This window comes from Mycobacterium angelicum (genome assembly GCF_002086155.1).
In the GTDB taxonomy this organism is placed as follows: Bacteria; Actinomycetota; Actinomycetes; order Mycobacteriales; family Mycobacteriaceae; genus Mycobacterium; species Mycobacterium angelicum.
This window is the reverse complement of the sequence record NZ_MVHE01000003.1, coordinates 1-56,474: the sequence shown is the minus strand read 5'-3', so window position 1 is coordinate 56,474 and position 56,474 is coordinate 1. Positions and strand designations below refer to the sequence as shown.

Annotated in this window: 58 protein-coding genes (1 of these 58 running past the window's edge); 43 read left to right on the top strand and 15 right to left on the bottom strand. The window is 65.7% G+C overall.

Annotated elements, in window-relative coordinates; translation table 11 throughout:
• On the bottom strand, window positions 1–425 hold the 5' portion of the coding sequence (locus tag BST12_RS02985; protein WP_211281196.1) for a GNAT family N-acetyltransferase. Its footprint begins 139 nt before the window's first position; 425 of the gene's 564 nt are visible here — the first part of the coding sequence; the start codon lies at window positions 423–425; its stop codon lies beyond the left edge, outside the window.
• A 78-nt stretch (window positions 426–503) separates the two neighbouring features.
• Between BST12_RS02985 and dapB the strand changes: the two genes are divergently transcribed.
• From dapB to BST12_RS02950, 7 genes are all read left to right on the top strand, one after another.
• On the top strand, window positions 504–1,241 hold the full coding sequence (dapB, locus tag BST12_RS02980; RefSeq protein ID WP_083111692.1) for a 4-hydroxy-tetrahydrodipicolinate reductase: 738 nt from the start codon (window positions 504–506) through the stop codon (window positions 1,239–1,241).
• Window positions 1,238–1,696 carry a hypothetical protein gene (locus BST12_RS02975; protein WP_083111525.1) on the top strand — a complete coding sequence of 153 codons (459 nt, stop codon included), beginning with the start codon at window positions 1,238–1,240 and terminating at the stop codon, window positions 1,694–1,696. The genes dapB and BST12_RS02975 overlap by 4 nt, the downstream gene beginning before the upstream one ends.
• A complete protein-coding gene (locus BST12_RS02970; RefSeq protein WP_083111524.1) occupies window positions 1,693–2,157 on the top strand; it encodes a flavodoxin family protein in 465 nt (154 codons plus the stop codon). The genes BST12_RS02975 and BST12_RS02970 overlap by 4 nt, the downstream gene beginning before the upstream one ends.
• A 4-nt stretch (window positions 2,158–2,161) precedes the next feature.
• A complete protein-coding gene (locus tag BST12_RS02965) occupies window positions 2,162–3,694 on the top strand; it encodes a class I adenylate-forming enzyme family protein (RefSeq protein WP_083111523.1) in 1,533 nt (510 codons plus the stop codon).
• Between the two features lie 229 nt (window positions 3,695–3,923).
• Window positions 3,924–4,730 (top strand): PPE family protein, SVP subgroup, encoded by an 807-nt coding sequence (locus BST12_RS02960; RefSeq protein WP_083111522.1) that lies wholly within the window; start codon window positions 3,924–3,926, stop codon window positions 4,728–4,730.
• 21 nt (window positions 4,731–4,751) lie between these two features.
• The gene (locus tag BST12_RS02955; protein WP_083111521.1) at window positions 4,752–5,915 is read left to right on the top strand and encodes a PPE family protein; all 1,164 of its coding nucleotides are present in this window, start codon (window positions 4,752–4,754) and stop codon (window positions 5,913–5,915) included.
• Between the two features lie 10 nt (window positions 5,916–5,925).
• Window positions 5,926–9,105 (top strand): carboxyl transferase domain-containing protein, encoded by a 3,180-nt coding sequence (locus BST12_RS02950; RefSeq protein WP_083111520.1) that lies wholly within the window; start codon window positions 5,926–5,928, stop codon window positions 9,103–9,105.
• Window positions 9,106–9,110: 5 nt separating this feature from the next.
• Here BST12_RS02950 and BST12_RS02945 read toward each other — a convergent pair whose 3' ends face one another.
• Window positions 9,111–9,449, bottom strand: coding sequence for a PE-PGRS family protein (locus tag BST12_RS02945; RefSeq protein WP_083111519.1), 339 nt, complete (start codon window positions 9,447–9,449; stop codon window positions 9,111–9,113).
• A 79-nt stretch (window positions 9,450–9,528) separates the two neighbouring features.
• On the opposite strand from BST12_RS02945, the gene BST12_RS02940 reads away from it, so the two are divergent.
• The 5 genes from BST12_RS02940 to vapC all read left to right on the top strand — a co-directional run bounded on the left by BST12_RS02940 (window position 9,529) and on the right by vapC (window position 13,274).
• Window positions 9,529–10,296, top strand: coding sequence for an SDR family oxidoreductase (locus BST12_RS02940; RefSeq protein ID WP_083111518.1), 768 nt, complete (start codon window positions 9,529–9,531; stop codon window positions 10,294–10,296).
• Window positions 10,293–11,477, top strand: a complete 1,185-nt coding sequence (locus BST12_RS02935; protein WP_083111517.1) for an acyl-CoA dehydrogenase family protein — start codon at window positions 10,293–10,295, stop codon at window positions 11,475–11,477. Before BST12_RS02940 ends, BST12_RS02935 begins: the two co-directional genes overlap by 4 nt.
• Complete coding sequence (locus tag BST12_RS02930; protein ID WP_083111516.1) at window positions 11,474–12,568, top strand: acyl-CoA dehydrogenase family protein; 1,095 nt, start codon at window positions 11,474–11,476, stop codon at window positions 12,566–12,568. Before BST12_RS02935 ends, BST12_RS02930 begins: the two co-directional genes overlap by 4 nt.
• A gap of 79 nt (window positions 12,569–12,647) precedes the next feature.
• Window positions 12,648–12,875 carry a type II toxin-antitoxin system VapB family antitoxin gene (locus BST12_RS02925; protein WP_083111691.1) on the top strand — a complete coding sequence of 76 codons (228 nt, stop codon included), beginning with the start codon at window positions 12,648–12,650 and terminating at the stop codon, window positions 12,873–12,875.
• Window positions 12,876–13,274 (top strand): type II toxin-antitoxin system VapC family toxin, encoded by a 399-nt coding sequence (vapC, locus tag BST12_RS02920; RefSeq protein WP_083111515.1) that lies wholly within the window; start codon window positions 12,876–12,878, stop codon window positions 13,272–13,274. It abuts the gene before it with no gap.
• 151 nt (window positions 13,275–13,425) lie between these two features.
• On the opposite strand, the gene BST12_RS02915 is transcribed toward vapC, so the two are convergent.
• Window positions 13,426–14,175 carry a dienelactone hydrolase family protein gene (locus BST12_RS02915; protein ID WP_083111514.1) on the bottom strand — a complete coding sequence of 250 codons (750 nt, stop codon included), beginning with the start codon at window positions 14,173–14,175 and terminating at the stop codon, window positions 13,426–13,428.
• 42 nt (window positions 14,176–14,217) lie between these two features.
• Between BST12_RS02915 and BST12_RS02910 the strand changes: the two genes are divergently transcribed.
• From BST12_RS02910 to BST12_RS02875, 8 genes are all read left to right on the top strand, one after another.
• Window positions 14,218–15,018 carry a thymidylate synthase gene (locus BST12_RS02910; protein WP_083111513.1) on the top strand — a complete coding sequence of 267 codons (801 nt, stop codon included), beginning with the start codon at window positions 14,218–14,220 and terminating at the stop codon, window positions 15,016–15,018.
• Complete coding sequence (locus BST12_RS02905) at window positions 15,015–15,512, top strand: dihydrofolate reductase (RefSeq protein ID WP_083111512.1); 498 nt, start codon at window positions 15,015–15,017, stop codon at window positions 15,510–15,512. Before BST12_RS02910 ends, BST12_RS02905 begins: the two co-directional genes overlap by 4 nt.
• Before the next feature lie 90 nt (window positions 15,513–15,602).
• On the top strand, window positions 15,603–16,262 hold the full coding sequence (locus tag BST12_RS02900; RefSeq protein ID WP_170062043.1) for a DivIVA domain-containing protein: 660 nt from the start codon (window positions 15,603–15,605) through the stop codon (window positions 16,260–16,262).
• A 50-nt stretch (window positions 16,263–16,312) separates the two neighbouring features.
• Window positions 16,313–17,527 carry a winged helix-turn-helix domain-containing protein gene (locus tag BST12_RS02895; protein WP_083111510.1) on the top strand — a complete coding sequence of 405 codons (1,215 nt, stop codon included), beginning with the start codon at window positions 16,313–16,315 and terminating at the stop codon, window positions 17,525–17,527.
• Complete coding sequence (locus BST12_RS33215; RefSeq protein ID WP_083111509.1) at window positions 17,527–18,612, top strand: restriction endonuclease subunit S; 1,086 nt, start codon at window positions 17,527–17,529, stop codon at window positions 18,610–18,612. Before BST12_RS02895 ends, BST12_RS33215 begins: the two co-directional genes overlap by 1 nt.
• 32 nt (window positions 18,613–18,644) lie before the next feature.
• Window positions 18,645–18,914 carry a type II toxin-antitoxin system VapB family antitoxin gene (locus BST12_RS02885; protein WP_083111508.1) on the top strand — a complete coding sequence of 90 codons (270 nt, stop codon included), beginning with the start codon at window positions 18,645–18,647 and terminating at the stop codon, window positions 18,912–18,914.
• Window positions 18,911–19,306: a type II toxin-antitoxin system VapC family toxin gene (locus BST12_RS02880; RefSeq protein ID WP_083111507.1), complete on the top strand. Its 396-nt coding sequence runs from the start codon at window positions 18,911–18,913 to the stop codon at window positions 19,304–19,306. The genes BST12_RS02885 and BST12_RS02880 overlap by 4 nt, the downstream gene beginning before the upstream one ends.
• A gap of 575 nt (window positions 19,307–19,881) precedes the next feature.
• Window positions 19,882–21,507 (top strand): class I SAM-dependent DNA methyltransferase, encoded by a 1,626-nt coding sequence (locus BST12_RS02875; RefSeq protein ID WP_083111690.1) that lies wholly within the window; start codon window positions 19,882–19,884, stop codon window positions 21,505–21,507.
• Between the two features lie 153 nt (window positions 21,508–21,660).
• Here the strand turns inward: BST12_RS02875 and BST12_RS33210 are convergent, their stop codons facing one another.
• Window positions 21,661–22,104, bottom strand: a complete 444-nt coding sequence (locus BST12_RS33210) for a hypothetical protein (RefSeq protein ID WP_245850032.1) — start codon at window positions 22,102–22,104, stop codon at window positions 21,661–21,663.
• A gap of 461 nt (window positions 22,105–22,565) precedes the next feature.
• Window positions 22,566–23,057: a hypothetical protein gene (locus BST12_RS30570; protein ID WP_139801464.1), complete on the bottom strand. Its 492-nt coding sequence runs from the start codon at window positions 23,055–23,057 to the stop codon at window positions 22,566–22,568.
• Between the two features lie 226 nt (window positions 23,058–23,283).
• Between BST12_RS30570 and thyX the strand changes: the two genes are divergently transcribed.
• From thyX to BST12_RS02845, 3 genes are all read left to right on the top strand, one after another.
• Window positions 23,284–24,036, top strand: a complete 753-nt coding sequence (thyX, locus tag BST12_RS02855; protein WP_083111688.1) for an FAD-dependent thymidylate synthase — start codon at window positions 23,284–23,286, stop codon at window positions 24,034–24,036.
• A gap of 97 nt (window positions 24,037–24,133) precedes the next feature.
• A complete protein-coding gene (gene dapA / locus BST12_RS02850; protein WP_083111504.1) occupies window positions 24,134–25,036 on the top strand; it encodes a 4-hydroxy-tetrahydrodipicolinate synthase in 903 nt (300 codons plus the stop codon).
• A gap of 19 nt (window positions 25,037–25,055) precedes the next feature.
• Window positions 25,056–26,732, top strand: a complete 1,677-nt coding sequence (locus BST12_RS02845) for a ribonuclease J (RefSeq protein WP_083111503.1) — start codon at window positions 25,056–25,058, stop codon at window positions 26,730–26,732.
• Here BST12_RS02845 and BST12_RS02840 read toward each other — a convergent pair.
• The 3 genes from BST12_RS02840 to BST12_RS02830 are packed head-to-tail and all read right to left on the bottom strand — an operon-like array spanning window position 26,729 to window position 28,733.
• Window positions 26,729–27,601: an SAM-dependent methyltransferase gene (locus BST12_RS02840; RefSeq protein WP_083111502.1), complete on the bottom strand. Its 873-nt coding sequence runs from the start codon at window positions 27,599–27,601 to the stop codon at window positions 26,729–26,731. The genes BST12_RS02845 and BST12_RS02840 overlap by 4 nt on opposite strands.
• A 2-nt stretch (window positions 27,602–27,603) precedes the next feature.
• The gene (locus tag BST12_RS02835; RefSeq protein WP_083111501.1) at window positions 27,604–28,422 is read right to left on the bottom strand and encodes a mycofactocin-coupled SDR family oxidoreductase; all 819 of its coding nucleotides are present in this window, start codon (window positions 28,420–28,422) and stop codon (window positions 27,604–27,606) included.
• On the bottom strand, window positions 28,419–28,733 hold the full coding sequence (locus BST12_RS02830; protein ID WP_083111500.1) for a putative quinol monooxygenase: 315 nt from the start codon (window positions 28,731–28,733) through the stop codon (window positions 28,419–28,421). The genes BST12_RS02835 and BST12_RS02830 overlap by 4 nt, the downstream gene beginning before the upstream one ends.
• Before the next feature lie 143 nt (window positions 28,734–28,876).
• Here BST12_RS02830 and BST12_RS02825 point away from each other — a divergent pair, with 143 nt between their 5' ends.
• Complete coding sequence (locus BST12_RS02825) at window positions 28,877–31,408, top strand: FtsK/SpoIIIE family DNA translocase (RefSeq protein ID WP_083111499.1); 2,532 nt, start codon at window positions 28,877–28,879, stop codon at window positions 31,406–31,408.
• A gap of 4 nt (window positions 31,409–31,412) precedes the next feature.
• On the opposite strand, the gene BST12_RS02820 is transcribed toward BST12_RS02825, so the two are convergent.
• Window positions 31,413–31,928: an amino-acid N-acetyltransferase gene (locus tag BST12_RS02820; RefSeq protein ID WP_083111687.1), complete on the bottom strand. Its 516-nt coding sequence runs from the start codon at window positions 31,926–31,928 to the stop codon at window positions 31,413–31,415.
• Window positions 31,929–31,987: 59 nt separating this feature from the next.
• On the opposite strand from BST12_RS02820, the gene pgsA reads away from it, so the two are divergent.
• From pgsA to pspM, 4 genes are all read left to right on the top strand, one after another.
• Complete coding sequence (pgsA, locus tag BST12_RS02815; protein ID WP_211281195.1) at window positions 31,988–32,584, top strand: CDP-diacylglycerol--glycerol-3-phosphate 3-phosphatidyltransferase; 597 nt, start codon at window positions 31,988–31,990, stop codon at window positions 32,582–32,584.
• 84 nt (window positions 32,585–32,668) lie between these two features.
• Entirely contained in the window at window positions 32,669–32,983 is a 315-nt protein-coding gene (clgR, locus tag BST12_RS02810; RefSeq protein WP_083111497.1) for a transcriptional regulator ClgR, read from the top strand.
• 129 nt (window positions 32,984–33,112) lie between these two features.
• A complete protein-coding gene (gene pspA / locus BST12_RS02805; protein ID WP_083111496.1) occupies window positions 33,113–33,931 on the top strand; it encodes a phage shock protein PspA in 819 nt (272 codons plus the stop codon).
• Window positions 33,932–33,948: 17 nt separating this feature from the next.
• Complete coding sequence (gene pspM / locus BST12_RS02800) at window positions 33,949–34,761, top strand: phage shock envelope stress response protein PspM (protein ID WP_083111495.1); 813 nt, start codon at window positions 33,949–33,951, stop codon at window positions 34,759–34,761.
• Here the strand turns inward: pspM and BST12_RS02795 are convergent.
• Together BST12_RS02795 and BST12_RS02790 are read right to left on the bottom strand one after the other, a co-directional pair.
• Window positions 34,758–35,150, bottom strand: coding sequence for a DUF5313 domain-containing protein (locus BST12_RS02795; protein WP_083111494.1), 393 nt, complete (start codon window positions 35,148–35,150; stop codon window positions 34,758–34,760). The genes pspM and BST12_RS02795 overlap by 4 nt on opposite strands.
• Window positions 35,151–35,154: 4 nt before the next feature.
• Window positions 35,155–35,589 (bottom strand): limonene-1,2-epoxide hydrolase family protein, encoded by a 435-nt coding sequence (locus BST12_RS02790; RefSeq protein ID WP_083111493.1) that lies wholly within the window; start codon window positions 35,587–35,589, stop codon window positions 35,155–35,157.
• 40 nt (window positions 35,590–35,629) lie between these two features.
• Here BST12_RS02790 and BST12_RS02785 point away from each other — a divergent pair, with 40 nt between their 5' ends.
• Window positions 35,630–36,796, top strand: a complete 1,167-nt coding sequence (locus tag BST12_RS02785) for a glycosyltransferase (protein ID WP_083111492.1) — start codon at window positions 35,630–35,632, stop codon at window positions 36,794–36,796.
• Between the two features lie 22 nt (window positions 36,797–36,818).
• A complete protein-coding gene (locus tag BST12_RS02780; protein WP_083111686.1) occupies window positions 36,819–37,013 on the top strand; it encodes a DUF3046 domain-containing protein in 195 nt (64 codons plus the stop codon).
• 88 nt (window positions 37,014–37,101) lie between these two features.
• Here BST12_RS02780 and BST12_RS02775 read toward each other — a convergent pair whose 3' ends face one another.
• Window positions 37,102–37,776, bottom strand: a complete 675-nt coding sequence (locus BST12_RS02775; protein ID WP_245850031.1) for a (2Fe-2S)-binding protein — start codon at window positions 37,774–37,776, stop codon at window positions 37,102–37,104.
• Between the two features lie 142 nt (window positions 37,777–37,918).
• On the opposite strand from BST12_RS02775, the gene recA reads away from it, so the two are divergent.
• The 4 genes from recA (at window position 37,919) to BST12_RS02755 (ending at window position 41,707) form a co-directional block, all read left to right on the top strand.
• Window positions 37,919–38,959: a recombinase RecA gene (recA, locus tag BST12_RS02770; protein ID WP_083111490.1), complete on the top strand. Its 1,041-nt coding sequence runs from the start codon at window positions 37,919–37,921 to the stop codon at window positions 38,957–38,959.
• Complete coding sequence (gene recX / locus BST12_RS02765) at window positions 38,925–39,443, top strand: recombination regulator RecX (RefSeq protein WP_083111489.1); 519 nt, start codon at window positions 38,925–38,927, stop codon at window positions 39,441–39,443. Before recA ends, recX begins: the two co-directional genes overlap by 35 nt.
• Window positions 39,444–39,605: 162 nt before the next feature.
• A complete protein-coding gene (miaB, locus tag BST12_RS02760; RefSeq protein WP_083111488.1) occupies window positions 39,606–41,117 on the top strand; it encodes a tRNA (N6-isopentenyl adenosine(37)-C2)-methylthiotransferase MiaB in 1,512 nt (503 codons plus the stop codon).
• A complete protein-coding gene (locus BST12_RS02755; RefSeq protein WP_139801462.1) occupies window positions 41,114–41,707 on the top strand; it encodes an Rv2732c family membrane protein in 594 nt (197 codons plus the stop codon). Before miaB ends, BST12_RS02755 begins: the two co-directional genes overlap by 4 nt.
• Here BST12_RS02755 and BST12_RS02750 read toward each other — a convergent pair.
• Window positions 41,704–42,990, bottom strand: coding sequence for a DUF349 domain-containing protein (locus tag BST12_RS02750; protein WP_083111685.1), 1,287 nt, complete (start codon window positions 42,988–42,990; stop codon window positions 41,704–41,706). The two genes, BST12_RS02755 and BST12_RS02750, sit on opposite strands and share 4 nt — an antisense overlap.
• 588 nt (window positions 42,991–43,578) lie before the next feature.
• On the opposite strand from BST12_RS02750, the gene BST12_RS02745 reads away from it, so the two are divergent.
• From BST12_RS02745 to BST12_RS02715, 7 genes are all read left to right on the top strand, one after another.
• On the top strand, window positions 43,579–44,496 hold the full coding sequence (locus BST12_RS02745) for a DMT family transporter (RefSeq protein WP_083111486.1): 918 nt from the start codon (window positions 43,579–43,581) through the stop codon (window positions 44,494–44,496).
• A gap of 330 nt (window positions 44,497–44,826) precedes the next feature.
• The gene (locus BST12_RS02740) at window positions 44,827–45,819 is read left to right on the top strand and encodes a DMT family transporter (RefSeq protein ID WP_083111485.1); all 993 of its coding nucleotides are present in this window, start codon (window positions 44,827–44,829) and stop codon (window positions 45,817–45,819) included.
• A 66-nt stretch (window positions 45,820–45,885) separates the two neighbouring features.
• Entirely contained in the window at window positions 45,886–46,572 is a 687-nt protein-coding gene (locus BST12_RS02735) for a class III extradiol ring-cleavage dioxygenase family protein (protein WP_083111484.1), read from the top strand.
• On the top strand, window positions 46,569–47,489 hold the full coding sequence (miaA, locus tag BST12_RS02730) for a tRNA (adenosine(37)-N6)-dimethylallyltransferase MiaA (protein WP_083111483.1): 921 nt from the start codon (window positions 46,569–46,571) through the stop codon (window positions 47,487–47,489). The genes BST12_RS02735 and miaA overlap by 4 nt, the downstream gene beginning before the upstream one ends.
• 4 nt (window positions 47,490–47,493) lie before the next feature.
• Window positions 47,494–48,375 carry a diaminopimelate epimerase gene (gene dapF / locus BST12_RS02725; protein ID WP_083111482.1) on the top strand — a complete coding sequence of 294 codons (882 nt, stop codon included), beginning with the start codon at window positions 47,494–47,496 and terminating at the stop codon, window positions 48,373–48,375.
• Window positions 48,376–48,426: 51 nt separating this feature from the next.
• On the top strand, window positions 48,427–49,875 hold the full coding sequence (gene hflX, locus BST12_RS02720; RefSeq protein ID WP_245850042.1) for a GTPase HflX: 1,449 nt from the start codon (window positions 48,427–48,429) through the stop codon (window positions 49,873–49,875).
• A 79-nt stretch (window positions 49,876–49,954) separates the two neighbouring features.
• On the top strand, window positions 49,955–51,115 hold the full coding sequence (locus BST12_RS02715; protein WP_083111480.1) for an acyl-CoA dehydrogenase family protein: 1,161 nt from the start codon (window positions 49,955–49,957) through the stop codon (window positions 51,113–51,115).
• On the opposite strand, the gene BST12_RS02710 is transcribed toward BST12_RS02715, so the two are convergent.
• Window positions 51,104–52,312, bottom strand: a complete 1,209-nt coding sequence (locus BST12_RS02710) for a TerC family protein (RefSeq protein ID WP_083111479.1) — start codon at window positions 52,310–52,312, stop codon at window positions 51,104–51,106. The two genes, BST12_RS02715 and BST12_RS02710, sit on opposite strands and share 12 nt — an antisense overlap.
• Before the next feature lie 300 nt (window positions 52,313–52,612).
• On the opposite strand from BST12_RS02710, the gene BST12_RS02700 reads away from it, so the two are divergent.
• On the top strand, window positions 52,613–54,910 hold the full coding sequence (locus BST12_RS02700; protein ID WP_083111478.1) for a sunset domain-containing protein: 2,298 nt from the start codon (window positions 52,613–52,615) through the stop codon (window positions 54,908–54,910).
• A gap of 22 nt (window positions 54,911–54,932) precedes the next feature.
• Here BST12_RS02700 and lexA read toward each other — a convergent pair whose 3' ends face one another.
• Complete coding sequence (gene lexA, locus BST12_RS02695) at window positions 54,933–55,637, bottom strand: transcriptional repressor LexA (RefSeq protein ID WP_083111477.1); 705 nt, start codon at window positions 55,635–55,637, stop codon at window positions 54,933–54,935.
• A 285-nt stretch (window positions 55,638–55,922) separates the two neighbouring features.
• Here lexA and BST12_RS02690 point away from each other — a divergent pair, with 285 nt between their 5' ends.
• On the top strand, window positions 55,923–56,417 hold the full coding sequence (locus tag BST12_RS02690; RefSeq protein WP_083111684.1) for a LysM peptidoglycan-binding domain-containing protein: 495 nt from the start codon (window positions 55,923–55,925) through the stop codon (window positions 56,415–56,417).
• Window positions 56,418–56,474 lie beyond the last annotated feature (57 nt).

Genomic DNA, 56,474 nt, shown 5'->3' with positions numbered 1-56,474 from the left:
AGGATCACGTCCTCGGTGGGATCGGCGTGCAGGGCTTTGTTGAGCAGGCGGCCGCCGATGCCGCGGCGTTGGTCGTTCTCCATGACGTAGAGCGCGTCGATATGAAGGTCGCGTGGGTTTGTCAGGTCGGGTCCATACATGGCCATACCGATAACCTGGCCGCCGGACTCGGCAAGCCACATGATCCAGCCGCGGCGGCTCAGCGTCTGTGGGTACAACTGCGCCGCCCAGTGTTGTGGTGGCGCGAGCATATTGAGTTCGTAATCCGAGAGCATGCCGCTCCACGACTGCCGCCACACCGGATAGTGCATGGCCGCGACCTTCGCGAAGTCGGCCGGCTTGGCCTGGCGGATCTTGATGTCGCGCGATTTCACATCAGCAAGCCTAAGGCTCGAGGGTGTCCACACAGCGGCTTCCGAACGCATATTCGAACTGCATTGCCCGCCGCGACCGGTTACCCCGTCCAGGGACGCGCCAAGATGCGCGGCAGTAGGCTGGCAGCCATGCGGGTAGGCGTGCTGGGCGCTAAAGGCAAAGTCGGAGCGACGATCGTGGCGGCAGTGCAGGCCGCCGAGGATCTGACCCTGTCCGCCGAGGTGGACGCCGGTGATCCGCTGAATCTGCTCACCGACGGCAATACCGAGGTCGTCATCGACTTCACCCACCCGGACGTGGTGATGGGCAACCTGGAGTTCTTGATAGACAACGGAATTCACGCCGTCGTCGGTACTACCGGCTTCACCGCCGACCGCATCGAGAAGGTGCAGTCTTGGGTCGCCGAGAGACCGGAGACCTCCGTGTTGATCGCGCCTAACTTTGCGATCGGCGCGGTGCTCTGTATGCATTTCGCCAAGCAGGCCGCGCCGTTCTTCGACTCCGCAGAAGTGATCGAGTTGCACCATCCGCACAAGGCCGACGCCCCGTCCGGAACTGCGACCCGCACCGCGCAACTCATCGCCGAAGCGCGAAAAGACCTGCCGCCCAACCCCGATGCCACCAGCACCAGCCTTCCTGGCGCACGCGGCGCCGACGTCGACGGGATACCCGTGCATGCGGTCCGGCTGGCCGGACTGGTCGCACACCAGGAGGTGCTGTTCGGCACCCAAGGGGAGACGCTGACCATCCGCCACGACAGCATCGACCGGACATCGTTTGTGCCCGGCGTGCTGTTGGCAGTTCGCCGCGTCAAAGAACGCCCCGGCCTGACCGTAGGGCTGGAGCCGTTGCTCAACTTGCAATGACGGCTACCGTACGCGTCCAGCTGCTGATCGCATTCATGTGCGTGGCAATGCTGGCGTACTTCGTCATGCTCGGTCGCCTTGCCGTCGCAATGATCGCCTCCGACCGGCCGGCCGCGGTGGGACTGGGCCTGGCCGTGCTGATCATGCCCATGCTGGGCCTGTGGGCCATGATCTCCACGCTGCGAGCCGGATTCGCGCACCAGAAGCTGGCTCGCCTGATCGCGCAAGACGGAATGGAACTCGACACCACGGCGCTGCCGCGGCGGGCGTCGGGCCGCATCGAGCGAGACGCGGCCGACGCCCTGTTCGATACGGTGCGCACCGAACTGGAAGACGACCCGGATAACTGGCGGCGCTGGTACAGATTGGCGCGCGCCTATGACTACGCGGGGGATCGGCGGCGCGCCCGCGAGGCGATGAAGGCGGCCGTGCAACTGCAGGCGCAGGCCCAATGAGTAACCCGCGTAAGACGCTGCTCATCGTGCACCACACCCCCTCGCCGGCCACCCGCGAGCTCTTAGAAGCGGTGCTCGCCGGCGCCAAGGACCCCGAGATTCAGAACGTCGACGTCCTGGCCCGGCCCGCGCTGGCCGCCACCCTGCCCGACATGCTGGATGCCGACGGCTATTTGTTCGGCACCACAGCCAATTTCGGCTACATGTCGGGTGCGCTCAAACACTTCTTCGACACCGTCTACTACCCGAGCCTTGACCACGTCGCCGGCCGTCCCTACGGTCTGTGGGTGCACGGAAACAACGACACCGTCGGCGCCGCCGCGGCGGTCGGCAAGCTGGCGACCGGACTGGCGCTCAGCCAAGCCGCCGACGTGCTCGAGATCGTCGGTGCAATAGACGCCGCCACCCGCGAGAAGGCCTACGAGCTTGGCGGCACGCTGGCCGCGACGCTGATGGAGTGACGAAATGTCTCAGGTGAACCTGATTCCGCGTGATCGCAATCCTTTCCCGCAGACGGGAGTTTCCCGCTACCCCAACGGAATTCCGCATTACGAGGGACTACCAGAGACGCTGCTCGACATGCTTGCCGAGCATGTCGAAGCGCGCCCCAACAACGAGGCGGTGGCCGAGCTCGGTGCAGACCGCTTGACGTACCGCCAGCTCTGGGACCGGGCGTCGCGGGTTGCTGGTGGTCTGCGCGCGGCTGGTCTGAAGCCGGGGGAGCGTGTCGCGCTGCGCTATCCCGCGGGAATCGACTGGGTGCTCGCATTCTGGGGCACGGTGATGGCGGGCGGCGTTGCGGTGGCGGTCAATACGCGATCGGCGCAGCCGGAGGTCGAGTTCGTGCTGTCGGATGCCGGGGTACAGGTCGATCTGGCCGCCGGCACGCCGCTGCCCGACGGGAAGCCATACGTGGCTGAAGGGCTTGGCCGCCAAGACATTGCCGCGATGTTCTACACCTCCGGGACCACCGGTCACCCCAAGGGCGTACCGACCACTCACGAGGCATTCGTCACCAACACCGAGAACATGCTGCGCTGCTTCGGGCAAGACGACGCTCCAGGCGAGGATTTGCGCACCCTGATTTCGGTGCCGCTGTTTCATGTAACCGGTTGCAATTCGCAGCTTTTGAGCGCTGTGCGCACCGGGGGAACGGCGGTGATCATGCCCGCACTCAACCTCGACCAGGTAATTGCGACACTGGCGGCCGAGCAGATCTCGTTCATGGTGACCGTGCCCGCCGTGTACTCATTGTTGACGCGGCACAAGGCATTTGCCGAAGCCGATGTTTCCGCCGTGCGCTGGGTCGGCTACGGTGGTGCGCCGATTGCCCCATCGCTGGTCAAGACCCTGCAGGACGTGTTTCCGCAAGCCACCGTCTCCAACGGGTACGGCATGACCGAATCGGCGTCGCTAATGACCGTGCTACCCGCCGAGGACGCCGTCGAGCACGCCGACTCGGTGGGTTACGCGGTCCCTTCGGTGGATATCGGTGTGGTTTCGTTCGGGGACGATTCCAACGTGGGTGAGTTGGTGGTACGCGGTGCCAACATTACTGGCGGCTACTGGAATCGGCCCGAAGCCAACAAGGCCACATTTGTGGATGGGTGGCTGCACACCGGCGACGTCGTCCGGGTCGACGATGCGGGCCGTGTGCACATCATCGATAGGCTCAAGGACATCATCAACCGGGGTGGCGAAAACGTCTCCAGCGTGGAGGTCGAAGCCGCGCTGCTCTCGGCCCCGCATGTCGCCGATGCCTGCGTGCTGGCGGTGCCCGACGAAGTCATGGGGGAGAAGGTCGGCGCCGTGCTGTTCGGCGGCGAAGACGAGATCGATGTGGCCGCGGTGCTCGACCATTGCCGCAGCCAGCTCGCCGACTTCAAGGTTCCGCAATATGTCACGGTGGTGACCGAGGCGCTGCCGCGCAATGCCGGCGGCAAACTGCTCAAAGGCACACTTCGCAAACAGGTGCAATGGGGCCCACCGCTGCGCTAACCCGAATGCGGTTCATTTCTCTGCGGCGAATAGCCGCAAATGACACGCTCGACGAGACAGCGTTAAGACTGCCGGCACCAGCGTAAACAAGCCGTAAAAACTCAGCTTTTGCGGCTTCCGATCAGGACCGCGGGGGTGGGGATCGCTAGCCTTATCTCACCACACAGCCTCTGCACAGCTAATAAGCAGATATCGACCAGCAAATACACAGGAATCCGAGGAGCGGGATATGTCATTCCTGAGCACACAGCCGGAAGAGTTGGCCGCTGCGGCGGGCAAACTGGATACCGTCGGCGCCGCGATGGACGCCCAGAACGTGGCCGCGGCCGCCCCGACGACCGGCGTCATACCCGCGGCAGCCGATGAGGTGTCGGCGCTGCAGGCGTCGCTATTCACCGCCTACGGCAGCCTCTACCAGCAGGTCAGTGCCGAAGCGGCGGCCGCCTATCAGATGTTCGTCAACACCCTGCAGATCAGCGCCGGCACCTATGCCGACACTGAGGCCGCCAACTCGGCGGCGGCCGCTTCGCCCTTCTCGACGATCACCAGCCTGCTCGGCGCCGCACCCAACCCGGTACCCCCGTGGATCTCAGACCTGGCCAACATCGTGAACATCGGGGTCGGGAACTGGGCGTCTGCCGCATCGGATCTGATCGGGCTGGCCAGCGGCGGTCTTCTGCCCGCCGTTGAGCAGACCGAAATCGCCGATGCGGCCGCCGACGCTGCCGCAGGCGGCTTGGCGGCCACAGCGCTGGAACCCGCTGCGGCGGCTGGCCTGGGTGCGGCTCCGCTGGCGGCCGCATCCTCAATCGGTGCTTTGTCGGTGCCGCCGAGCTGGGCCGGACCCGCCACGCTGGTCTCGAGTGTCACCTCATTGCAAGGTGCGGGCTGGACCGCAGCCGCGACGCAAGCCGTACCCGTGACAGCGATTCCGGGATTACCCGGATTGGCCTCGGCAACGCGCAACAGCGCCGGCTTCGGGGCGCCGCGCTACGGAGCCAAGCCCATCGTCATGCCGAAGCCGGCCGTCGGTTAGCCCGAAAAGAAGGAGATAGCAATGGATTTCGCAGCCTTGCCCCCGGAAATCAACTCCGTGCGCATGTACTCCGGCGCGGGCGCGGCGCCCATGATGGCCGCCGCGGCGGCGTGGAACACCCTGGCCGTCGAGTTGGGTACCACCGCGACCGCCTTTGAGTCCGTCATCACGCAGCTGGCCACCGAGCAGTGGGCGGGTCCCGCGTCGCTGTCGATGGCCGCCGCGGCCCAGCCCTATCTGGCCTGGCTGACTTACACCGCCGAATGCGCCCAGCATGCCGGCTCCCAAGCCACGGCATCGGCAGCCGCCTTCGAGACGGCGTTCGCCATGACGGTGCCGCCGGCGCAGGTCGGGGCCAACCGGGCCTTGCTGGCCGCGCTCGTTGCCACCAACGTGCTGGGCCAGAACACCGCGGCCATCATGGCGACCGAGGCTCAGTACGCCGAAATGTGGGCACAGGACGCTCTGGCCATGTACGGCTACGCGGCTTCCTCGGGAGCGGCCGGGGTGCTCACCCCGTTGACCGCGCCGTCGCAGATGACGAATCCGGGTGGGCTGGCCGGTCAGGCGGCAGCGGTCGGCCAGGCCGCAGCGGCCGGCACCGTCTCACAAGTCGGGTTGGGCAACCTGATCACCAACCTGCAAGGCGCGGTGACGGGCCTGGCCACACCGGTCGCCTCGGCGGCGGCCAGCACAGGGCTGGGCGGAATCCTGCAAGACATCACCGACCTGCTCGGCGTCCCCTTCGTGCAGAACGCCATCAACGGCGCGGTCAACACCGCCGCCTGGTTCGTCATGGCCGGTATTTGCAATGCGGTGTTCCTGGGCCACACGGTCAACGCCCTGGGGCCTGCCGCTGAGGGCGCGATCGCTGCCGCTCCCGCCGCCGCGGCGGGAGCGGCCGGTTTGGCGCACAGCGTGACGCCGATGGCCGCGGGCATGGGTCAGGCCGCCGCGGTAGGTGGGTTGTCGGTGCCGGCCGGCTGGTCTTCGGCCGTTCCGGCGATGACCGTAGGTGCGTCGGTGGCCGACGGCAGCGGTTGGGCGATTCCGGAGGAGGGCGGGGCTATCGCGGGAATGCCCGGGATGCCGGGGATGGCCACGGCCGCCAAGGGAAGCGGCGCATACGCCGGGCCGCGCTACGGCTTCAAGCCCGTGGTGATGCCCAAGCAGGTCGTCGTCTAATCTAGCGGCTATGCGGCTGCTGGTCGCCAACCGTGGCGAGATCGCCCTTCGAATCATCCGCACGGCAACCGAATTGGACGTCCAAACGGTCGCCGTCTACGCCGAGGACGATGCCGACAGCCCCCACGTGCACGCCGCGGACGAAGCGGTCTCGGTAGCTGCATATCTGGACCATGGCGCGATCCTGGCCGCGGCGAAAAGCTCGGGGTCCGAACTGATCCATCCGGGTTACGGATTTCTCAGCGAGAACGCCGAATTCGCCCGTGCCTGCGCGGGCGCCGGTTACACATTCGTCGGTCCGCACGCCGACGTGCTCGAGTTGGTGGGGAACAAGTCCTCGGCACGCGGTGCCGCCATCGCGGCCGGCGTGCCAGTGCTTCCCGCGACCCAGGGCCCCAGCAGCGTTGCCGACGTCCGCGCCTTCTTCGCCGGGCAAGACGGCGCCATCATGATCAAAGCGCTGGCCGGTGGCGGCGGCCGGGGAATGCGCAAGGTGGACGACGCCGATCAGCTCGACAACGCCTACCGCCAGTGCGCCACCGAGGCCGAACTGGGTTTCGGAGATCCGGCGGTGTTCGCCGAAGCGCATCTCGGTGCCGCCAGGCACATCGAGGTGCAGATCGTCGGCGCACCCGTCGGACACCAGACGCGCGCGCTCGCACTCGGCGACCGCGACTGCAGCATCCAGCGGCGCTACCAGAAACTCGTCGAAATTGCTCCCGCTCAAGAACTTTCGGATGGCTTGCGGCACGGACTACATGAGGCCGCGGCCCGGCTGTGCGCTAGAGTGGGCCTGCACGGACTGGCTACCGTCGAGTTCCTGGTAGCCGGCGAAAAGTTCTTCTTCCTCGAAATCAATCCGCGAATCCAGGTCGAACACACGGTGACCGAGGAAGTCACCGGGGTGGATCTGGTGGCCCTGCAGCTGGCCATCGCTACGGGAGCTTCCTATTATCAGCTGGGCTTGCCGGCCGGAATCGCCTCTGACGGAAGCGAAGTCATCGGCGAACCCGCCGCCCGACGCGGTGTCGCGATACAAGCCCGGGTCAACACCGAGACGTACGCCCCCGACGGCTCCATCCTGCCCGCGACCGGCACCCTGACGGTGTTCTCACCGCCGAGTGGGCCCGGCGTGCGCGTCGACACCTACGGGCGGCCCGGACTGACGACGAGTCCGCGGTACGACTCGCTGCTGGCCAAGGTCATCACTCACGTGCACGGATCCTCGTTTCCCGCTGCGGTGCGCAAGGCGCGTACCGCGCTGGCCGAGTTCAGTATCGAGGGGATCGGCACGAATATCGGATTTCTGCGAGAGCTGTTGTCCGACAGCGAAGTCCAATCAGGTCCGGTGCCGACCAGCTTCCTCGACACCAAGCTTCCCGGGCTGGCGACGGCCGCGCTGGCGCACCAGCGTGATGTCCGGGTTGCCGCCGTCGAGCTCTATCCGGGCGAGGAGGCGCTGCGCGCACACCTGGCCGGAACCGTCGTGGAAATCGTGCCCGAAGGCAGCGAATTCGGCGCCGGTGCGCACCTGGTCGTGCTGGAAGCGATGAAAATGCAGCACGTGCTGGCCGCCCCCGGTGCGCTGCGTACCGTGCGCAGTCTCGTAGTGCCCGGCCAGGTTGTCGGCACGGGCGACCCGTTGCTGGTCTTCACCCGCACCGATGACCGCATTGATAGCGAAACATCGGCTGCCACAGTCGATTTGGATCGGTCGCGGGCCGACCTCGACGAGATCAGACGCCGGCATCTGGTTACGCTGGACGAGGGCCGACAAGCCGCGGTTGCCAAGCGGCACAGCCAAGGCCGACGCACCGCACGGGAGAACATCGCCGATCTGGTCGACGAGGGCAGCTTCGTCGAGTACGGCGCGCTGGTGATCGCCGCTCAGCGCAGCCGGCGTTCGGAAGAAGACCTGATCGCCAATACCCCGGCCGACGGGTTGGTCGCCGGCGTGGCCACCATCGGCGGGGCCGAAGCCGTCGTGGTGTCCTATGACTACACCGTGCTGGCCGGAACGCAGGGGATGCGTAACCACGCCAAGACCGACCGCGTGTTCGACGTAGCCGTCCGAAAGCGGTTACCGGTGGTGCTTTTCGCCGAAGGCGGTGGCGGGCGACCCGGGGACACCGACGTCGGCGGTATGGCCGGGCTGGACGTGCCGACGTTCCGGATGCTGGCCGGCTTGAGCGGCCAGGTTCCGTTGGTCTGCGTCGTCTCCGGGTACTGCTTCGCCGGAAACGCCGCACTGGCGGGCGTCTGTGACGTGATCATCGCAACCCCGGACGCGAACATCGGAATGGGCGGCCCGGCGATGATTGAAGGCGGCGGCCTGGGCGTGTACTCGCCCAAGGCAATCGGACCCATTGAGGTGCAGCGGCACAACGGCGTGGTGAGCCTGGTCGCTCGCGACGAGGCGCATGCGGTGTCATTGGCCAAGCAGTATCTGTCCTACTTTCAGGGCAGCGTCGAGGACTGGGCGGCCCCGGATCCCCGGCTGGCCCGGCATGTGGTGCCGCAGAACCGGTTACGTGCCTACGACGTGCGCCGGGCCATCGAGTCGATCGTCGACATCGGTTCGGTGTTGGAGCTGCGCCCCGACTTCGGCGTGGGGGTCGTCACCGCGCTGGTACGTGTCGACGGCGTGGCATACGGGTTGATTGCCAATAGCAGCCATCACCTCGGCGGCGCGATCGACGCCGAGGCCGCCGACAAGGTCGCCGACTTCCTTGCGTTGTGCGAGTCATTCCGGTTGCCGGTGATCTCACTGTGCGACACGCCGGGATTCATGGTGGGTCCCGACGCGGAGAAGGACGCCGCGGTGCGCCGGTTCGGCCGGATGTTCATCGTCGGCGCACAGTTGACGGTGCCGCTCGGAATGATCATCCTGCGCAAGGGTTATGGCCTTGGCGCCATGGCCATGGCCGGCGGTTCGTTCCACGCGCCGCAGTTCACCGTCGCCTGGCCCACCGGGGAAATCGGTGGTATGGGCCTGGAAGGCGCTGTGCGGCTTGGCTTTAGCAAAGAACTAGCCGCGGCGGCCGAGGGGGCCGAACGCCAGGCGCTGTTCGATCGGTTGGTCGAGGCGGCCTACCAGCACGGCAAGGCGCTGCGCTCGGCTACCACCTTCGAACTCGACGACGTCATCGACCCGGCGGAGTCCCGGGCCTGGATCGCCAGGCTTGCTTGACGGTATTAACCGTGTCCGCTGCCGCAGCCGACGCCCGGTAGGCATCCGCTTCCGCCCGGCACGCCGCCCGGCCCACCGAACTGGCCACCTGACCCGCAGCCGACGCCCGGGACGCAGCCCTGGCCACCGGGGCCGCCGTTGGGACCGCCGTTGACGCCGCCGCCCCCGCAGTTGCCGTTGGGGTCGCAGCCCCCACCGCCCGGCCCGGGTGGGTCGTTCTTGGGGACGAAGTGACTAATGCCGGAGCCGGCCGGCGCCGGGCCGGTCGCTAAGACATCGGCGGTGGCAACGGGTGCCGCAGCAATCGCTGTAGCGACAGCCCCGGCCACGACCAGTGGTTTCATGAGGTTTAATCTCGCTAACATTCCAGTCGCATACCACGTGCCCACGTGTACAAAACCCGGGCACGAGAAATCGGGCGAAATGACCTCTATGGATCTGACCGGCCGCACCGCGATAGTCACCGGCGCCTCGAGGGGAATCGGGTTGTCGATAGGCCAGCGGCTGGCCGCAGCGGGCGCGAACGTCGTACTCACCGCACGCAAGCAAGAGGCCGCCGATGCGGCCGCGGCGCAGGTCGGCGATCGCGCCCTGGGTGTGGGCGCGCACGCGGTCGACGAGGATGCCGCGCGGCGCTGCGTCGACCTCGCCCTGGAGCGCTTCGGCAGCGTGGACATCCTGATCAACAACGCCGGGACCAACCCCGCTTACGGTCCACTGATCGACCAGGACCATGCCCGCTTCACCAAGATATTCGACGTCAATCTCTGGGCGCCCTTGCTGTGGACGTCGCTCGTCGTCAAATCGTGGATGGGCGAGCACGGCGGTTCGATAGTCAATACCGCCTCCATCGGCGGCATGCATCAGTCACCGGCCATGGGCATGTACAACGCCACCAAAGCCGCGCTGATTCACGTCACCAAGCAACTGGCGCTGGAACTTTCACCGCGCATCCGGGTGAACGCGATCTGTCCGGGCGTGGTGCGAACCAGGCTCGCCGAGGCGTTGTGGAAGGACCACGAGGATCCGCTGGCCAAGTCGATAGCTCTCGGGCGCATCGGTGAGCCGGCCGATGTGGCCGACGCGGTCGCCTTCCTGGTTTCCGACGCCGCGAGCTGGATCACCGGCGAGACCATGGTTATCGACGGCGGCCTTTTGCTTGGCCCGGCGCAGGGCTACCAGAGCACATGAATACCGAGGAAGACCTGCGGGCGCGGGTACAGACGCTGCTCGACGAGCATGACCCGGCGACCACCGACGCGCGGGACTTCCTCGGTGCGCGGTTCGATGCGGGCCTGGCCTGGGTGCATTTCCCGTCCGGTAACGGCGGGCTCGGCCTGCCGCACACGTATCAGGCGCAGGTCGAGGCCCAGCTTGCCGCGGCGGGTGCACCCCCGGCCGGCGGTGGCCGCAACATCATCGGCATCGGCATGGCCGCGCCGACGATCGCGACCTTCGGCACCGACGAACAGAAACGAAAGTTCTTGCGCCCGTTGTTCACCGGTGAACACCTGTACTGCCAGTTGTTCAGCGAGCCGGGCGCGGGTTCCGACCTGGCCGCGGCGGCAACGCGTGCGGTCCGCGACGGCGAGGACTGGGTGGTCAAAGGCCAGAAGGTATGGACGTCGATGGCCCAGCATGCGCAGATGGCCATCCTCGTCGCGCGCACCAACCCCGATGTGCCCAAACACGCTGGGCTGTCGTACTTTCTGTGCGACATGACCCAGCCGGGCATCGACATCCGGCCGCTGCGCCAGATCACCGGCGAGGCAGAGTTCAACGAGGTGTTCCTCACCGATGTACGGGTTCCTGACGCCAACCGGCTCGGCCCCGAAGGCGGCGGCTGGCGGGTGGCGACCACGACACTGAACAACGAGCGCGTCGCGATCGGTTCGCGCAGTGGCGTACCCCGCGAAGGCGGCCATATCAGCAAGATCACCGAGGCGTGGCGCAACGACCCCGCGTTGCGCAACCCGGCGATGCACGACGAGTTGATGCGGCTGTGGGTCGAGGCCGAAGTGGTGCGCCTGACCGGCGAGCGGTTGCGCCAGCAGGCCGCCAGCGGTCAACCCGGCCCTGAAGGCGCCGGTATGAAGGTGGCCTTTGCCCGTCTGGCGCAACAGATTTCGGGTTTCGATCTGGAATTGCACGCCGAAACCGGGTTGCACTACGACGATTGGACGCTGCGCAGGCCCGAGACCGTCGACCTGATCGGCCGCGAACCCGGCTATCGCTATCTGCGGGCCCGTGGCAACTCGATCGAAGGCGGCACCTCGGAAATCCTGCGCAACACCATCTCCGAGCGGATCCTGGGTCTGCCTGGCGAACACCGTGTCGACAAGACGGTGGCGTGGAAGGACTTGCCGCGATGACCGGGGACCTGCTCTATTCCGACACCGAGGAGGCGCTGCGCGATAGCGTCCGGCAGTTGCTCGCCGACCGTTGCCCGCCGGAGACGGTGGCCAAGGCGTACGACTCCGAGCCGCCGGACTTTTCGCCGCTCTGGCGAACCCTGGCCGCCGAGCTTGGAGTTGCGGGGCTATTGGTACCCGAGTCGCTGGGCGGGGCGGGCGCGAGTGCTCGTGAGGCGGCGGTCGTGATGGAGGAGATCGGGCGGGCCGTGGCGCCGGTGCCGTTTCTGACCAGCTCGGTGCTCGCCACGGTCGCGCTGTTGCGGGCCGGTGAAAGGGAGACCCTCTCGGAGCTGGCGCAGGGGAGTATCACCGCGGCGCTGGTGGTGCCGCTGTCGACGCCACCCGGTGCGGCGCTCCCCGGGGTGAGCAACGGAGCCGACGGTTTGACCGGTCTGGTGACCAGCGTGGCCGGTGCGGCCGAAGCCGACGTGCTGGTGGTGCCGGTCGCCGGAGCGGAAGGGCTCGAGCTGCATACTGTTTCGCGCAACGCGACGGGTGTCGAAGTATCGCCGCGGTTGTCCTTCGACATGACCAGACCCCTTGCGGACGTGCGTTTTTCGGGGGTGACGTCGTCAGGGGTCGGCTTGGGGGACGGTCCGGTCCAGGCGGCATTGGAGACGGGGGCGGCGCTGCTGGCCTCCGAGCAACTCGGTCTGGCGCAGTGGTGCTTCGACACGACGTTGGCATACGCCAAGGAGCGCAAACAGTTCGGCCGCGCGATCGGCTCGTACCAGGCGATCAAGCACCGGCTGGCGGACCTGTGGTTCGAGGTCAGTTCGGCCGCGGCCGCAGCCCGGTACGCGGCCGACACCTGTGCCCGGGAAGACGAGGATGCTGCCGTCGCCGCGGCGCTCGCGCAGGCCTACTGCAGCGGTGTCGCCGTACACGCCGCCGAGGAGTGCGTACAGCTGCACGGCGGTATCGGGATGACGTGGGAGTATCCCGCGCACCTCTATCTGAAGCGGGCCAAGAGCGACCAATTGGCCCTGGGTACGGCCTACCGGCACCGGTCCCGGCTGGCCGAGCTGGTCGATCTGCCCGTCAGCTAGTGGACTCCGGGCGATCTCGGCTTCTCGCTCGTTGATTCGTCGTCAAACCTGTATACACATAGTGGTGTACGGTGGTGGCATGTCGCGAACCAACATCGAGATCGACGATGAACTTGTGGCCGCGGCGCAGCGAATGTACCGACTGGATTCCAAGCGAAGCGCCGTCGACTTCGCCCTGCGCAGGCTGGTGGGTGAACCATTGGACCGCGACGCGGCGTTGGCCCTCCAGGGCAGCGGGTTCGACTTCACCAATGATCAGATCGAATCGTTTTCGGACGCGGGCATGGGACAAACAGACCAGTCTTAGATGATTGTCGACACTTCTGTCTGGATTGAATTCCTTTCCACTTCAGAGTCGTTCGCTAGCCGATGGCTGGCAGATCGGATTGCGGCCAACTCGGAGGTGATCGTTCCTGAGGTCGTGATGATGGAGTTGCTGATCGGTACCACCGACGAGTCGAAGGCAGCATTACGGAGACGACTCCTACAGCGGTTCACCATCGAGCCTCTCGCGCCTGTGCGCGACGCGGAAGATGCGGCCGCGATCCACCGGCGCTGTCGTCGCGGCGGTGACACCATACGCAGCCTGATCGATTGCCAGGTGGCTGCTGTGGCGCTGCGGATCGGGGTAACTGTGGCACATCGCGATCGTGACTACGAGGTGATCCGTACGCATTGCGGACTGCAAACCGAGCCATTGTTCTGACTTCGATAGGGTTTGTGCACATCAATACCGTTGCAGTGCAGTCGATCTGCGCTTCGTCGAAAGCGGCGGCCTGGTCGGGAGCAAGAATCGGCGAACACTTCGTCGGACTCAACGAGATGCCACGTTTCCGACTCCACATCCGGCGACGCGCCTAGCGCGGTAGCCCCGGCAGCGCCGCGCTGAAGGTTTCTGTCAGTGCCGCCCAGTGCCGTTCGGCGGCGGCTTCGTCGTACGGCGGGTTGTCCGGGACAGCGAAGCCATGGGCGGCGGGATACCACTCGATCCGGTGGTCCACCCCGGCCGCCGTCAAGGCCTGCTCGAGCTGTTCGGCATGGGCGCGGGTGAACGACTGATCGCTCTTGGCGCCGCCGATGTACACGGTGGCTGCCATCCGGTCGGCCAACAGGTGCGGGCTGTCGGCGTTGTCGGTAACGAGCCCGCCGCCGTGGAAGGATGCGGCCGCCGCGACGCGGTCGGGAAGACGGCCGGCCAGCAGGACCGATATTCGCCCGCCCATGCAATAGCCGCACACACCGAAGCGCTCGCCGCTGACCTCGGGGCGCGTGGCCAGATAGTCGAACAGCGCAGTGGCGTCGCGGGTAATGCGGTCCGGTGTCACGGTGCCGATCATGAACATGATCCGGGCGCGTTCCTTCGCGTCGCCGAACGCGGTCGCCATGTCGAACGGCGTCCAGTCGCCCTCGCGGTAGTACACGTCGGGAAGCAGCACCGCATACCCGAAGCCGGCCAGCTGGGCCGCCATCTGATCGAAGGTGTCGCGCACTCCGCCGGCATCGGGGAACATCACGACGCCGGGCCAGGGGCCGGTGCCCTCGGGAGTGAACAGTTTGACGGCGCATACCCCGTCGGAGGTGGTCACTTGGACGCTGATTTTCGGCATGGCACCCGTTCTACTCCGTAAGGCCGCAGGTAGGCTTGCCGCGTGCCGATCGCAACTCCTTACGAGGATCTGTTGCGTGTGGTGCTCGACACCGGCACAGCCAAATCCGACCGCACCGGCACCGGAACTCGCAGCCTGTTCGGCCATCAGATCCGATACGACCTGTCGGCGGGCTTCCCGCTGCTCACCACCAAGAAGGTGCACTTCAAGTCGGTCGTCTACGAGTTGCTGTGGTTCCTGCGCGGCGATTCCAATGTGGGCTGGCTGCAAGAGCGCGGAGTCACCATTTGGGACGAATGGGCCAGTGAGACAGGCGATCTCGGTCCGGTGTACGGAGTGCAGTGGAGATCCTGGCCCACCCCGTCGGGCGAGCACATCGACCAGATCAGCGCGGCGTTGGATTTGCTGCGTACCGACCCGGATTCGCGGCGCATCATCGTGTCGGCCTGGAACGTCAGCGACATTCCACAGATGGCGCTACCGCCGTGTCACGCGTTCTTCCAGTTCTACGTCGCCGACGGCCGGCTGAGCTGCCAGCTCTACCAGCGCAGCGCCGACTTGTTTCTCGGTGTGCCCTTCAACATCGCCAGCTACGCGTTGCTCACACATATGATGGCCGCCCAGGCCGGCCTTGCGGTCGGAGAGTTCGTCTGGACCGGCGGCGACTGCCACATTTATGACAACCACGTCGAGCAGGTTTGCGAACAATTGCGCCGGGAACCGCGACCGTATCCGAAACTTGTTTTAGCCCAGCGAGATTCGATTTTCGACTACATATACGACGACGTCGTCGTCGAGAACTATGACCCGCACCCTGCGATCAAGGCCCCAGTAGCGGTATGACGCACCGGGCGGGCGTGGGCCTGATCTGGGCTCAGTCGGCGTCCGGCGTGATCGGCCGCGGCGGTGACATCCCGTGGCGGGTACCCGAGGACTTGGCGCACTTCCAGAAGGTCACCCTGGGCCACACCGTCGTGATGGGCCGGCGGACCTGGGATTCGCTGCCTGCCAGTGTTCGGCCGCTGCCGGGCCGCAACAATGTCGTACTCTCCCGCCAGACTGGCTTCATGGCACCGGGTGCGACGGTCGTCGAATCTCTTGAGCAGGCATTTGCCGAAACCGGATCGGACATCTGGGTAATGGGCGGTGCACAGATCTATCTACTTGCGCTGCCGTACTCCACCCGCTGCGAGGTCACCGAAGTCGAGATCGACCTGCCGCGCGAAGACGAGGACGCGCTGGCGCCGGTGCTCGACGAAACCTGGGTCGGCGAGGCCGGGGAGTGGCAGGTAAGCCGGACCGGGCTGCGGTACCGGTATCACAGCTACCGCCGATGAGCGGCAGCCGCGTCAGCGGCATGTCCGTGCCATACTCGATTCGGGGTCGGCTGGCGGGGTTATCAGGCGTTACCAAAGGGGGAGTAGGCAGTGATGACCGAACCCGCAAAAGTGTTCCCTCGCATGTTCAGGGGCTACGATGCGGCCGCGGTTGATGCCCACATCGAGGTGTTGACCACCAAACAGCAGTTGCTGATCGACGACGTGGAGAGCCTGCGAGCCAGGCTGAAGCAATCCAGCGATGAAGCAGCCGACCTGCGCAAGGAAGTCGCAGACCTGACGGACACTTCATCCTCGCCCCGCGCTATGCAACAGCGGATGGCGAAGATGCTGCAACGCGCGGTCGACGAGGTTTCGCAGATGCAGGCCGAGGCGCGGGCCGAGGTACAGGCGCTCATCGCAGAGGCCGAGGCGGAGGCCGAAGCCGAGCGGCGAAAGCACGAGGAGTTGCTGGCGGAACTCACCGAGCGGCGAAAAGCCCTGGAAGCCGAGTATGACGACACCAAGGAAGAGCTCGCTGGCAAATTGGCCAGCATGCGCGCTGATGCGCAGACCGAGCGTGAGCAGCTCGTCGCCGACGCCAAGCAGGAAGCTGATCGTCATCGCGAATCGGCTCGACGCGCCGTGGACCAGGCGAGTCAGCAGCGAATCAAAGTCCTGGAACAACTGATGGGCGTGTACCGCGACCTCGAGGGGGTTCCCGCCACGCTTGAGACCGCGTACCAGGAACGAAAGAATCCACCGGAGTAGAGCCAGGAGTTGAACGATATGGAACTCTCGGGCCAGAAAGTCGGCACCGGCTGAGCAGGATCACCGTTGCGCAAGCCCGGCGGATAGCCGTTGCCGCCCAAGGCTTTAGCGAGCCGCGGCCGGCGGGCAGGGTCACGCGTGCGCATCTACAGCGGCTGATTTCGCGTATCCAGGTATTGCAGCTGGACTCGGTGTCGGTGGCGGTACGCGCGCACTACGCGCCGGTGTTCAGCCGACTCGGGCCGTACGACCGCGACGTGCTGGACCGGGTGGCGTGGGGTCCGTTACGGACCCGACTGCTCGTTGAGTACTGGGCGCATGAGGCTGCGCTGATGGCCGTCGACGACTGGCCGCTGCTGCGCTGGCGGATGCGTCAGTACACCCATGGACGCTGGGGCACCCACGTAGTGAAGGCCAACCCGCAGCTGGCCGACGACATCGTCGCCGCCGTCGGCGAACTAGGACCGAGCACGGCCGGTCAGATCGAGGCGTATCTGCAAGCGGCGCCGCGCCGAAAGAAGGGCACCTGGTGGACGCGCAGTGACACCAAGTGGGTGGCTGAAGCGCTGTTCGCCTCCGGCGTGCTCACCACCGCGACCCGGGTTGGTTTCGCCAGGCATTACGACCTGGTGGAGCGAGTGCTGCCGGCCGACGTGCTGGCCCGGCACGTCGACGACCAGGAGGCCGTTCGGGAGCTGACGCTGCGGGCGGCGACCGCGCTTGGCGTCGGCACCGAGGCGGACCTGCGCGACTACTTCCGGCTGTCCGCCCAGCAGGTCAAGCCGGCCATTGCCGATCTGATAGCCGCGGGGGAGATCGAGCGCGTCGACGTCGAGGGCTGGCCGGCGCCGGCCTACCTGCGGACCGGACGAACGGTGCCGCGCCGAGACCGCGGCACGGCGTTGCTGTGTCCGTTCGACCCGTTGATCTTCTTCCGGCCCCGGGTCGAGCGGCTATTCGATTTCCACTACCGCATCGAGATCTATACGCCCGTGGACAGGCGGCGATACGGGTATTACGTGTGGCCGCTGCTGCTGGACGGGCAGTTGGTCGCGCGGGTGGATCTCAAGGCCGACCGCGCGGCCAACACGCTGCGCGTGGTGGGCGCCTTCGGCGAACCCGGCGCGCCGCGGGCCCGAACGGCCGAGGCGCTCACCGCGGAGCTCGAGTCGATGGCCGGTTGGCTGGAACTGGGCGGGGTCACCGTTTCGAGCCGGGGCGACCTGGCCGCCGAACTGCGCACCGCAACCAAACGGGCCGGCTGATGACTCGCACGGTGCGCTTAGGAGATCACCTCGATTTCAGCGCGGGCGGCGCACCGCCGCCACGAATCCCTCACGAGCGCTTTCCCGTTTATGGTGCCAACGGGGTCATCGGATATACGTCGGAATGCAATGCTCGGGGGCCTCTGATAGTAATAGGTCGTGTTGGATCCTATTGCGGTAGCCTTCGCTATTGCGAAAGGGATGTGTGGGTCACAGATAATGCACTGGTGTGCCGGGCCGACAACCCCGAAGAAACGCGATATTGGTACTACGCATTGCAGACATGTGGGCTTAATCGGTATCGTGCCGGATCCGGCCAGCCACTGCTGAATCTGAGCATTCTCAGAAGCGTTACTGTGTCGGATATCTCCTCCGAGCGTCGTCGAATCGGCGAGATTCTCGGCGCCCTGGACGACAAAATCATGGCTAATAACCATGTCATCGCAGCCGCTGAGGCGCTAATGGTCGCAATGGTTGCGCGGATCTCTGATCGCACCGCGCTGTCAACTCTGGCTAGTAGGTCGGCCGTGTGTCTCGAGCCTGCACGGTTCGATCGAAGAGTTGCATACTACAGTTTTCCCGCATACGACAACGGCGCCCGACCAATTATCGTTGACGGCAGCAGTATCAAGAGCAACAAATTTCGTATATCGGCGGGATGCGTTTTATTCTCTAAGATGAATCCCAGAATACCGCGAATTTGGAATGTCGCCGAGCTGCCGTCAGAAATGGCATTGGCGAGCACCGAATTCGTCGTACTGCAACCGATCGGGGTCGACCCTTGCGCGCTCTGGTCGGCGTTACGCCAGCGCGACGTCTTGGCCACCTTGCAACAAAGGGGGGCTGGCATGACCGGAAGTCGTCAGCGAATTCAACCGCGCGAGCTACTGGGGACCCAAGTGCCGGATGTACGGAGTTTGGACGCCGGGACGGCGCAGACCCTTAGGGGCCTTGGTGCTCTCTGTCGCCATCGAAGAGCGGAATCGGGCCGGTTATCAGCCCTCCGCGATGAACTCCTGCCGCTTCTGTTGACGGGCAAGGTGCGACTTACGGACTCCGCCGCGGTCGTCAACCCGACAGGGTAGATTGTCTACCGTCATTCGAGTACCGTTCTACCATGAGTCTGAATATCAAGAGCGAACGCACTGTGCGATTGGTGCGCGAACTTGCGGTGCGTACGGGCACCAATCAGACGGCGGCGATCGAAGAAGCCGTCGCACGACGGCTAGCGGAACTGGACCGCGAAGGGTCCGTCGGGGCTACGGCGAGGCGCACTGCGGCGGAAAAAACCCTGCAGGAGCTCGGCAGATTGCTCACCGACGACGACAAGCGCGCGATTGGGCAGACGGAGTCCGACCTTTACGACGACGATGGTTTGCCGCGATGATTGTCGACACCTCAGCCATCGTCGCGATCGTGCGCGGTGAAACGAGTGCGGAGTCACTTAAGGACGCGCTGGTCAACTCACCGAACTCGCGAATCTCCGCACCAAGTTATGTCGAGTTGTGTGCAGTGATGAAGCGGCCAAACCGGCCGGAGATCAGTCGGCTGGTTGATCGATTGCTCAACGATTATGGAATCGGCATTGAAGCCTTCGATGCCGACCAAGCGCGAGTTGCGGCGCAGGCATACCGTGACTATGGCCGCGGGAGCGGGCATCCGGCCGGGCTCAATCTCGGCGATACCTTTAGCTACGCGTTGGCCCACGTCACCGGGGAGCCGCTGCTTTTCGTCGGTGATGATTTCATCCACACCGATATCCGGCCGGCTTGTACTTGAGTCGCTAGCCGTCGGTGGGCTAAGCCACCTCACCTGAGGACGAACCGGTCGAAAAAATCGCGTGGGCTTCGGGGTTCGCGTCGTTGAGCGCGGCCAGCAACCGCTGGACGGCGCAAGTGATTCCAGTGCAAGAGTCTAGATCTTCGGCGCGCTCGTCTGAATTGAGCTGGCCGTCAGGTCGCTCGCCGAGCGGTGCGTTGGGCCGGGCAGTTCGATCCTGAGGACACTCTGCGGTCGACAGGGGATTCGCGAGCTGCGGGTGTTTTCCCCGGACGATTCGCCCGTCCGCATCGGCTGAGGTCGGCCCGCTAGTGCTGACACACTCATCAATGAAACTGCCTCTCCCGGAAGTGAATGGCCGACTTGGTCGGCTGCAGTTCTGCTGCGCGGCCAAGCCGAGTGTTGTGAGGCCGCGTTGGCTGAGGCTCATGACTACGAACGACAAGCAAGCGTCCGGAGCGGCCCCTCGCGAGTTGAAAACCGCGTTGTTTCGCGGGGTTGCCGCGGGCCCTGACCCCTCGATGTGGAACATGGTGTGTCGGGGTTGCCCGTCGGCACTAGGAAGGATGCATGCGATGCCGTCCCGGAAAAAACAGGAGCCGCAAGCACCGTCGACGATGAAGGAGCTCAAGGACACGCTCTGGAAGGCCGCGGACAAGCTCCGCGGGTCGCTTTCGGCTAGCCAATACAAGGACGTGATCCTGGGCCTGGTTTTTCTGAAATTCGTCTCCGACGCGTTCGACGAGCGCCGTGAATCGATTCTTGCTGAGTTGGCGGCCGACGGCATGGATGCCGATCAGATTCATGTACTAAGCGATGATCCCGCGGAGTACCACGGCTACAACGTGTTCGTGGTGCCACCGACGGCGCGATGGGAATTCTTGGCGGAGAACGCCAAAGACAAGCCCGCGAACGAGGACCAGCCCGACAAAAATATCGGAAAGCTGATTGATGACGCCATGGATGCGGTGATGAACGCTAATCCGACGCTCGGCGGCACGCTGCCACGACTTTATGACCGTGACAACATCGACCAGCGGCGGCTCGGCGAACTGATCGACTTGTTCAACAGCGTGCGATTCAGTCGTCAGGGTGAGCACAACGCGCGAGACCTGATGGGTGAGGTCTACGAGTATTTCCTGCGCAATTTCGCCCGGGCGGAAGGTAAGCGGGGGGGTGAGTTCTTTACCCCGCCCTGCGTGGTGAAGGTGATCGTCGAGGTGCTCGAACCCGCCAAGGGCCGGGTATATGACCCGTGCTGCGGGTCGGGCGGCATGTTCGTGCAAACAGAGAAGTTCCTCGCCGACCACCAGGGCGACGCGAAAGACATCGCCATCTATGGCCAGGAGAGTGTCGAGGAGACCTGGCGTATGGCCAAGATGAATCTGGCCGTCCATGGGATCGATCACAGTGGTTTGAGCAGTCGGTGGGGCGACACACTCGCGCGCGATCAGCATGCCGAGGTGCAGATGGACTACGTGATGGCCAATCCGCCGTTCAATATCAAGGATTGGGCACGTGATGAAGAGGACCCACGGTGGCGGTTCGGCGTCCCGCCCGCCAACAATGCCAACTACGCGTGGATTCAGCACATCCTGTTCAAGCTCAAGTCTGGTGGTAAAGCCGGGGTGGTCATGGCCAACGGCTCGATGTCGTCGAACGCGAACGGAGAGAATTACATTCGTGCGCAGATCGTGGAGGCCGACCTGGTGTCCTGCATGGTCGCGCTGCCGACACAGCTGTTCCGTAGCACAGGTATTCCGGTGTGCTTGTGGTTTCTGGCGAAGGATAAAGGTGCAGGTAAGCAAGGTTCTGTTGACCGTGGCGGTCAGGTGCTGTTCATCGACGCCCGTGAGCTGGGTTACATGGTGGACCGGGCCGAGCGGGCATTGACCGACGACGACATAGTGCGGATCGGTGATACCTACCATGCCTGGCGGGCTTCTTCCTCGGCCGCCGCGAAAGGCATTACCTACGAGGATATTCCGGGCTTCTGTAAGTCGGTTGCGTTGGCGGAGATCAAAGCTGCGGACTACGCGCTGACCCCCGGGCGGTATGTCGGAGCGCCCGAGGTTGAGGACAAGGGTGAGCCGATCGACGAGAAGATCGCGCGGCTGAAGGCGGAATTGCTTGCGTCGCTTGATGAATCGGCAAGGCTGGAGAAGGTGGTTCGGGAACAGTTGGAGCAGATCGGTGGATGAGTTCGAGGCTGTAATGGTGGGTGCGCTGGGCGCAGGCCAGCCGTTGCCGTTCGCCACTGGTCCATTTGGCTGGACGAGGCTGACGGCAAGTGTCTCCGAGAAACTTGCCCAGTATCTATCCTGCTGTCCAATAAATGGTCGTTAGGCTGCAGCTCAACATGATGAATCTGGATCGGTACATTCTTGCCCTAATGCTCGTGCGACCTGTTTGCCCTTGTCCGTGAGCTTCATCCACGCCCAAATCCAAGCTGCAGGATCCTCGTAATTATTGACGTACGCGTCGGAAATCTTCTGCATTGATGTGGCGAGCGATTCGTTCCATTCGACCCAACTTCCGTCTTCGCCGGACATAGCGCCAAGGGAGAAAAGTCCATCGCTCACCAGCGAACGTACCGTCTCTAATGTCTCTTTCTGCAGTTCTGATATCGGTATCGCCGGATTCAGCTCAGTGGCGTGCGAATCAACGATCGTAAGCGGCACGGCACCTTCTAGCCCATCGAGCAGCAGCTCCTCACGCACTGTTCTGCGAATGTTGTTCATTCTGCGCGCTGCTCCGAGTTGTGTCGAACGACCTGCATAGCCTATGACCTCAAACATTCTGCTGCAGCTTGCATTTCGTACCCAACTTCTTGGCGGGGCGGTGTTCCCTGATTGCTGTGCGGCAGTTGAACAGGGTGCGGGATGGATTCCGGAGGCACTGGACCAAGGATCGGAGGCGGTCCGAGTCGGGCAGGCGGCGCCACAGTCGGAGCGGGTTCAACAGCCACGCGGGCCGGCGGTTTGGGCTCGATCTGTGGCGGAGCCACCGGTTGAGCGAGAGGCCGGGCCATCTCTTTGATAAACGGGCGATTGCCAGGGGGGAGGTCTCTGGTTACCTCCTGCACTTCTTGAGCCGTTGGCGTCGAGGGGGGATTGGGGTGGAGGGCTAGGTGCATCCTTCCAAGTCCCGTTGTCGACGAGTTGAAGCCCGTTGCGCTGAGCCGGTTCTGGGCTGTCATCTCGTGGGCGGGCGGGCACGTCGTCGATAGGCATAGTTCGGAGTTCGGCGAACGCGATGGTCACCCGCGCGGCGACTTGCTGATCCAGTGAAACCAATTGCATTGCGCGCTGACGGATGTCGAGAGAGCGAGATTATGAGTCAGGGCACGCCGGCTGGCCATCGTCATCGGCGATTCGCAGGCGCCAGAGTCTGTGATCGAAAGGTCGTTGCCGACTTCAAATCCGGCAGAATGGGCGTCCTCAACCGCATATCGCAAATGCGACCGTGCCGCATACAGTTCCGAAGCTCCGGTGCGTGCGGTCTTGGCCGCTTCCTCGAGTCGGTCGCCGATTCTACTGACCATCGTCATATCGTCGAAGGTCCGATCCCGTAGTTGCTCAGCTGTCTGGCCCGTCCAGTTGACCGACATTGAGTCATCCCAGACCCGCGAGAAGACGTCATACCATCGCCGATGGGTGGACTCCCAGTGCGCCGCGCCTTCGATTAGATGTTCAGTGGGCCATGCAAGAAGCTCCGAAAGGCTCGGAAACTCTTGGTTGAGTGCTGTCACGACGCACCTCTAGCTTGAGTCAGTGTGGCAAGACCGCCAGGCTGCCCCTGCTGCGGCGCCGACGTCCGTCGGGGTGAGCTTTCCACGAACAGTTGGTCCCATCTAGTCACCAACCCCATTGACCTCGCGCCGAAACTGCACTCACGGTGCCCAAACAGGCTCGACACGCGCGCTGTGTGCAGTTTCGACGCCACCAATACAGACTCGGCGGATTAAGGTGAGCGCCGTGGCCGACACCGCGCCGCTGCGCGTGCAACTGATCGCCAAGACCGAATTCTTGGCGCCGCCGGACGTGCCCTGGACCACCGACGCCGACGGCGGTCCGGCGCTGGTCGAGTTCGCCGGCCGCGCCTGCTATCAGAGCTGGTCAAAGCCCAATCCCAAGACCGCGACCAACGCCGGCTACATCAAGCACATCATCGACGTCGGGCACTTTTCGGTGCTGGAGCACGCGACTGTGTCGTTCTACATCACCGGCATCTCGCGATCGTGCACCCACGAGCTGATCCGGCATCGCCATTTCTCCTACTCACAGCTCTCGCAGCGCTACGTCCCCGAGAAGGAATCCCAGGTCGTCATACCTCCGGGCATGGAAGACGACCCCGAGCTGCGGCAGATCTTGAGCAAGGCCGCCGACGCCAGCCGCGCCACGTACACCGAGCTGCTTACCAAGCTGGAAGCCAAGTTCGCCGACCAGCCCAACGCTGTGCTGCGCCGCAAGCAGGCCCGCCAGGCCGCACGTGCGGTGCTGCCCAACGCCACCGAGACCCGCATCGTGGTAACCGGCAACTACCGCGCCTGGCGGCATTTCATCGCCATGCGGGCCAGCGAGCACGCCGACGTGGAAATTCGCCGGCTGGCCATCGCGTGCCTGCGGCAGCTGGTCGACATCGCGCCGGCGGTGTTCACCGACTTCGAGATTTCCGCGCTGGCCGACGGCACTGAGGTTGCGACCAGTCCGTTAGCGACCGAATCATGAGGCGCGAGCGTGCGCGAATGTACGGCCCACGCGGCGCGTCGGTGTACAGACCCGCGCGCTCGCGGCGGGGACAAAGCGCCAGGTAACCTTGGGACTCGTGACCACCGTCGGATTCGACGCCCCAGCACGCCTGGGAACCCTGCTAACCGCGATGGCGACGCCCTTCGGCGCCGACGGCTCCGTCGATACCGTCGCTGCGGCCGGCCTGGCCAATCACCTGGTCAACCAAGGCTGCGACGGAATCGTGGTTTCGGGAACCACGGGCGAGTCGCCTACCACCACCGATGACGAGAAAGTCGAGCTGCTGCGTGTCGTCCTGGAAGCCGTAGGCGACCGGGCACGCGTCATCGCTGGAGCGGGCACCTACGACACCGCGCACAGCGTCCGGCTGGCCAAGGCGGCTGCGGCCGAAGGCGCCCACGGACTACTGGTGGTAACGCCGTATTACTCGAAGCCGCCGCAGGCTGGCCTGCTGGCACATTTCACCGCGGTCGCCGATGCGACCGAGCTGCCGGTGTTGCTCTACGACATCCCCGGCCGGTCCGGGGTGCCGATCGAGCCCGAGACCATCCGCGCGCTGGCGTCACATCCCAATGTCGTCGGCGTCAAGGACGCAAAGGCCGACCTGCACAGCGGCGGCCAGATCATCGCCGAAACCGGGCTGGCCTACTACTCCGGTGACGACGCGCTCAACCTGCCGTGGCTGGCGATGGGCGCCACCGGCTTCATCAGCGTGATCTCTCACGTGGCGGCAGGGCAGCTCCGAGAGTTGTTGTCCGCCTTCCACTCTGGAGATATCGCTACCGCTCGCAAGATCAACGTCGCTTTGGCCCCGCTGTGCGATGCGATGGGCCGCCTGGGTGGGGTGACGTTGTCGAAGACGGGTCTGCGGTTACAGGGCATCGATGTCGGGGTTCCCCGGCTGCCGCAGGTTCCGGCCACACCAGAGCAGGTCGAGGCGCTGGCCGAGGATATGCGCGCGGCCTCGGTGCTCAGGTGACCCAGAGGGTGAGCCAGAGGTGAACGAAGAACTCGCCCCACCAGGTCCTTTGGCCCCGGGCGGGTTGCGGGTAACCGCGTTGGGCGGCATCAGCGAAATCGGCCGCAACATGACGGTTTTCGAGCACCTGGGCCGGCTGCTGCTCATCGACTGCGGGGTGATGTTCCCCACCCACGACGAGCCGAGCGTCGACTTGATCCTGCCGGATATCCGCCACATCGAAGATCGGCTCGACGACATCGAGGCGCTGGTGTTGACCCACGCGCACGAGGACCACATCGGCGCGATCCCGTTCCTGCTCAAATTGCGGCCTGACATTCCGGTGGTCGGTTCCAAGTTCACCCTGGCGCTGGTCGCCGCCAAATGCCGCGAGCACCGCATCAAGCCGGTGTTCGTCGAAGTCAAAGAGGGCCAGAGCAGCCGACACGGCGTATTCGAGTGTGAATACTTCGCCGTCAACCACTCCATCCCGGACGCGCTGGCCATCGCCATCTACACCGGTGCGGGCACCGTCCTGCACACCGGGGACATAAAGCTCGACCAATTACCGCTGGACGGCCGCCCCACCGACTTGCCCGGCATGTCCCGGCTCGGTGACGCCGGCGTGGACCTTTTCCTGTGCGACTCGACCAACGCCGAACATCCCGGGGTCGGGCCGTCGGAAAGTGAAGTGGGCCCGACCCTGCACCGGCTGATCCGCGGTGCCGACGGGCGGGTCATCGTGGCGTGCTTCGCCTCCAACGTGGACCGGGTGCAGCAGATCATCGACGCCGCAGTGGCATTGGGCCGGCGGGTGTCGTTCGTCGGACGATCCATGGTGCGCAACATGGGCATCGCGCGGGAGCTGGGCTTCCTACGGGTAGCCGATTCCGATCTGATCGACATCGCCGCGGCCGAGATGATGGCGCCCGAGAAGGTGGTGCTGATCACGACCGGCACCCAGGGCGAGCCGATGTCGGCGTTGTCGCGGATGTCGCGCGGCGAACATCGCAGCATCACTCTGACCGCGGGCGATCTGATCATCTTGTCGTCGTCACTGATCCCGGGCAACGAGGAAGCCGTCTACGGCGTCATCGACTCGCTGGCCAAGATCGGGGCCAGAGTAGTCACCAATGCCCAAGCGCGGGTGCATGTTTCCGGCCACGCGTACGCCGGAGAACTGTTGTTCCTGTACAACGGCGTGCGGCCGCGTCACGTCATGCCGGTGCACGGGACCTGGCGGCACCTGCGGGCGAACGCCAAGCTGGCCGCCAGCGCCGGGGTGCCGGTGGAGTCAATCATGTTGGCCGAGAACGGCGTCAGCGTAGATCTGGTCGCCGGTAAAGCGTCGATCGCTGGTGCGGTGCCGGTGGGCAAGATGTTCGTCGACGGACTGATCACCGGCGACGTCGGCGATATCACCCTGGGCGAGCGGCTCATCCTGGCTTCCGGGTTTGTCGCGGTCACGGTGGTGGTCAAGCGCGGCACCGGCAAAGCGGTGGTCGCGCCGCTCCTGCATTCGCGTGGGTTCTCCGAGGACCCCAAAGCCCTGGAGCCAGCCGTGCGCAAGGTCGAGGCCGAGCTGGAACAGTTGGTGGCCGACAACGTCGTCGATCCGATCCGGATCGCGCAGGGCGTGCGGCGCACCGTCGGCAAATGGGTGGGGGAGACCTACCGCCGTCAACCGATGATCGTGCCGACGGTCATCGAGGTCTAACTTTTTTGTAAATACGCCGACCACTCGATCTGTGACGCCTTGAGTTTGCGTCCGGCGGGTCCGACATAGCGGTGCACCAGCTCGTCGGGGCCGGCCTGTTCCACTAGCTGCCAGCCGTAGTCTGCGACGAACTCCGCCACGCGTTCGGGTGCTAACCCGAAGTGCCACAGTTGCCGTCGCTGCCGGACCGAGCGGTAGAGCGTGCGGGTACCGTACCGATTCTTGCCGTCGATGAAGTCCTTGCGGACGTAGGTGAACACCATGCGACTGCCCGGCGCAACGGCGCGCAGCCCCTCCAGGATCCGGCGGACACCGCGCTCGGTGAGGTACTGAGTGACGCCCTCGCAGATGAAAAAGACTCGGTAATCGGTTTGATAGCCGTGCTCGGCCAGCGCCGTCAGCAGGTCATCGCGCTCGAAATCCACCGCCACCAACCGGACCGACAGCGGCAATTCGCCCAGCACCCGTCGGACTGTTTTGGCCTTGCGGGCGATGTTGACCGGCAGGTCTACCTCGAAGACCGGGACGCGGACCTGCCGGGTCAGCCGATAGGCGCGGGTGTCCAGTCCGGCGCCCAGAACGACAACCGCGTCGATGTCCTCGAGCGCCTCGGCCAGCTTGTCGTCGATAAACCGCTTGCGGCAGACCAGATTTGCCCACAGCCCGCGCCCGGTCCATTCCGAGGCTGCGATGAGCAGGCGGCGCACCGGGGCCGCGCGCGTGGTAGCGACCAGCAGCCGCAACGGCGCCGGCAGGAACAAGTCGGCCATGTCGTCGTCCAGTAACCGCCGGTCCGGCGGCTCGTTCTGTTCGACGGCAGCCAACACCATCGGGCCAAAAGCGGTCTGCGCCGCGGGATTTCGTGCCATGGTTATCGCCTGTTCACGCAGCCGGCATCAACGGGCAGGGTAACGCCGGTGATGTAGCGCGCTTGATCGGACACCAGCCACGCCACGGCGTCAGCGATGTCATCGGCCTGCATAATCTGCACCGGCAGTGCGTTCCCCGCGCCGTGGGCCTCGCCCCGCGCGGTCATCTCGGTGAGCCACTGCCTGGTGAACTCGTTGTTGATCATCGGCGTATCGACGCCCGACGGATGTACCGAGTTGACCCGGATATTGTGCGGCGCAAGCAGATTGGCGTATAGCCGCATCAACCCCACGAGGCCGTGCTTGGCGGCGGTGTAGCCGATCGAGCCGGCATCGGAGCTGCCGATGCCGGCCAGTCCCGCGGCCGAACTGATCAACACGATCGCCCCGCCGCTGCCCTGCTCGATCATTGTCGGTTTCGCTATTTCAATGGTGTGGTAGACGCCGGTCAGGTTGACGTCGATGACGTCATGCCAGGCGTCGGCCGATTGCATGGGTGCGATACCGGCGTTGGCCACGACAATGTCGAGACGGCCGAACTCGTCGACGCCGGCCTGTACGGCGGCTGACAACGAGGCGCGATCGCGGACGTCGCCCTGCCGGGTCACGATTCGCGCGCCGGCTTCCTCGACCAGCTTCACCGTCTCGGCGAGGTCGGCAGCGGTGCCCAGCGGATACGGCACGCTGGCGATCTGACCGCACAAGTCGACCGCGATGATGTTGGCGCCGTCGGCGGCCAACCGCACCGCGTAGGCGCGACCCTGGCCCCGCGCGGCGCCGGTGATGAAGGCGGTCTTGCCTTCCAGCGGCCGGTCCATCAGGGGCGAAGCTGCCCTTTGCTGGATTCTCCGGCCGGAATCGGTTGCAGCATCTTGATGTCCGGTTGGCCGGCCAGGTGCTCACCGGCCGCGGTGAACATCTTGGCGACGGCAGGGGCGGTGCTGTGAGTCTTCAGCGCTTCCTCGTCGGCCCACTGCTCGACGAAGACGAAGGTCTCGCCGGCTTGGTGCAGCGAGTACAGCTGACAGCCGGGTTCGCCGTGCACCTCTTGGACCGCGGTGGTCAGGATGTCGCGGACGGTCTCGACCGATTCCGGTTTGACGGTCAGGGTGGCGACGACGACGACAGGCATGCGAGGGCCTCCTGGGAATTCCGCGGTGACTTTTGCTAACCGCTTGTCACCCTACTCAGGCATTCGGATAACGAGGCGGGCACACCATCGTTACCAGTGTGGCGGATGGTGCAGATGTTGTATTTGCGACTAGGCTTGCGGGCATGGCTAGTAAGACCGTCGCGCGCTCCGGAACTCGAACGAGCAGGTCAAAGGCCACTTCGCGGGGGACATCCCGAAGTGGGCGATCGAGCACACCCAGGAAGCGCACGGCCCAGCCCGTCAGGCGTCCCAGCCGGCCGGCCAAGCGGCGTAATCAGTCCCTGCTGGTCGCGGCCGGGCTAACCTGCGGCCGCGCTATGCGGGCCACCTGGATGATGGCCGCCAAGGGCACCGGCGGCGCGGCGCGCTCGATCGGTCGAGCCCGCGACATCGAGCCCGGGCACCGCCGTGACGGAATCGCACTGGTTCTGCTGGGCATTGCCGTCGTCGTCGCCGCGAGTTCGTGGTTCGATGCCGCCCGCCCGGTCGGCGCCTGGGTCGACATGGTGCTTCGAACCTTCATCGGCTCGGTTGTCGTCTTGCTGCCGCTAATCGCTGCTGGCGTGGCGGTCGCGCTGATGCGGACCGAACCCAATCCCGAGGCTCGGCCGCGGCTGATCCTGGGCGCCAGCCTGATCGCACTATCTGTTCTCGGCCTGCGCCACCTGTGGGCAGGTTCACCCGAATTGCCCGGGGCGCGGCGGGATGCCGCAGGCTTTGTGGGCTACGCCATCGGCGGACCGCTCGCCGACGGGTTGACCGCCTGGATTGCGGCACCGCTGTTGTTCATCGGCGCCCTGTTCGGGTTGCTCTTGCTGACGGGGATCACCATTCGCGAGGTGCCCGACGCGCTGCGCGGCATGTTCGGCACCCGACTCTTCCAGCGTGACTACGACGACGATTACGAGGACTACGAGGACCACGCCGACGAGTTCGAGGGTGATGACGCCGACACCGTGGAGGTCGCGCGCGAAGACTTCTCCGACGGCTACTACGACGAGGCTCCACCCGATCCCGGCGACGGGCCACAGGCCTGGCCGTCGGCGCAAGAGGCCGCCGCGCTGGTAGATGACGCGCCGACCATTCCGGAGCCGCGCACCCGCAAACGCGCGGCCAAGAAGCAGGACACCCAGCCGCTGGACCGGGTCGTCGAGGGGCCTTACACGCTGCCGTCGATGGACCTACTGGTCGCCGGCGAGCCGCCGAAGAAGCGCAGCGCCGCGAACACTCACATGGCCGGTGCCATCGGCGAAGTGCTGACCCAGTTCAAGGTCGACGCGGCCGTCACCGGCTGCACCCGCGGGCCCACCGTGACCCGCTACGAGGTCGAGCTGGGCCCCGGCGTCAAGGTGGAGAAGATCACCGCGCTGCAAAAGAACATCGCCTACGCCGTGGCCACCGAAAGCGTGCGGATGCTGGCGCCCATTCCCGGCAAATCGGCCGTGGGCATCGAGGTGCCCAACACCGACCGGGAGATGGTGCGGCTGGCCGACGTGCTGACCGCGCCGTCCACCCGGCGCGACCATCACCCCCTGGTGATCGGCCTGGGCAAGGACATCGAGGGTGACTTCATCTCGGCCAACCTGGCCAAGATGCCGCACCTGCTGGTCGCCGGCTCTACCGGATCGGGCAAGTCGAGCTTCGTCAACTCCATGCTGATCTCGCTGCTGACCCGGGCCACCCCGGAAGAGGTCAGGATGATCCTGATCGACCCGAAGATGGTGGAACTGACGCCGTATGAAGGCATTCCGCATCTGATCACGCCGATCATCACCCAGCCGAAGAAGGCGGCCGCGGCGCTGGCCTGGCTGGTCGACGAGATGGAGCAGCGCTACCAGGACATGCAGGCGTCCCGGGTGCGCCACATCGACGACTTCAACGCCAAGGTGCGCTCGGGCGAAATCACCGCGCCGCTGGGCAGCCAGCGCGTGTACCGGCCCTATCCCTACGTGGTTGCGATCGTCGACGAGCTCGCCGACCTGATGATGACCGCCCCACGTGACGTCGAGGACGCGATCGTGCGGATCACCCAGAAGGCCCGGGCGGCCGGTATCCACCTGGTCCTGGCCACCCAGCGGCCCTCGGTCGACGTGGTGACCGGCCTGATCAAGACCAACGTGCCCTCGCGGCTGGCGTTCGCGACGTCGTCGCTGACCGACAGCCGCGTCATCCTGGACCAGGCCGGTGCCGAGAAGCTGATCGGTATGGGCGACGGCCTGTTCCTGCCGATGGGCGCGAGCAAGCCGATCCGGCTGCAGGGCGCATACATCACCGACGAGGAGATCCAGGCCGTCGTCACCGCCTGCAAGGACCAGGCCGAACCCGAATACACCGAGGGCGTCACCGCCGCCAAACCCAACGGCGAGCGCACTGACGTCGACCCCGACATCGGCGATGACATGGACGTCTTCCTGCAAGCCGTGGAGCTGGTGGTGTCCAGCCAGTTCGGCTCGACGTCGATGCTGCAGCGCAAGCTGCGGGTCGGCTTCGCCAAGGCGGGCCGGCTGATGGACCTGATGGAAACCCGCGGCATCGTCGGGCCGAGCGAAGGGTCCAAGGCGCGTGAGGTCCTCATCAAACCCGACGAGCTGGCCGGGACGCTGGCGCTGATCCGCGGTGGCGCCAACGCGGACGGATCCGACGAGGACGACTAACCGCCTAGAGCACCAGCAGCATCCGCGAGTTGCCCAGGATGTTCGGCTTGACGTAGCTCAGGTCGAGGAATTCGGCGACGCCGATGTCATATGAGCGGCACATCTCTTCGAAAACCTCGGCGGTGACGGGGGTGCCCTCGATCTCGGTGAACCCGTGCCGGCCGAAGAACTCGGTCTCGAAGGTCAGCACGAAAAGCCGCTGCAGTTCCAGCTCACGGGCGACTTCGAGAAGCGTGTTGACGATCGCGTGGCCGATGCCGTGGCCAGTCACCGCGGGATCGACTGCGACCGTGCGGATTTCGCCGAGATCGGACCACAGCACGTGCAACGCTCCGCACCCGACGACTTTGCCCTCGAGTTCGGCGACCCAGAATTCCTGGACGGCTTCATAGAGGGTCACGAGATTCTTTTCGAGCAGGATCTTTCCCGCATAGGTGTCGACGAGTTGTTTGATTGCGGGCACATCGGATGTCCGCGCCCGCCGGACCGCCGGCCGTAAATCCCGTGGACTTTCGCTCACGTCGCAACAGTATCGACATCGGGGCTTACATAAGCTGGTCAACCCGTTATTCTGTTGCCGTGTCGGCGCAGCCAGAAACACCTCCGGTGATCGGCCCCGCGCGTATTGCCAATCTGGCCAATATCCTCACCCTGCTGCGCTTGGTGATGGTCCCCATTTTCCTGCTGGCCCTGTTCTATGACGGCGGTCACCACTCCTCGGCCCGCGTGGTGGCGTGGGCGATATTCGCCGCCGCCTGCATTACCGATCGATTCGACGGCCTACTGGCGCGCAACTATGGAATGGCCACTGAATTCGGCGCCTTTATAGATCCCGTTGCGGATAAGACGCTGATTGGGGCGGCACTGATCGGGTTGTCGATGCTGGGCGACTTGCCTTGGTGGGTCACGATTGTGATCCTGAGCCGCGAACTCGGTGTGACGGTGCTACGGCTGGCCGTCATTCGCCGCGGCGTCATTCCGGCCAGTTGGGGCGGCAAACTCAAGACCGTGGTCCAGGCGGTGGCGATCGGCTTGTTCGTGCTGCCGCTTCCCGGGCCGCTGCATATCGGTGCCGAGGTGATCATGGCCCTCGCCGTCGTGCTGACGGTGGTGACCGGTGTCGACTATGTCGCCTCGACGGTCAGGGAAGTCAGTCGCGCCAACCGCGAATCTTAGATCGGCCGGGAACCAACGCCACTGCCGTCGGCGTTGACCTGACGTTGGCTGCCGAACAGGCGTGACCGGACGAAGGAGACGACGATGGCGGCATTGGTGCGCGAGGTAATCGGTGATGTTCTGCGCGGAGCCAGAACGTCACAGGGCCGGACGCTGCGCGAGGTGTCGGATTCAGCGCGGGTGAGCCTCGGGTACCTGTCGGAGGTGGAGCGGGGCCGCAAGGAGCCTTCGAGCGAGCTGCTGAACGCGATATGCGACGCCCTGCGGGTGCCGTTGTCGCAGGTGCTCACCGATGCCGCCGAACGGCTGGGGCGTGCGGAGCGAGCCGACAGCGGCACCAACATCGATGCCGCCACCAAGGTGGTCATCCCGCCGGTGGCGTCTCTGGCGGTAGCCTGACTGTCCGGTGACTGGCCTGGGTCGACGAGATACGCACCATGAGTGGGGCGACGCGCGCCGAACCGTTAAATTGAGCGGCAGAGGGTATGCGCCCATCCGGCACACAAGAAGCGAAGGCGGAGCTAACTGATGGCCAATCCGTTCGTCAAAGCGTGGAAGTACCTCATGGCGCTGTTCAACTCGAAGATCGACGAGCGCGCCGACCCCAAAGTCCAGATTCAGCAGGCCATTGAGGAAGCACAACGGACCCATCAGGCGCTGACCCAACAGGCTGCGCAGGTGATCGGCAACCAGCGCCAGCTGGAGATGCGCCTCAACCGGCAACTGGCCGACATCGAAAAGCTTCAGGTCAACGTGCGTCAGGCCCTGACGTTGGTAGACCAGGCCACCGCCGCCGGAGACGCGGCCAAGGCGACCGAGTACAACAACGCCGCCGAGGCGTTCGCCGCCCAGCTGGTGACCGCCGAACAAAGCGTCGAAGACCTCAAGACCCTGCACGACCAGGCACTGCAAGCGGCGGCGCAGGCCAAGAAGGCCGTCGAGCAGAACGCCATGGTGCTGCAGCAGAAGATCGCCGAGCGCACCAAACTGCTCAGCCAGCTCGAGCAGGCCAAGATGCAGGAACAGGTCAGCGCTTCACTGCGGTCGATGAGTGAGCTTGCCGCGCCGGGCAATACGCCCACCCTCGACGAAGTGCGCGACAAGATCGAGCGCCGCTACGCCAACGCGCTGGGGCAGGCAGAGCTGGCGCAGAGCTCGGTGCAGGGCCGCATGCTCGAAGTGCAACAGGCCGGCGTGCAGATGGCCGGGCATTCGCGGCTGGAGCAGATCCGGGCGTCGATGCGCGGTGAGGCGCTGCCCGCCGGCGGTGCCGCCACTCCCGGGGCCACGCCGGCCACCCCGGCGACCGAGACCGGTGGAGTTGCCGAGAAGCCGTTCGGTCAGTAACAGGGGACGGTTCGCAGATGGTGGCGAAGTCAGGTCAGCCCGGCCCAGTGCGGGCCGTGCTGCAGCGTGGACTTGATACCGTCGCCGACCTGTCCGACCTGGTGGCCCAGAAGATCACGGCCGCGTCCGATCCACGGGCGCGGCTGCTGCGCCGGCGCCGCCGCGCGCTGCGGTGGGCCTGGGTCTTTACCGCGGGCAGCCTATTTTGGGCCCTGGTTACGGCTGGGCTGGCCGCCTGGGGCTGGTTTGCATTGCTGCTGCAGGTCACCGGAGCCATCGCGGTCGTTCAGGTGATTCCCGCGACGCTGCTGTTCTTCCGCTACTACGGCCTGAAAGCAGAGCCGTTGCCGGCCCAGCGGCCGGCCAGCACCCGCCGGCTGCCGCCGCCCGGTTCGGCAGCCCGCTCCGCGATGTCGGCCCTGGGCGCTTCCGAACGGGGGTTTTTCTCGTTGCTGGGCGTGATAGAGCGCGGCGCGATGTTGCCCAGGGACGAGATCCAGGACTTGACGGATGCGGCCAAGCGGACGTCGGCGGCCATGGGAGCCACCGCGGCCGAGGTGGTGTCGATGGAGCGGGCCGCGCAGCATTCCGCTTCATCGCGCGAGTATCTGGTGCCGACGATCAACGCTTACACCGCGCAGTTGGGCGCCGGCGTCCGGCAGTACAACGAAATGGTCACTGCCGCAGCGCAATTGGTGTCGTCTGCAAGCGGTGACGGCGGCGCGGTGCTGTCCCAGCAGCGCTACCGCGCCGAGTTGGTCGACGCCACCGATCGGCTGACCGGATGGGCGCAGGCGTTCGACGAACTCGGCGGACTGCAGCGCCGCTAGTCGGCTGTTCGCGGCCCGTAGCGATCGATGTATGCCTGATGGATATGGGCGTCGCGTTGCCGGGCGCGTTCGTCGACCAGCGTGGGGTCCAGACCATGCACTCGCAGCATGTGCTGGCGCCAGATCTTGTTGAGTGCATGCGAGAAGTAGACGAACGGGATGAGGATCGGCAGCGTCATGCTCAGGTGGACGTCCAGCGTCGTCGGGATCAGCCAGAACGGCGCGAGCACCAGCACAGCCGGCACCGCGACCCGCCGCATCATCCGGCCGGCGGCACCCTTGTCCGTGAGATCCCGGCGCACCCACTCGCGCATCGAATCGGGCAGCCGCTTGCCGTAGCAGTAGCGGATGTACTCCAGCGCATTGGGTTTGGTGCGGACGTCGCTCATCGGTCTACAGCGTCGCTTTCAGTGATGGGATCACCAGCCCGGCCAGACCGCGCAGGAATCCCTTGAACATGTCGTAAGCATCAACGTAATCGCGCCACAGCGTAATCCGTCCGTCGCGCACCTCGAAGATGCCGCAGGCCCAGAACTGGATTCGCAACGGTCCGAAGATCAGCGCGTCGGTGCGTTCGGTGAGCACGGCGGTGCCGTCGGCGGCAACGCGGTGAATCTTGACCTCGAAGCCGACCCGGCCCTGCATCCTGCGCAGCAGAGCCGCCGTTCGCCGGCCACCCCGGATCCTGGAATATCCGACGTTCTCGTACACGAGATTGTCGTCGAATAACGCATCGATGGTGTCGAAGTCCTCGTCCTGCAGGGCATTGAGGAAGCCCTCGACCGTGCGGATGTTGTCGGTGCTCGCTTGTTGGGTCAGCTCGGTCATCCTGTCAGCCTACGTACGGCGCTGTGGCAGGGTAAGGCGGATGCGTGTCGCCGTGGTTGCCGGACCGGATCCCGGCCACTCGTTTCCCGCGATCGCGCTGTGCCAGCGCTTCTGTGCAGCAGGCGATGCGCCGACGTTGTTCACCGGAGCGGAATGGCTGGAAGCGGCCCAGGCTGCCGGTGTGGATGCGGCCGAGCTGGATGGCCTGGTGGCCACCGATCAAGATCTGGACGCCGGAGCCCGGATCCACCGCCGCGCCGCACGGATGGCCGTGCTCAATGTCCCGGCCTTGCGCGCATTAGCGCCCGATCTGGTGGTTTCCGATGTGATCACCGCCGGCGGCGGCATGGCTGCCGAGCTGCTCGGAATTCCGTGGATTGAACTCAATCCGCATCCGCTGTATCTGCCGTCCAAGGGGTTGCCGCCGATCGGCAGTGGACTGGCGCCGGGCACCGGTTTTCGCGGCAAGCTGCGCGACACCGTGATGCGCGGGCTGACGGCGCGGTCCTGGCGTGCGGGTCTGCGACAGCGTGCGGACGCGCGGGCCGGGATCGGATTACCGGCCCGCGACCCCGGGCCGCTGCGGCGGCTGATCGCTACGCTGCCCGCGCTGGAGGTGCCACGGCCGGACTGGCCGGACGGGGCCGTGGTGGTGGGCCCGTTGCACTTCGAGCCGACCGACCGCGTCTTGGACATCCCCCCGGGCCCGGGGCCACTGGTGGTAGTCGCGCCGTCCACGGCACACACCGGGACCACCGGCTTGGCCGAAGTCGCGCTTGAGTGCCTTACGCCGGGGGACACGCTGCCGCCGGGATCGCGGCTGGTGGTGTCGCGGCTGGGCGGAGCCGAGGTGGCGGTGCCGCCCTGGGCGGTAGTCGGGCTGGGCCGTCAGGCCGAGCTGTTGAGGCACGCTGACGTGGTGATCTGCGGTGGCGGACATGGGATGGTGGCCAAGACGCTGCTCGCGGGGTTGCCATTGGTGGTGGTTCCCGGCGGCGGGGATCAATGGGAGATGGCCAATCGGGTGGTGCGCCAGGGGAGTGCCCGGTTGATCCGCCCGCTGACCGCCGAGGCGCTGGTGTCCGCGGTTGGTGAGGTGCTGTCGTCGCCGAAGTACCGTGAAGCGGCGCAGCGAGCGGCGGCCAGCATCGCCGGGGTCGCCGATCCGGTTCGGGTGTGTCATGAAGCGCTGGCGTTAGCGGGCTAGCCGGCTGGGTATGTTGGCTGACGTGCGGCTGACGGAGTTCAACGAGCGGGTGGTGCTGCGGTTCGGCGCCGCGTACGGCTCATCGGTACTGGTCGATCACGTGCTGAGCGGCTTCGGCGGCCGCACCGCCGCCCAGGCGATCGAGGCGGGTATCGAACCTCGCGATGTCTGGCACGCGCTGTGCGCCGACTTCGACGTTCCGCGCGACCAGTGGTGAGGGTTTTGTGCGCATCGTGTGGGTAAGCAGGGCGGCCGGCTGTGGCGTGTCGCATCCCTGAATGCACATTCGAAGCCGGCGATTCACACTAGAGCGGGCAGTCGCCGCAGGTGGCCGCGCCGGGGATGCGATAGAAGAGGCAGCAGCTGCGACGCGTGTAGTCCAGATTTGAACCGCTGAGCACGCCGGTTCCGGCCAGAGTGCGGGTACTCAAGAGGCTGCTGGTGGTTTCGACGATTTGCTTGCGCAAGTCGGGTCGCGCCGCAAGCAACATTCGGGCCGTTCCGACAAGCGCCGACGCGATATTGCCGGATAGCAGGCCGGGCGCCAGTTTGACGTGCAGCCCAGCCGCGAGTGCGTCCATGTGGTCGTGAATGACGACGCGATGCAAAAGTTCGGACGAAGGGGAGACGAGCTTTCCGACGGGTTCGGGCAGGCGCAGCTGGGCTCCGTCGTCGGCGCGCTGCAGGTCGGTCAGATCGGGTATGACGCCATGCCCTAACACGCAGGCGAGAACCGGCGACCACAGGCGAGCGGCATGGCCGAGGTGCACCAGTGAGGCGCCGATTCGCCGCTCCGTCGTGCGGTACCGCTCGGCGGTGGCGTCGATGAGATCGGCAAATCCGTTGCGATAAGACTGGCGGACGGGATGCCATCCGGCCGCGTCCCCGCCAACGACTAGTGCGAAAAAGCCTCCATAAGAGGCGATTTCGGAGAGTTCTGCGGAGATGTCGCGGTGTTCTTGGATAGCTGATATTGCCACACTTCGCGGCGTGTCGAACTTGAGTCGAACAGATGTTCGGCTACTGTGGGGAGCGTCCGGACGAAACTTGTCGGACCCCGCGCCTACTGTCACGAGCAACCGACCGACAACGGTCATCAACACCGACTACAGGAGAGGCACCATGTCGCAAGCCCCGGACCGTGAGAAGGCCCTTGAACTGGCAATGGCCCAGATCGAGAAGAGTTACGGCAAAGGATCGGTGATGCGCCTCGGTGACGAGGTGCGGCAACCCATTTCGGTCATCCCGACCGGATCCATCGCGCTGGATGTTGCCCTGGGCATCGGTGGTCTGCCGCGTGGTCGGGTCATCGAAATCTACGGCCCGGAATCCTCGGGTAAGACCACCGTGGCCCTGCATGCGGTGGCTAACGCCCAAGCCGCCGGCGGTGTCGCGGCGTTCATCGACGCCGAGCATGCGCTGGACCCCGAATACGCCAAAAAGCTCGGCGTCGACACCGATTCGCTGCTGGTCAGTCAGCCGGACACCGGTGAACAGGCGCTTGAGATCGCCGACATGCTGATCCGCTCGGGCGCGCTCGACATCGTGGTCATCGACTCGGTGGCCGCACTGGTGCCGCGCGCGGAACTCGAAGGCGAGATGGGCGACAGCCATGTCGGGCTGCAGGCCCGGCTGATGAGCCAGGCATTGCGGAAAATGACTGGTGCACTGAACAATTCGGGCACCACGGCGATCTTCATCAACCAGCTCCGCGACAAGATCGGTGTGATGTTCGGTTCGCCGGAAACGACAACAGGCGGAAAGGCGCTGAAGTTCTACGCATCGGTGCGTATGGATGTGCGGCGGATCGAGACGCTCAAAGACGGCACCAATGCGGTCGGCAACCGCACCCGGGTCAAGATCGTCAAGAACAAGGTGTCGCCGCCGTTCAAGCAGGCCGAGTTCGACATTCTCTACGGCAAAGGCATCAGCCGTGAGGGCTCGCTGATCGATATGGGTGTGGATCAGGGCTTCATCCGTAAGTCAGGTGCCTGGTTCACCTACGAGGGCGAGCAACTCGGCCAGGGCAAGGAGAACGCACGCAACTTCTTGATGGAGAACGCCGATGTGGCCAACGAGATCGAGAAGAAGATCAAGGAAAAACTCGGCATTGGTGCGGTGGTAACCGATGACGGCGTCCTGCCCGCCCCCGTCGACTTCTGAGCCATCCCGCGACGAGCAGGCGCGGGCGCTATGCCTGCGCCTGCTCACCGCGAGATCGAGGACCCGAGCCGAATTAGCCGCTCAGCTCGCAAAACGTGGATACCCCGACGACATCAGGAATCGGGTGCTGGATCGGCTCGCGGCCGTCGGCTTGGTCGACGACACCGACTTCGCCGAACAGTGGGTGTCCTCGCGACGGGCCAACGCGGGCAAGAGTAAACGCGCGCTGGCCGCTGAATTACACACCAAAGGCGTCGACGACGAGGTGATCACCGCGGTGCTGGGCGGGATCGACGCCGGGGCTGAGCGGGCGCGGGCTGAGCAACTGGTACGGGCCAGACTGCGACGGGAGGCGCTGGGCGACGAAACGAAGGTAAGCCGGCGGCTGGTGGCGATGCTGGCGCGGCGCGGGTACAGCCAGAACGTGGCTTGTGAGGTAGTCATTGCCGAACTGGCCGCCGAACGGGAGCGGCGACGGGTCTGAATAGCTGCGAATGGTGGCGACCCGCAGCGCGCGGCTCCGCCGCGCTCGCGATCGCCACTGGTTGCGAATGGTGGCGACCCGCAGCGCGCGGCTCCGCCGCGCTCGCGATCGCCACTAGCTGCGGATTAATCGACTGCCCCAGGTCAGCCGTACCATGGGCCCGTGACTTCGACGGTGACCCAAGACTCCGCCGCCGCGGCGGCGTCGGGTTTGGGGCGCACCTATCAAGTCCGCACCTACGGCTGCCAGATGAACGTCCACGACTCCGAGCGGCTCGCGGGCCTACTGGAAGCCGCCGGCTATCAGCGAGCCGCTGACGGGGCCGACGCAGATGTAGTGGTCTTCAACACCTGCGCCGTCCGCGAGAACGCCGACAACAAGCTGTACGGCAACCTCAGTCATTTGGCTCCGCGCAAACGCAGCAATCCCGACATGCAAATCGCCGTCGGTGGTTGCCTCGCGCAGAAAGACCGCGAGGCCGTGCTGCGCAGGGCGCCATGGGTCGATGTTGTCTTCGGCACCCACAACATCGGCTCGCTGCCTACGCTGCTCGACCGGGCCCGGCACAACAAGGCTGCCCAGGTGGAAATCGCCGAGGCGCTACAGCAGTTTCCGTCGTCGCTGCCGAGTGCGCGTGAATCTGCTTATGCCGCTTGGGTTTCCATATCGGTTGGCTGCAACAACAGCTGCACCTTTTGCATAGTGCCGTCGCTGCGCGGTAAGGAGGTCGACCGCGGTCCGGACGACATCCTCGCCGAAGTGCTGTCATTGGTGAACGAAGGGGTACTCGAGGTCACCCTGCTCGGCCAGAACGTCAACGCCTACGGCGTGTCATTCGCCGACCCCGCATTGCCGCGCAACCGGGGCGCTTTCGCCGAGCTGCTACGAGCCTGCGGACGCATCGACGGCCTCGAGCGCGTCCGATTCACCTCTCCGCACCCGGCGGAGTTCACCGACGACGTCATCCATGCGATGGCGCAGACGCCCAACGTCTGCCCGGCCCTGCACATGCCGCTGCAGTCCGGATCGGACCGGGTGCTGCGCGCAATGCGACGGTCCTACCGCGCCGACCGTTACCTCGGCATCATCGACCGGGTGCGAGCGGCTATGCCCCACGCCGCCATCACCACCGATCTGATCGTGGGATTTCCCGGTGAGACCGAGGAGGACTTCGCGGCGACCCTCGACGTGGTGGCACAGGCCCGGTTCGCGGCCGCGTTCACCTTCCAATACTCCCAGCGCCCGGGCACGCCGGCGGCCTCACTTGACGGACAACTGCCGAAAGCCGTTGTGCAGGAACGCTATGAACGACTGGTCGAGTTGCAGGAGCGGATCTCGCTGGAGGCCAACACAGCCGTCGTCGGGCAGACCGTCGAACTGCTCGTCGCCACCGGCGAAGGACGCAAAGACACTCGCACCGCACGCATGAGCGGGCGCGCCCGCGACGGCCGACTGGTCCACTTCGCCGCTCACCAGAATGTGCGTCCCGGCGATATCATCACAGTGGCGGTCACCGATGCCGCGCCACACCATCTCATTGCCGACGCCGGCATCCTGACCCACCGCCGCACCCGAGCTGGCGACGCGTACGCCGCCGGGCAGCGACCGCGAGGTGTCGGTCTGGGCATGCCTGGCGTCGGGCAGCCCGTCAACACCGCCGGAGGATGTACATGATGAGCAACGACCACGACACCGAACACATCGCCGCCCTGCGCGGCGAAATCGAGGCCGCAGAGCGCCGCGTGGCGCGTGAGATCGACCCCGGCGCAAGGGCTCTCGTCGTCGCGATCTTGGTGTTTGTGCTGCTGGGATCGTTTGTGTTGCCGCACACGGGAAGCGTGCGCGGGTGGGACGTCCTGTTCGGCACCCATGGCGCGGCCGCGGCCGCGGTGGCGCTGCCCTCGCGGGTCTTCGAGTGGCTGGCGCTGGTCTTCGGCGTCGGCTTCTCGATGCTGGCGCTGACGACTCGCCGGTGGGCGGTGGCCTGGGTAGCGCTGGCGGGTTCGGCGCTGGCCAGCGCAACCGGACTGTTGGCAGTGTGGTCGCGCCAAACGGTCGCGGTGGGTCATCCCGGCCCGGGCTTCGGCCTCATCTTGTCGTGGATCACCGTGATGGTGTTGACCTTTCACTGGGCCCGGGTGGTGTGGCAGCGCACCATCGTGCAGCTGGCGGCCGAGGAGCAGCGCCGGCGCATCGTCGCGCAGCAACAGTCGATGACGCTGCTGGACAGCCTGCCGACCACCGACGACAACGGCGGCCGCTAAGACCGACGAGTCAGCGCGTCGGCGGCAGCTTCGGCCCACTGCCGCCACTGCGCGGCGTTAGCCTTGGCCTCCTCGGCTTCCTTGGTGCGACCGGCCGCGGCCGCCTTGGCGGCCTGTTGTTCGAACTGCTCGGCGCGCGTGCGGAATTGCTCGGCGCGGGCCTGCGCCTGTGGGTCGGACCAATCCGACTCGCCGGCATCGCGGACTTTCTTCTCGATCGCGCGCAGCCGCCGTTCCAAGTCCGCTGATCGTTCCCTGGGGACCTTGCCGATCGCGTCCCATTTGTCAGCAATCGACCGCAGCGCGGCTCTGGCCGCGTCGTGATTGCTGGTGTCGAGCTTTTCGGCCTCTGCCAGCAGCGCCTCTTTGGCGGCGGCATTGGCCCGCAACTCGGCGTCCTTTTCCGCTGTGGCGGCGTTACGAGCCGTGAAGAACACATCCTGCGCGGCCTTGAATCGGCGCCACAGGGCGTCGTCGACATCTCTGCTCGCGCGGCCGGCTGCCTTCCATTCGGTCAGCAGTTTCCGGAATTCCGCGCTGGTGGCGGTCCAGTCGGTCGAATCAGACAGATCTTCGGCGCGCCTGCAAAGGCGTTCCTTGGATTGCCGGACGCCCGACCGCTCGCGGTCCAAATCGGCGAAGTGAGATCCGCGCCGCCGGTTGAAGGTGTCCCGGGCCGCTGAATAGCGCTTCCACAGTGCGTCGTCGACCTTGCGATCCAGGCCGCTGATCGTCTTCCACTCATCCAGGATTGCCCGCAGCCGATCACCGGCGGTCTTCCACTGGGTGGAGTCGGCGGCCAGCTCCTCGGCCTCGACGGCCAGTGCTTCCTTGCGTGCGGTCTGGGCGGCTCGATGCTCTTCGCGTTTGGAGCGGTCCGCGGCCGCGATGGCATCGGCGTGGTCACGCAGGCCGGTCAACCGGGCGGCCAGCGAGTCGACATCGCCCAGCACACACGCCGTCGGCAGCGTTTCGGCCAATGCCAGAGCATTGGCCTTGATCTTGCGGGCGTCGCCGGTCCCGGAAGCCAGCCGCTCTTCCATCAGGGTGATCTCGGTGCTGAGGTCGTCGAATCGGCGGCCGAAATGCGCGAACGCGGCTTCGCGGTCGCCGGCTTGCCAGGAGCCGATCACACGCTCGCCGGCCGAACTGACCAACCACACCGTGCCGTCGTCGTCGACGCGTCCGAACCGGTGCGGATCGCTGGTCCGGGGCGTTATGACCGGATGGGCGGTGGGGCGCGGCACCGGGCGGGGACCGGGGCGCGGTCCCGGGCGTGGAATCGGCCCCGATACGGGCCCTGGCCCTGCAGCGGGCTCCGACTCTGCAGGGGGCTCCGGCTCTGCAGCGGGCCCCGACTCTGATGTGGGCTCCGGCCCTGCAGCGGGCCCGGGCTCTGCAGCGGCCCCCGACTGTGATGCAGCCCCCGACTCTGATGTCGGCCCTGCCACCGGCCCCTGCACTGGCCCGGATGAGTCGCAGTTGTTGGTCTGGTCAGCCGTCATGCGCTCGTCACCTACCCTTCGCGCGGCGATATCCCGCGCCCCTGCCGCGCGAAGCGGCACCTATCGATTGGCAGAACCCGTCCCGTCATTGGTTCGCCAACCGGCTCCAACAGTATTCAAGCAGCTAGCAGGCCCCCGTGCTGCTACCTTCGCCGCTTCGATAGCTTCACCGACCGCGTGCGGTATCACCAGTGCTTTTTCCACCCCGGGCCCGACGGCAAAGCTCGACATCGCCGGCGAAGCAAACTTTTCTAGGAGAAAGTCCCGATGTGATGCTGAACCAGCGCACACGAGTCATTATTGAACAACTGCTTAACTCGAGGTTTACCCGACTACGCCCGGTGGGCTGTCGGAGGAAGATCAGCTATGGGCAAAGTTGAGGTCGCGACGTTGCTCGCACTGGGCGCGGCGCTGATGGCCGGTATCGGATACGTGGTCTTACAGCGGTCTGCTCAGCAAGTCACCACCGAAGCGGTCGGACACTTCACGTTGTTCCATCTCTCCCTGCGGCATCTGCAGTGGTGGCTCGGCAGCCTGGCGGCGCTGTTCAGCTTCACGCTGCAGGCCATCGCCCTGACGATGGGCTCGGTAGTGCTGGTCCAGTCGCTGCAGGCCACGGCGCTGCTGTTCGCATTGCCGATAGATGCTCGCCTCACGCACCACCGGTGTACGGCCAGGGAATGGATGTGGGCGGTATTGCTGGCCGGCGCGGTCGCGGTGATCGTGATGGCCGGCGATCCATCGGCCGGCCACGCTCGGGCTGCCTGGCCGGCCTGGGCCGTGGTCGCCGCGGTGATGGTTCCCCTGCTGGTTGTCTGTGTGATCGGGGCGCGATTCGCTTCGGGTCCGTTGTCCGCGGTGCTGTTGGCACTCGCGTCGGCCGCAGCGCTTGCGGCGTTCACGGTGCTGACCAAGGGTGTGATGGCCGAGCTGGGAAAGGGCTTCCCGACGCTGTTTCGCGCCCCGGAGTTCTACGCCTGGGTCGTGGTCCTGCCGATCGGGCTGATGCTGCAGCAATCGTCGTTGCGGGCCGGGGCGCTGACCGCCTCGTTGCCGACGATAACGGTGGCCAGGCCCGTGATCGCCTCGCTGCTCGGCGTCACGTTGCTGGGCGAGGTTGTGCACGCCGGTGAGGGACAGGTGTTGACGCTGGCCGCCGCGGTGATAGTCGTCGTCGCCGCGACCGTGGCTTTGGCGCGCGACGAGGCCGCGATGATGGCCCCGCCTCCCGAGAGTCGAAGTCACCGGCCGGCTCGCGGTGTGTTAGCTGAACCCGCCACCTAACGCGCTGCTGCGGTAACGAATCGGGATCACCGCCGGGCCGCGCGAGCGGTAACCGCCGGTCGCCCGGTACTGTGGCGGAACAGGTTCAATCGGGGGGTTGGGCACTCGAAGGCTCTGGGTCGGCCAGTCTAGGCGGCGTGCCGTTTTCGGCCCAGGCTTCACACAGCTACTACATCGCTCGTTACAGGTGCTGCATAGGTTGGTGGGGAAATATCTATCGAGACCGTACGCAGCGCCATAAAGTGGTCGGTGAACTGCCGGCGAATAATTGGTGCATAGACAGCTGCAGCGGGGGATCGCTGGTGGGACGCAGGGAATCGAGGGTCGCCAATGTCGAAGGTTGAAATCGCCGCGATAATCGCCCTATTCGCGGCACTGGCATCCGCGATCGGCGACGTGATACGGCAGCGCTCCGCGCATGAGATCACCGACAAGCAGGTGGGTCACCTCACGCTGTTCGGCATGTCTCTGCGCGACATGCGTTGGTGGATGGGCGGCGTCATGGCCGTCATCAACTACAGCTTGCAGGCCTGCGCGCTGGCGTGGGCATCGGTGATGCTGGTGACGTCACTGCAGGTGACGGCGCTGCTCTTCGCGCTGCCGATCTACGCCAGGTTCGCCCATCACCGCATCACGCGCTGGGAGTGGATGTGGGCCGTGGTGCTGGCCGGCGCATTGGCGGTGGTCATCATCGTCGGTGACCCGACAGCCGGCCACCAGCGGGCGTCGCTGAATACCTGGCTGATTGTGGCCGTAGTGATGGGTCCGGCATTGGTGTTGTGTGTGGTGGCGGCCAAGGTGTGGGCCGGTCGTCCGGTGGCGGCGGTGCTGTTGGCGATAGTTGCGGGCTCCTCCTTGGCGCTGTTCGCCGTGCTGACCAAGGGAGTCGTCGAGGTCGCCGAAGACGGCCTGGGCGCGGCGGTGCGCGCGCCGGAATTCATCCCGTGGATCTTCGCGGCACTGGCCGGGATGATCTTTCAGCAGTCGGCGTTTAGGGCCGGTGCGCTGACGGCCTCATTGCCGACGATGACGGTGGTGAAGCCCGCGATGGCCACCATTCTCGGGGTAACCGTGCTCGCTGAGTCACTGCAAGCCGATGGCCCCGAGGCGTTCGTGCTGCTCGGCGCGGTGGTCGTAGTGGTCGCAGCGACGGTGGCACTGGCTCGCGGCGAAGCTGCGACCATGGTCGCCGACACCGGCCAAGACATGGCCGATACCAAGCGCACGAAGCGGCTCCCGCCACCCTCCTCCGGCGGAAACGCCGGCGATACCGTCGAACCCGTGGCAGCGGGCGACCCGGTGTGGCGGCCGTCCTCGGCTTGACCACAGGCTGACGTTTTGAGCGCCCGGTCCTGGGCCGGCGTATCGGCGAGACGTTAGTTTGGTGGCGTGTTGAGCGCCATCGCGATCGTTCCGTGTGCGCCGGTGCTCGTCCCTGAACTCACCGGATGCGCCGCTACCGAAATGGCCGAGCTCAGGGGCGCGGTAACCGCCGCGGCTGCCTGTCTGCCCGCCCGCTGGATTGCGATCGGAGTGGGCCGCGCTGATGAAATGGTGGGCGTCAAGGGCGTCGGGACCTTCGCCGGATTCGGGGTCGATCTGCGGGTGCGGCTGGCGCCGCAAGCCCCCGACGAGCCGGCCGAACTTCCCGTGTGCGCGTTGATCGCCGCGTGGGTGCGCGGTCAGGCCAGACCGGAAGCCAGCGCGGAGGTTCGCGTCTACGCCGGCGACCGCGACCCGGATGCTGCGCTTGCCCACGGTAGGCAGCTGCGCGCCGAGATCGACCGGGCGCCGGCCTCGATCGGCGTCCTGGTGGTGGCCGACGGCGTGAACACTCTGACACCCGCTGCCCCGGGCGGCTACGACCCGGCCAGCGTCGATGTCCAGACGGACCTGGACGACGCGCTGGCCAGCGGCGACGTCGCCGCATTGACCCGGCTGCCGGGTCCGATCCTCGGCCGGACGGCATTCCAGGTGCTGGCCGGTCTCACCGAACCCGGGCCCCGGTCGGCCAAGGAGCTTTATCGCGGAGCGCCGTACGGCGTGGGCTACTTCGCCGGTGTCTGGCAACCGTGAGACCGCTGGCGATCATCGGCCCGACGGGCACAGGCAAGTCGCAACTGGCTCTCGACGTGGTCGAACGGCTCGAGCTCACCGCCGAAATCGTCAACGCCGACGCGATGCAGCTCTATCGCGGCATGGACATCGGAACGGCGAAGCTGCCCGTCCACCAGCGCCGCGGCCTTCCGCATCACCAGCTCGACGTCCTCGACGTCACCGAAACTGCGACGGTCGCTCGCTATCAGCAGGCCGCGGCCGCCGATATCGAGGCGATCATGGCCAGGGGAGCGGTGCCGCTGGTGGTGGGCGGTTCCATGCTCTACATCCAATCGCTGCTCGACGACTGGACTTTTCCCGCGACCGATCCGGCTGTGCGCGCCAAATGGGAGCAGCGGCTCGCCGAGATCGGGGTGGGCGAACTGCACGCCGAACTGGCTCGCCGCGACCCGGCCGCGGCCGCCACGATCCTGCCCACCGACGGCCGGCGCACGGTGCGGGCACTGGAGGTGGTCGAGCTCACCGGCCAGCCGTTCGCCGCGTCGGCACCACGCATCGGCGCCGCGCGATGGGACACCGTGATCCTCGGATTGGACTGTGACACAACGATTCTCGACGAGAGGCTGGCTCGGCGCACCCAGCTGATGTTCGATACCGGCCTGGTCGAGGAAGTACGGACACTGCTCGGGCAGGGCTTGCGCGAGGGCGTCACGGCGTCGCGCGCGCTGGGCTACGCCCAGGTGATCGAGGCACTGGAGGCCGGCGGGGGACCGGACCAGGTGCGCGACGCGCAGAAACAGACCTTCGTGGGCCCCCGCCGTTACGTGCGACGGCAACGGTCGTGGTTTCGCCGCGACCATCGGGTGCACTGGCTCGACGCCGGGACGGACGACCTCGTCGAAAACGCGGTGCTGGCGTGGCGCCAAGTACCCTGACGACATGCTGTTCGCCAAGGGCCACGGCACCCAGAACGACTTCGTGCTGCTGCCCGACCTCGATGCCCGGGTGGTGCTGACGGCTTCCCGGGTGGCCGCCTTGTGCGACCGGCGCAGCGGCCTGGGCGCCGACGGGGTGTTGCGCGTGACGACGGCGCAAGCCGCATTGCGGGCCGGCGTGCTCGATCGCCTGCCCGAGGGTGTGAACGGTTCGCACTGGTACATGGACTACCGCAACGCCGACGGCTCGATCGCGCAGATGTGCGGCAATGGCGTGCGGGTGTTCGCCCACTACCTGCGGGCCAGTGGCCTGGAATCGGGCAACGAGTTCGTCGTCGGGTCGCTGGCCGGACCGCGCCCGGTCTCTTTGCACGAGGTCGATGCCACCAACGCCGACGTCACGGTCGACATGGGCAAGGCCAACCGGCTGGGAAGCGGAGGGCCGGCCTTCGAGGCCACAGTCGGTGGGCGGCGGTTTACCGGCGTGGCCGTCGATGTGGGCAATCCGCATTTGGCCTGCGTCGACCCGGAACTGACGGTCGAAGCGCTCGCGGCGTTAGACGTGGCGGCGCCGGTCATATTCGACCTGGCGCAGTTCCCGGGCGGAGTCAATGTCGAGGTGCTCACGGCCCCGGCCGATGGCATGGTGTGCATGCGTGTCCACGAACGCGGCGTGGGCGAAACCCGCTCGTGTGGCACCGGGACGGTCGCGGCGGCAGTCGCCGCCCTGGACGCACGTGGTGCCGAAACCGGCACGCTGACCGTGCGGGTGCCGGGCGGCGACGTCGTCGTCACGGTTACCGACGCCACCAGCTACCTGCGCGGACCGTCGGTATTGCTGGCCCGTGGCGAACTCGCCGACGACTGGTGGAACGCCCTGGGGTGAATATTCGGATGCACGGTCGGGCGCATCGTGGAACCATCGGTGTTGGCTATGATGTATCCAGACTCGCCCAAGAAGGCAGATTCGCCGATGACGGGCTTCTCAGAATCCACACCGAGTCTCGGTGAACTCGCCCTCGAAGACCGCTCGGCGCTGCGCCGGGTCGCCGGGCTGTCCACCGAGCTCGCCGACATCTCCGAGGTCGAGTACCGCCAGCTGCGGCTGGAACGCGTGGTGCTCGTGGGGGTATGGACCGAGGGCAGCGCGGCCGACAACCAGGCCAGCCTGGCCGAGCTCGCGGCGTTGGCCGAAACAGCCGGTTCCCAGGTGCTCGAAGGGCTCATTCAGCGTCGCGACAAGCCCGACCCGTCGACGTACATCGGCTCCGGCAAGGCTGCCGAGCTTCGCGATGTGGTCGTGGCAACCGGTGCCGACACCGTCATCTGCGATGGCGAACTGTCCCCGGCGCAGCTGACCGCGCTGGAGAAGGCCGTCAAGGTCAAGGTCATCGACCGCACGGCCCTTATCCTCGACATCTTCGCCCAGCACGCCACCAGCCGGGAGGGCAAGGCACAGGTGTCGCTGGCCCAGATGGAGTACATGCTGCCGCGGTTGCGTGGTTGGGGTGAGTCGATGTCTCGGCAGGCCGGTGGTCGTGCCGGTGGCAGCGGTGGCGGGGTGGGCCTGCGTGGGCCTGGTGAGACCAAGATCGAGACCGACCGGCGACGCATCCGCGAGCGCATGAGCAAGCTGCGCCGCGACATCAAGGCCATGAAACAGGTACGCGACACCCAGCGCAGTCGCCGGCTGGAAAGCGATGTGCCGTCGATCGCCATCGTTGGGTACACCAACGCGGGGAAATCCAGCGTGCTCAACGCGCTGACCGGCGCCGGCGTGCTGGTCCAAGACGCCCTGTTCGCCACCCTGGACCCTACCACGAGACGCGCAGAGTTCGAGGACGGCCGGCCGTTCGTGCTCACCGACACCGTCGGCTTCGTGCGGCACCTGCCCACCCAGCTGGTCGAGGCGTTCCGTTCCACGCTGGAGGAGGTCGTCGACGCCGACCTCTTGGTGCACGTGGTCGACGGATCCGACGTCAACCCGCTGGCCCAGATCAGCGCGGTCCGGCAGGTGATTTCCGAAGTCATCGCCGACCATCACGGCGACCCGCCGCCCGAGTTGCTGGTGGTCAACAAGGTTGACGCCGCGAGCGGCCTGACGCTGGCCAAGCTGCGCCACGAGCTGCCCGGCGCGGTCTTCGTCTCCGCCCGTACCGGGGAGGGCATCGACGCGCTCCGGCGGCGCATGGCCGAGCTGGCCGAACCCACCGATACCGCCGTCGACGTCGTGATTCCTTACCACCGCGGCGACCTGGTGGCCCGTGTGCACGCCGACGGCCGCGTCCAGCAAGCCGAGCACAACCCGGAGGGCACCCGGATCAGGGCCCGCGTTCCCGTCGCGCTGGCGGCCAGCTTGCAGGACTTCTCCGTCAACGGCGGCTAGGCAACCGCCGACCAACCGCCCGGTTGGTATATCTTGGTTGGCAGAGTTTTCTTTTATCTGATAGCCGGAGGCTGTAGGTATGGGCAGTGCCGTCAAATACCAGCGCACTCTTTTCGAACCCGAACATGATTTGTTCCGCGAGTCTTACCGTGCGTTTCTCGACCGCCACGTCGCGCCTTATCACGACGAATGGGCCAAGGCCAAGATCGTGGACCGCGGAGTGTGGCTCGAGGCCGGCAAACAGGGCTTCCTCGGCATGGCGGTACCGGAGGAGTACGGCGGCGGCGGAAACCCCGACTTCCGGTACAACACCATCGTCACCGAGGAAAGCGTCGCCGGACGGTACAGCGGACTCGGGTTCGGCCTGCACAACGACGTCGTAGCGCCTTACCTGCTGAAGCTCACCACCGACGAGCAAAAGCAGCGCTGGCTACCCAAGTTCTGCACCGGGGAGCTGATCACCGCGATCGCCATGACCGAGCCGGGAACCGGCAGCGACCTGCAGGGCATCAAGACCCGCGCGGTCAAGCAAGGCGACCACTATGTGCTCAACGGGTCAAAGACGTTCATTACCAACGGGATCAACTCAGACCTGGTGATCGTGGTGGCGCAGACGGATCCCGAAAAAGGCGCCCAAGGCTTCAGTTTGCTCGTCGTCGAACGCGGTATGGAGGGATTCGAACGCGGCCGCCATCTGGACAAGATCGGCCTGGACGCCCAGGACACCGCCGAACTGTCCTTCTCCGACGTCAAGGTGCCGATTGAAAACCTGCTCGGCCAAGAGGGCATGGGATTCATCTACCTGATGCAGAACCTGCCGCAGGAACGGATCAACATCGCGGTCATGGCCGCCACGGCAATGGAATCCGTACTGGAGGAGACGCTGCAGTACACCAAGGAGCGCAAGGCTTTTGGGAAGTCCATCGGCAGCTTCCAAAACAGCCGGTTCCTGCTGGCCGAGCTGGCCACCGAGGCCACTGTGGTGCGCATCATGGTCGACGAGTTCCTCGCGCTGCACCTGGAAGGCAAGCTGACGGCCGAACAGGCGGCGATGGCCAAGTGGTATTCCACCGAGAAGCAGATACAGCTGATCGACCGCTGCCTGCAGTTGCACGGCGGATACGGTTACATGCGCGAATACCCTGTCGCCCGGGCATATCTCGACGCCCGGGTGCAGACCATCTACGGCGGTACGACCGAGATCATGAAAGAAATCATCGGCCGCAGCCTAGGTGTTTGACGGCGTCTGGTCATCGGGCTCATACGCTTCGTGCGCGTCGTGGGCCCGTCGCAGCAGCGCTCTGAACTCGTGGTCCTGTGTGAGCTGCGTACGGTATTTCGTTGGCAGTGAGTCGATTTCGTGCTCGGCTTGCAGCAGATCCGCAAAGATCTTCTCACGTTCGGCGGGATCGACCTCATAGTGCAAGTCGAGGTATTCGGTGGCATGCCGGTGGGCTCTGGCCACGGCATTCTGCTTACGGCCGCGCGCGGAGAACAACGACACGACAGTGGTGATCAGCAGAATGACGATGATCACCGTCAGCGACACCGCGGTGCTGATTTCGGCCACTTGCACCGGCATACCGTGGTTGATGAACGGAATGTTGTTGTCGTGCAATGCTTCCAGTATCAGCTTCACGCCGATGAAGCCGAGAATCGCCGCCAGCCCATAGGACAGGTAGACCAAGCGGTCCAGCAGATTGTCGATCAGGAAGTACAGCTGGCGCAGCCCCATCAGCGAGAATGCGGTTGCGGCGAAAACCAGGTAGACGTTTTGCGTCAAACCGAACATCGCTGGTACCGAATCGAAGGCAAACAGCACGTCGGTTCCGCCGACGGCGATCATCACCAGCAGCATCGGGGTCATCACCCGCTTGCCGTTTTCTTCGGTGAACAGCCGGTCGCCGTCGTAGTGCGGCGAGGTTCGCAAGAAGCGACTGGCCAGCCGGATGATGAGGTTATCGGCGTTATGGCTTTCGGGCTCTCCGGGTTTGGCCAGGTTGCCCGCCATGATCAGCAAGCCCAGGCCGAACACATAGAACGCCCAGTTGAAGTTGTCGAGCAGCGCCGCCCCGAGCAGTACGAAACCGGTGCGCGCGATCAACGCGAACGTGACGCCGAACAGCAGCACCTTCTGCTGTGCCACCCGGGGCACGGCGAAGCTGCTGATGATGATCAAGAAGACGAACAAGTTGTCGACGGAGAGGGCTTCGTTGCTCAGATAGCCGGCGAAGTATTCGACCGCCATCTCGGGACTGCCCGCGACGAGCACGCAGATTCCGAACACGATCGCGATTCCGACGTAGATTGCGGACCAGACTGCGGCCTCACGTAACGTCGGCACGTGGGTTTTGCGTACGTGGAAGACATAGTCGAACAGCAGCAGGCCTGCGATCAGGACGATGGTCAGTGCCCAGACAAGTCCCGAAACACCCATTTGCGCTGGGTTTCCTCTCACGGCGTCAGTCGGGTTGTCGTCCTCGGCACGGTATCCCAGACCGTGGTCGGCCCGCACTGCGGTTGCTCGCGACACGAGCGCGGCCAGGCATCATTTCGACATCGGCTGGGTATCCGTTTTCGTAAAATTTCGGAATTTTCTTCGCATTTCCCGTTCGCTAGAGCAAAGTTATGCGAGCCCGGCGACGATGCGGACCGTAGCTGGGGGACGGCCCACGGTGGGAAATCTACCGGCTCGCGATGCGGGCAGGGCAGTGGCTGGGGCGGCCTGGGAGGCTTGGTGAGCGGGCAGAGAGGTCAATTGAGGAAGCTGGTCGGGCGCGCGCTGCTCAGCTTGTCGGCTGCGGCGCTGGCCGCCGCACTGTGGGCGCCCAGCGCGGTGGCGTCTCCGATAGGCGACGCCGAAGCGGCCATGATGGCCGCGTGGGAGAAGGCCGGCGGCGACACCTCGACCCTCGGCGCCCGCAAGGGTGACGTGTACCCGGTAGCCGACGGATTCGCTCTGGACTTCGACGGCGGCAAGATGTTCTTCACCCCGGCCACCGGCGCCAAATACATGTACGGACCGATCCTGGACAAATATGAGTCGCTGGGCGGTCCGGGCGGCAGCGATCTGGGCTTCCCGACCATTAACGAGGTTCCCGGCCTGGCCGGACCCGACAGTCGGGTCAGCACCTTCGCCGCGAGCGACAACCCGGTGATCTTCTGGACGCCCGACCACGGCGCCTTCGTGGTGCGCGGCGCCTTGAACGCCGCATGGGACAAGCTGGGTAGCTCCGGTGGTGTGCTCGGCGCTCCGATCGGGGATGAGACCTACGACGGCGAGGTCACCACCCAGAAGTTCACCGGCGGACAGGTCTCCTGGAATCGAAAGACCAAGGAATTCACCACCACCCCGCCGACGCTGGCCGATCAGTTGAAGGACCTGCAGGTAGCGATCGACCCCACCGCCGCCATCAACATGGCCTGGCGGGCCGCCGGCGGTGCCGCAGGCCCCCTGGGGGCCAAGAAGGGCGACCAGTACCCGATCGGTGGCGACGGCATCGCACAGGACTTCACCGGGGGCAAGGTCTTCTTCAGCCCGGCTACCGGTGCCAATGCCGTCGAGGGCGCAATCCTGCAGAAGTACGAATCGCTGGGTGGCCCGGTCAGCAGCGACCTGGGTTTCCCTATAGCCAATGAGGCCGACGGCGGAATCACCCCCGCAAGCCGGATCGCGTCGTTCGCCGCGGCCGACAAGCCGGTGATCTTCTGGACCCCCGACCACGGCGCATTCGTCGTGCGCGGAGCCATGAAGGCCGCGTGGGACAAGCTGAAGGGAGCGACCGGCAAACTCGGGGCCCCGCTGGGCGACCAAACCGTGGACGGCGACGTGATCTCGCAGAAGTTCGCCGGCGGCAAGATCTCGTGGAACCGTGCGAAGAACACCTTCACCACGGATCCGGCCAACCTGGCACCCCTGCTATCCGGTTTGCAGGTGACGGGACAGAACCAGCCCAGTGCCGCCGGCCCGACCGCGCACGGCAAGAAGTTCACCTGGCACTGGTGGTGGCTGGCGGCGGCCGTGCCGGTGGTCCTGCTCATCGTCATGTTCGTATTGGTGGTGTTCGGCCTGCGCCGGCGTCGCGGTGGCGCTCCGGCTAGTCCCGCCTACCTGCCCGAACACGAGCGCGACCACGAGCCCGACCACGAACATGATTTAGCGGCCGGTTATGACGCCGGCGGACATTGGCCGCACGACGAGGCCGATTACGGGACGGAACGCTTCCCGCTCGACGACCAGCATCAGCCCGAACATCACCCGCAGGACGTCGGCTCGATGTCGCGGGTCAGCTGGCCGCGAGGCGGCGGGGCCGTCGCGGCTGAGCACGAGCCGAGTGAAGAGCCCTACGGCAGCGACGCGTTTACCGGATCCGACCAGGGCTACGAGTACGCCGAGGTCGGAGAGGTATACGAGGAGGACGCCGAGGAAGACCCGGACGCGGTTGACACCACACCCACGCCGATCGTGACTCCGAGGGACTTCCTCGAAGCGACGGTGGTCGAGCCGGCCGTTCCGGAGACTGTCGGAGCAGACAGCTTCGCGCCTGAGGCCTACGTCCCCGAATCCGTGGCTCCCGAGGCCGTCGCTCCGGACACCGAGGCTCCGGACGCCGCGTTCCCCGACACTTTCTACCCTCCCGCCCCGGTCGCCGAACCTCCCGAGCTTCTGGTCGACGAGACGGCCGAGACGGAGGCCACACCGGTTTCCGAGCCGAGATCCGGGCGGCACGCAGCCGCGGATTCCGACGCATACGGTTCGGAAGGGGCCGCCGCGGCAGCGGCATATCAAGCGGCGCCGGAAGCTGCACCGGCCGCCCCGGCGCCACCGGCTCCCATCGCGGGGGCGCGCCCGATGATCCATCTGCCGCTAGATCACGACCCGTATCAGGCGCCGGATGGATACCCGATCAAGGCCAGCGCCCGCTCGGGCTTGTACTACACGCCCAATAGTGCGCTGTACCACGACACCCTCGCTGAAATCTGGCTGGCCAGCGAAGAAGTCGCGCAAGCCAACGGATTCATCAAGGCGGACTGAACCCATACGCCGGTGGCCGCAGCTAGACCTTGCGGATGACCGTGACGACCTTGCCGAGCACCGTCGCATCATTGCCGGGTATCGGATCGAACGCCGGGTTGTGCGGCATCAGCCACACCTGACCACCCGCGCGCTTGAACGTCTTGACGGTGGCCTCGCCTTCGATCATCGCCGCGACGATGTCACCGTTGTCGGCGACGTTCTGCTGACGCACGACCACCCAGTCGCCGTCGCAGATCGCAGCTTCGACCATGGAGTCACCGACCACCTTCAGCAGGAACAGCGTGCCCTCGCCGACCAGCTCCCGCGGCAACGGAAAGACGTCCTCCACGGCTTCCTCGGCAAGGATCGGCCCGCCGGCGGCGATGCGGCCCAGAACGGGGACAAACGTGGGTTCCGGCAAGGCGTCAGAGCCGGCGACGTCGGTGACCGGCGTTGGTGTGTCGTCGGCGCCGCGCACATCGACCGCGCGTGGACGGTTCGGGTCGCGGCGCAGATAGCCCTTGCGTTCCAGGGTGCGCAATTGGTGGGCGACCGAGGATGTTGACGTCAGGCCCACGGCGTCGCCGATCTCCCGGATGCTCGGGGGGTATCCACGGCTGGTAACCGACGCGCGGATGACGTTGAGGATGGTGCGCTGCCGCTCGGTCAGCGATGAATCAGCGGACTGCAAGCGGTCGGCGGCCTCCCCGGTCGGGGGTGCGGAAGGGTCGTTGCTGTCACTCATGGCACTGAATGTAGCCGCACTGCCGCCAAGAATCAAACATGTGTTCGACAAGTGTGTCGCCATGGCGATGCGACGCGCCGACCTCCTGAATCACAAGTGTGTAACTCTTCACGCGGTCGGGTATCCGCGATCTATGGGACCGCACGCGACGAAAATTTCTTGTCAGTGGTGTGGTCTAGCGTTTTGCTCATGCGACACGCTTCGATCAAATGTTCGGGTATCGAACACACGAGCGACTACAGTGTCGAACACACGAGCGATGCCCCTTCGGTCAGAGGAACGAACATGACACTCATCTACGCAGCCCCGCCCCGCAGCCGCAGTGTCCGGGGGCCGGTCAACGGGCCAATCCACGAGCCGCGATCTGCTCGGACGGGGCTGGGCCAGTCGCGCAGGCCCGGCACCGGCCGGCCGGGGGGCGCGCCACTGCGCTACCAGGGCACCGGCGTGGCGGTGTCGGTCGCCCCCCATCGCAGGCGTCCCGTCCCGCTGGCGACGACCATGGGGTTGGCCTTGCTCGCCGGGTTGATCACGCTCTGGCTGGGCGTGGTTGCACACTTCGGGCAAATGGCCACCGACGGTTCAGCCGATCCGGCCATTCACATCCCCGACACCCTCGCCGTGGTGCGGGTGCTACCGGGGGAATCTCTGCAGGACGTCGCCGCACGGGTGGCCCCGGACGCGCCGGCGCGCCAGGTTGCCGAACGCATCCGCGAACTCAACGCTCTGGACACGGGGTCTCTGTCGGCAGGCCAGACGCTGATCGCGCCGGTCGGCTGACGGGACCGGGATCGCCGTGTACAGCGAAAACCCTGCTGCGCCAGCACAGTTGGGGGC

Coding starts and splice junctions, on each gene's coding strand:
- BST12_RS02925 (WP_083111691.1), top strand. CDS start 12,648: ATGTCGCGAACCAACATCGAGATCGACGATGAACTTGTGGCCGCGGCG.
- hflX (WP_245850042.1), top strand. CDS start 48,427: ATGTATCCAGACTCGCCCAAGAAGGCAGATTCGCCGATGACGGGCTTC.
- BST12_RS02950 (WP_083111520.1), top strand. CDS start 5,926: ATGCGGCTGCTGGTCGCCAACCGTGGCGAGATCGCCCTTCGAATCATC.
- BST12_RS02935 (WP_083111517.1), top strand. CDS start 10,293: ATGAATACCGAGGAAGACCTGCGGGCGCGGGTACAGACGCTGCTCGAC.
- BST12_RS02840 (WP_083111502.1), bottom strand. CDS start 27,601: ATGGCACGAAATCCCGCGGCGCAGACCGCTTTTGGCCCGATGGTGTTG.
- BST12_RS02970 (WP_083111524.1), top strand. CDS start 1,693: ATGAGTAACCCGCGTAAGACGCTGCTCATCGTGCACCACACCCCCTCG.
- BST12_RS02875 (WP_083111690.1), top strand. CDS start 19,882: ATGCCGTCCCGGAAAAAACAGGAGCCGCAAGCACCGTCGACGATGAAG.
- BST12_RS02745 (WP_083111486.1), top strand. CDS start 43,579: ATGGGCAAAGTTGAGGTCGCGACGTTGCTCGCACTGGGCGCGGCGCTG.
- BST12_RS02930 (WP_083111516.1), top strand. CDS start 11,474: ATGACCGGGGACCTGCTCTATTCCGACACCGAGGAGGCGCTGCGCGAT.
- vapC (WP_083111515.1), top strand. CDS start 12,876: ATGATTGTCGACACTTCTGTCTGGATTGAATTCCTTTCCACTTCAGAG.
- BST12_RS02795 (WP_083111494.1), bottom strand. CDS start 35,150: ATGAGCGACGTCCGCACCAAACCCAATGCGCTGGAGTACATCCGCTAC.
- dapB (WP_083111692.1), top strand. CDS start 504: ATGCGGGTAGGCGTGCTGGGCGCTAAAGGCAAAGTCGGAGCGACGATC.
- BST12_RS02740 (WP_083111485.1), top strand. CDS start 44,827: ATGTCGAAGGTTGAAATCGCCGCGATAATCGCCCTATTCGCGGCACTG.
- BST12_RS02940 (WP_083111518.1), top strand. CDS start 9,529: ATGACCTCTATGGATCTGACCGGCCGCACCGCGATAGTCACCGGCGCC.
- BST12_RS02965 (WP_083111523.1), top strand. CDS start 2,162: ATGTCTCAGGTGAACCTGATTCCGCGTGATCGCAATCCTTTCCCGCAG.
- BST12_RS02885 (WP_083111508.1), top strand. CDS start 18,645: ATGAGTCTGAATATCAAGAGCGAACGCACTGTGCGATTGGTGCGCGAA.
- BST12_RS33215 (WP_083111509.1), top strand. CDS start 17,527: ATGACTCGCACGGTGCGCTTAGGAGATCACCTCGATTTCAGCGCGGGC.
- lexA (WP_083111477.1), bottom strand. CDS start 55,637: ATGAGTGACAGCAACGACCCTTCCGCACCCCCGACCGGGGAGGCCGCC.
- BST12_RS02830 (WP_083111500.1), bottom strand. CDS start 28,733: ATGCCTGTCGTCGTCGTCGCCACCCTGACCGTCAAACCGGAATCGGTC.
- pspM (WP_083111495.1), top strand. CDS start 33,949: ATGGTGGCGAAGTCAGGTCAGCCCGGCCCAGTGCGGGCCGTGCTGCAG.
- BST12_RS02945 (WP_083111519.1), bottom strand. CDS start 9,449: ATGAAACCACTGGTCGTGGCCGGGGCTGTCGCTACAGCGATTGCTGCG.
- dapF (WP_083111482.1), top strand. CDS start 47,494: ATGCTGTTCGCCAAGGGCCACGGCACCCAGAACGACTTCGTGCTGCTG.
- BST12_RS02825 (WP_083111499.1), top strand. CDS start 28,877: ATGGCTAGTAAGACCGTCGCGCGCTCCGGAACTCGAACGAGCAGGTCA.
- BST12_RS02915 (WP_083111514.1), bottom strand. CDS start 14,175: ATGCCGAAAATCAGCGTCCAAGTGACCACCTCCGACGGGGTATGCGCC.
- BST12_RS02785 (WP_083111492.1), top strand. CDS start 35,630: ATGCGTGTCGCCGTGGTTGCCGGACCGGATCCCGGCCACTCGTTTCCC.
- clgR (WP_083111497.1), top strand. CDS start 32,669: ATGGCGGCATTGGTGCGCGAGGTAATCGGTGATGTTCTGCGCGGAGCC.
- BST12_RS02880 (WP_083111507.1), top strand. CDS start 18,911: ATGATTGTCGACACCTCAGCCATCGTCGCGATCGTGCGCGGTGAAACG.
- BST12_RS02790 (WP_083111493.1), bottom strand. CDS start 35,589: ATGACCGAGCTGACCCAACAAGCGAGCACCGACAACATCCGCACGGTC.
- recX (WP_083111489.1), top strand. CDS start 38,925: ATGACGGCGTCCTGCCCGCCCCCGTCGACTTCTGAGCCATCCCGCGAC.
- BST12_RS02715 (WP_083111480.1), top strand. CDS start 49,955: ATGGGCAGTGCCGTCAAATACCAGCGCACTCTTTTCGAACCCGAACAT.
- recA (WP_083111490.1), top strand. CDS start 37,919: ATGTCGCAAGCCCCGGACCGTGAGAAGGCCCTTGAACTGGCAATGGCC.
- BST12_RS02955 (WP_083111521.1), top strand. CDS start 4,752: ATGGATTTCGCAGCCTTGCCCCCGGAAATCAACTCCGTGCGCATGTAC.
- BST12_RS02755 (WP_139801462.1), top strand. CDS start 41,114: ATGATGAGCAACGACCACGACACCGAACACATCGCCGCCCTGCGCGGC.
- BST12_RS33210 (WP_245850032.1), bottom strand. CDS start 22,104: ATGTTTGAGGTCATAGGCTATGCAGGTCGTTCGACACAACTCGGAGCA.
- BST12_RS02960 (WP_083111522.1), top strand. CDS start 3,924: ATGTCATTCCTGAGCACACAGCCGGAAGAGTTGGCCGCTGCGGCGGGC.
- BST12_RS02905 (WP_083111512.1), top strand. CDS start 15,015: ATGACGCACCGGGCGGGCGTGGGCCTGATCTGGGCTCAGTCGGCGTCC.
- pspA (WP_083111496.1), top strand. CDS start 33,113: ATGGCCAATCCGTTCGTCAAAGCGTGGAAGTACCTCATGGCGCTGTTC.
- BST12_RS02975 (WP_083111525.1), top strand. CDS start 1,238: ATGACGGCTACCGTACGCGTCCAGCTGCTGATCGCATTCATGTGCGTG.
- BST12_RS02690 (WP_083111684.1), top strand. CDS start 55,923: ATGACACTCATCTACGCAGCCCCGCCCCGCAGCCGCAGTGTCCGGGGG.
- BST12_RS02710 (WP_083111479.1), bottom strand. CDS start 52,312: ATGGGTGTTTCGGGACTTGTCTGGGCACTGACCATCGTCCTGATCGCA.